The 57671-nt window shown below is 60.3% G+C and carries 46 protein-coding genes (2 of these 46 only partly in view); 26 read left to right on the forward strand and 20 right to left on the reverse strand.

Going from position 1 to position 57671, the window contains the following annotated elements; all coding sequences use genetic code 11:
* Window positions 1–217, reverse strand: partial view of a hypothetical protein gene (locus LF252_RS17345; RefSeq protein WP_226270849.1) — the beginning only. It extends 641 nt beyond the left edge of the window; the window shows 217 of its 858 coding nt (coding positions 1–217); the start codon lies at window positions 215–217; its stop codon lies beyond the left edge, outside the window.
* A gap of 194 nt (window positions 218–411) precedes the next feature.
* On the opposite strand from LF252_RS17345, the gene LF252_RS17350 reads away from it, so the two are divergent.
* The 4 genes from LF252_RS17350 to LF252_RS17365 all read left to right on the forward strand — a co-directional run bounded on the left by LF252_RS17350 (window position 412) and on the right by LF252_RS17365 (window position 2636).
* Complete coding sequence (locus tag LF252_RS17350) at window positions 412–987, forward strand: DUF4142 domain-containing protein (RefSeq protein ID WP_226270850.1); 576 nt, start codon at window positions 412–414, stop codon at window positions 985–987.
* A 45-nt stretch (window positions 988–1032) separates the two neighbouring features.
* Window positions 1033–1278, forward strand: a complete 246-nt coding sequence (locus tag LF252_RS17355; protein ID WP_226270851.1) for a hypothetical protein — start codon at window positions 1033–1035, stop codon at window positions 1276–1278.
* Between the two features lie 40 nt (window positions 1279–1318).
* Window positions 1319–1954, forward strand: a complete 636-nt coding sequence (locus LF252_RS17360) for a DUF4142 domain-containing protein (protein ID WP_226270852.1) — start codon at window positions 1319–1321, stop codon at window positions 1952–1954.
* Between the two features lie 82 nt (window positions 1955–2036).
* The gene (locus LF252_RS17365) at window positions 2037–2636 is read left to right on the forward strand and encodes a DUF4142 domain-containing protein (protein WP_226270853.1); all 600 of its coding nucleotides are present in this window, start codon (window positions 2037–2039) and stop codon (window positions 2634–2636) included.
* Between the two features lie 87 nt (window positions 2637–2723).
* On the opposite strand, the gene LF252_RS17370 is transcribed toward LF252_RS17365, so the two are convergent.
* Complete coding sequence (locus tag LF252_RS17370) at window positions 2724–2897, reverse strand: hypothetical protein (protein WP_226270854.1); 174 nt, start codon at window positions 2895–2897, stop codon at window positions 2724–2726.
* A 97-nt stretch (window positions 2898–2994) separates the two neighbouring features.
* Complete coding sequence (uvrA, locus tag LF252_RS17375) at window positions 2995–6138, reverse strand: excinuclease ABC subunit UvrA (protein ID WP_226270855.1); 3144 nt, start codon at window positions 6136–6138, stop codon at window positions 2995–2997.
* 264 nt (window positions 6139–6402) lie between these two features.
* On the opposite strand from uvrA, the gene LF252_RS17380 reads away from it, so the two are divergent.
* The 3 genes from LF252_RS17380 (at window position 6403) to LF252_RS17390 (ending at window position 10827) form a co-directional block, all read left to right on the forward strand.
* On the forward strand, window positions 6403–7122 hold the full coding sequence (locus LF252_RS17380) for a hypothetical protein (RefSeq protein WP_226270856.1): 720 nt from the start codon (window positions 6403–6405) through the stop codon (window positions 7120–7122).
* Between the two features lie 203 nt (window positions 7123–7325).
* A complete protein-coding gene (locus LF252_RS17385) occupies window positions 7326–7787 on the forward strand; it encodes a hypothetical protein (protein ID WP_226270857.1) in 462 nt (153 codons plus the stop codon).
* Between the two features lie 259 nt (window positions 7788–8046).
* A complete protein-coding gene (locus LF252_RS17390; protein WP_226270858.1) occupies window positions 8047–10827 on the forward strand; it encodes a PAS domain-containing sensor histidine kinase in 2781 nt (926 codons plus the stop codon).
* Between the two features lie 36 nt (window positions 10828–10863).
* Here LF252_RS17390 and LF252_RS17395 read toward each other — a convergent pair whose 3' ends face one another.
* A complete protein-coding gene (locus tag LF252_RS17395; RefSeq protein WP_226270859.1) occupies window positions 10864–12495 on the reverse strand; it encodes an FAD-dependent oxidoreductase in 1632 nt (543 codons plus the stop codon).
* Window positions 12496–12626: 131 nt separating this feature from the next.
* Between LF252_RS17395 and LF252_RS17400 the strand changes: the two genes are divergently transcribed.
* The 5 genes from LF252_RS17400 to LF252_RS17420 all read left to right on the forward strand — a co-directional run bounded on the left by LF252_RS17400 (window position 12627) and on the right by LF252_RS17420 (window position 16958).
* Window positions 12627–12866: a hypothetical protein gene (locus LF252_RS17400; RefSeq protein ID WP_226270860.1), complete on the forward strand. Its 240-nt coding sequence runs from the start codon at window positions 12627–12629 to the stop codon at window positions 12864–12866.
* Window positions 12867–12918: 52 nt separating this feature from the next.
* Window positions 12919–13170 carry a hypothetical protein gene (locus tag LF252_RS17405; protein ID WP_226270861.1) on the forward strand — a complete coding sequence of 84 codons (252 nt, stop codon included), beginning with the start codon at window positions 12919–12921 and terminating at the stop codon, window positions 13168–13170.
* 93 nt (window positions 13171–13263) lie between these two features.
* Window positions 13264–14682: an MBOAT family O-acyltransferase gene (locus LF252_RS17410; RefSeq protein WP_226270862.1), complete on the forward strand. Its 1419-nt coding sequence runs from the start codon at window positions 13264–13266 to the stop codon at window positions 14680–14682.
* Between the two features lie 29 nt (window positions 14683–14711).
* Complete coding sequence (locus LF252_RS17415; protein WP_226270863.1) at window positions 14712–15989, forward strand: alginate O-acetyltransferase AlgX-related protein; 1278 nt, start codon at window positions 14712–14714, stop codon at window positions 15987–15989.
* A gap of 117 nt (window positions 15990–16106) precedes the next feature.
* Window positions 16107–16958: a hypothetical protein gene (locus LF252_RS17420; RefSeq protein ID WP_226270864.1), complete on the forward strand. Its 852-nt coding sequence runs from the start codon at window positions 16107–16109 to the stop codon at window positions 16956–16958.
* Here the strand turns inward: LF252_RS17420 and asnS are convergent.
* Window positions 16891–18294, reverse strand: coding sequence for an asparagine--tRNA ligase (asnS, locus tag LF252_RS17425; RefSeq protein ID WP_226270865.1), 1404 nt, complete (start codon window positions 18292–18294; stop codon window positions 16891–16893). The genes LF252_RS17420 and asnS overlap by 68 nt on opposite strands.
* A gap of 261 nt (window positions 18295–18555) precedes the next feature.
* On the opposite strand from asnS, the gene rpoN reads away from it, so the two are divergent.
* From rpoN to LF252_RS17440, 3 genes are all read left to right on the forward strand, one after another.
* Complete coding sequence (rpoN, locus tag LF252_RS17430) at window positions 18556–20145, forward strand: RNA polymerase factor sigma-54 (RefSeq protein WP_226270866.1); 1590 nt, start codon at window positions 18556–18558, stop codon at window positions 20143–20145.
* Window positions 20146–20236: 91 nt separating this feature from the next.
* Window positions 20237–20827 (forward strand): hypothetical protein, encoded by a 591-nt coding sequence (locus tag LF252_RS17435; protein WP_226270867.1) that lies wholly within the window; start codon window positions 20237–20239, stop codon window positions 20825–20827.
* Between the two features lie 159 nt (window positions 20828–20986).
* Window positions 20987–24562, forward strand: coding sequence for a PAS domain S-box protein (locus LF252_RS17440; protein ID WP_226270868.1), 3576 nt, complete (start codon window positions 20987–20989; stop codon window positions 24560–24562).
* A gap of 67 nt (window positions 24563–24629) precedes the next feature.
* Here the strand turns inward: LF252_RS17440 and LF252_RS17445 are convergent, their stop codons facing one another.
* Both LF252_RS17445 and LF252_RS17450 read right to left on the reverse strand, forming a co-directional pair.
* A complete protein-coding gene (locus LF252_RS17445) occupies window positions 24630–25361 on the reverse strand; it encodes a LytR/AlgR family response regulator transcription factor (protein ID WP_226270869.1) in 732 nt (243 codons plus the stop codon).
* A 287-nt stretch (window positions 25362–25648) separates the two neighbouring features.
* Complete coding sequence (locus tag LF252_RS17450) at window positions 25649–27034, reverse strand: FAD-dependent oxidoreductase (protein WP_226270870.1); 1386 nt, start codon at window positions 27032–27034, stop codon at window positions 25649–25651.
* A gap of 640 nt (window positions 27035–27674) precedes the next feature.
* Between LF252_RS17450 and LF252_RS17455 the strand changes: the two genes are divergently transcribed.
* Window positions 27675–30299: a TonB-dependent receptor gene (locus LF252_RS17455; RefSeq protein ID WP_226270871.1), complete on the forward strand. Its 2625-nt coding sequence runs from the start codon at window positions 27675–27677 to the stop codon at window positions 30297–30299.
* 305 nt (window positions 30300–30604) lie between these two features.
* The gene (locus tag LF252_RS17460; protein ID WP_226270872.1) at window positions 30605–33343 is read left to right on the forward strand and encodes a TonB-dependent receptor; all 2739 of its coding nucleotides are present in this window, start codon (window positions 30605–30607) and stop codon (window positions 33341–33343) included.
* Between the two features lie 117 nt (window positions 33344–33460).
* Here LF252_RS17460 and LF252_RS17465 read toward each other — a convergent pair whose 3' ends face one another.
* From LF252_RS17465 to LF252_RS17490, 6 genes are all read right to left on the reverse strand, one after another.
* Window positions 33461–34066, reverse strand: coding sequence for an alpha-ketoglutarate-dependent dioxygenase AlkB family protein (locus tag LF252_RS17465; RefSeq protein ID WP_226270873.1), 606 nt, complete (start codon window positions 34064–34066; stop codon window positions 33461–33463).
* Window positions 34067–34076: 10 nt separating this feature from the next.
* A complete protein-coding gene (locus tag LF252_RS17470; RefSeq protein WP_226270874.1) occupies window positions 34077–34739 on the reverse strand; it encodes a hypothetical protein in 663 nt (220 codons plus the stop codon).
* 116 nt (window positions 34740–34855) lie between these two features.
* On the reverse strand, window positions 34856–36139 hold the full coding sequence (gene kynU, locus LF252_RS17475) for a kynureninase (protein ID WP_226270875.1): 1284 nt from the start codon (window positions 36137–36139) through the stop codon (window positions 34856–34858).
* A 201-nt stretch (window positions 36140–36340) separates the two neighbouring features.
* Entirely contained in the window at window positions 36341–37351 is a 1011-nt protein-coding gene (locus LF252_RS17480; protein WP_226270876.1) for an amidohydrolase family protein, read from the reverse strand.
* A gap of 24 nt (window positions 37352–37375) precedes the next feature.
* Window positions 37376–38704 carry a glycosyltransferase family 39 protein gene (locus tag LF252_RS17485; protein ID WP_226270877.1) on the reverse strand — a complete coding sequence of 443 codons (1329 nt, stop codon included), beginning with the start codon at window positions 38702–38704 and terminating at the stop codon, window positions 37376–37378.
* Between the two features lie 18 nt (window positions 38705–38722).
* Complete coding sequence (locus LF252_RS17490; protein ID WP_226270878.1) at window positions 38723–39259, reverse strand: 3-hydroxyanthranilate 3,4-dioxygenase; 537 nt, start codon at window positions 39257–39259, stop codon at window positions 38723–38725.
* Window positions 39260–39420: 161 nt separating this feature from the next.
* Between LF252_RS17490 and LF252_RS17495 the strand changes: the two genes are divergently transcribed.
* Window positions 39421–40206, forward strand: coding sequence for an SDR family oxidoreductase (locus tag LF252_RS17495; RefSeq protein ID WP_226270879.1), 786 nt, complete (start codon window positions 39421–39423; stop codon window positions 40204–40206).
* A 94-nt stretch (window positions 40207–40300) separates the two neighbouring features.
* Window positions 40301–42133 (forward strand): hypothetical protein, encoded by a 1833-nt coding sequence (locus tag LF252_RS17500; RefSeq protein ID WP_226270880.1) that lies wholly within the window; start codon window positions 40301–40303, stop codon window positions 42131–42133.
* Window positions 42134–42145: 12 nt separating this feature from the next.
* On the opposite strand, the gene LF252_RS17505 is transcribed toward LF252_RS17500, so the two are convergent.
* The 4 genes from LF252_RS17505 to LF252_RS17520 all read right to left on the reverse strand — a co-directional run bounded on the left by LF252_RS17505 (window position 42146) and on the right by LF252_RS17520 (window position 46210).
* On the reverse strand, window positions 42146–42688 hold the full coding sequence (locus LF252_RS17505) for a carbohydrate binding domain-containing protein (RefSeq protein ID WP_226270881.1): 543 nt from the start codon (window positions 42686–42688) through the stop codon (window positions 42146–42148).
* A gap of 44 nt (window positions 42689–42732) precedes the next feature.
* Window positions 42733–44076, reverse strand: coding sequence for a hypothetical protein (locus tag LF252_RS17510; RefSeq protein ID WP_226270882.1), 1344 nt, complete (start codon window positions 44074–44076; stop codon window positions 42733–42735).
* A gap of 44 nt (window positions 44077–44120) precedes the next feature.
* Window positions 44121–45560 (reverse strand): hypothetical protein, encoded by a 1440-nt coding sequence (locus LF252_RS17515; protein WP_226270883.1) that lies wholly within the window; start codon window positions 45558–45560, stop codon window positions 44121–44123.
* Between the two features lie 113 nt (window positions 45561–45673).
* Window positions 45674–46210 (reverse strand): hypothetical protein, encoded by a 537-nt coding sequence (locus tag LF252_RS17520; RefSeq protein WP_226270884.1) that lies wholly within the window; start codon window positions 46208–46210, stop codon window positions 45674–45676.
* Between the two features lie 219 nt (window positions 46211–46429).
* On the opposite strand from LF252_RS17520, the gene LF252_RS17525 reads away from it, so the two are divergent.
* The 4 genes from LF252_RS17525 (at window position 46430) to LF252_RS17540 (ending at window position 50847) form a co-directional block, all read left to right on the forward strand.
* Window positions 46430–48022, forward strand: coding sequence for a hypothetical protein (locus LF252_RS17525; protein WP_226270885.1), 1593 nt, complete (start codon window positions 46430–46432; stop codon window positions 48020–48022).
* A 117-nt stretch (window positions 48023–48139) separates the two neighbouring features.
* Window positions 48140–49114, forward strand: coding sequence for a glycosyltransferase family 2 protein (locus tag LF252_RS17530; protein WP_226270886.1), 975 nt, complete (start codon window positions 48140–48142; stop codon window positions 49112–49114).
* On the forward strand, window positions 49111–49869 hold the full coding sequence (locus LF252_RS17535; protein ID WP_226270887.1) for a class I SAM-dependent methyltransferase: 759 nt from the start codon (window positions 49111–49113) through the stop codon (window positions 49867–49869). Before LF252_RS17530 ends, LF252_RS17535 begins: the two co-directional genes overlap by 4 nt.
* 18 nt (window positions 49870–49887) lie before the next feature.
* On the forward strand, window positions 49888–50847 hold the full coding sequence (locus tag LF252_RS17540) for a glycosyltransferase family 2 protein (RefSeq protein WP_226270888.1): 960 nt from the start codon (window positions 49888–49890) through the stop codon (window positions 50845–50847).
* A gap of 5 nt (window positions 50848–50852) precedes the next feature.
* Here LF252_RS17540 and LF252_RS17545 read toward each other — a convergent pair whose 3' ends face one another.
* The gene (locus LF252_RS17545; protein ID WP_226270889.1) at window positions 50853–51563 is read right to left on the reverse strand and encodes a hypothetical protein; all 711 of its coding nucleotides are present in this window, start codon (window positions 51561–51563) and stop codon (window positions 50853–50855) included.
* Complete coding sequence (locus LF252_RS17550; RefSeq protein WP_226270890.1) at window positions 51527–52579, reverse strand: hypothetical protein; 1053 nt, start codon at window positions 52577–52579, stop codon at window positions 51527–51529. The genes LF252_RS17545 and LF252_RS17550 overlap by 37 nt, the downstream gene beginning before the upstream one ends.
* Window positions 52580–52681: 102 nt before the next feature.
* Here LF252_RS17550 and LF252_RS17555 point away from each other — a divergent pair, with 102 nt between their 5' ends.
* Both LF252_RS17555 and LF252_RS17560 read left to right on the forward strand, forming a co-directional pair.
* Window positions 52682–54124 carry an aldehyde dehydrogenase gene (locus tag LF252_RS17555; protein ID WP_226270891.1) on the forward strand — a complete coding sequence of 481 codons (1443 nt, stop codon included), beginning with the start codon at window positions 52682–52684 and terminating at the stop codon, window positions 54122–54124.
* Between the two features lie 52 nt (window positions 54125–54176).
* On the forward strand, window positions 54177–55679 hold the full coding sequence (locus LF252_RS17560) for an ArnT family glycosyltransferase (protein WP_226270892.1): 1503 nt from the start codon (window positions 54177–54179) through the stop codon (window positions 55677–55679).
* Between the two features lie 12 nt (window positions 55680–55691).
* On the opposite strand, the gene LF252_RS17565 is transcribed toward LF252_RS17560, so the two are convergent.
* Window positions 55692–57089: an energy transducer TonB gene (locus LF252_RS17565; protein ID WP_226270893.1), complete on the reverse strand. Its 1398-nt coding sequence runs from the start codon at window positions 57087–57089 to the stop codon at window positions 55692–55694.
* A gap of 157 nt (window positions 57090–57246) precedes the next feature.
* Here LF252_RS17565 and LF252_RS17570 point away from each other — a divergent pair, with 157 nt between their 5' ends.
* Window positions 57247–57671, forward strand: partial view of a pirin family protein gene (locus LF252_RS17570; RefSeq protein ID WP_226270894.1) — the start only. Its footprint extends 496 nt past the window's final position; 425 of the gene's 921 nt are visible here — the first part of the coding sequence; its start codon is at window positions 57247–57249; its stop codon lies off the right edge, out of view.

Raw genomic sequence — 57671 nt, forward strand, 5'->3', positions numbered from 1 at the left:
CGGCGGGGCTACCGTTCACGGTGACATCGGCGGGCGAGGCGGCATCCACCATATCCGCCACGGAAGCATTTTCGTCTTCGGCCAGGCTTTGGTCCTCGGCCGATACGGCGGCATCGGCGGTTGACTGCGGGTCGTTGGATTTGTCGCAGGAGGTAGCCAGCAGGCTGAAGCAGGTGAGGGCCGTGAAGCCTAGGGCGCGGAATGCAGAGCGTTTCATGAGAGGAGAAGAGTAAGGCGTGAAGACAAGACGAAGCGGTGATGGGGAAGAGCTCTTTCGGTGGGTTGGAGTTTGAAGCTACGGCAGAGTTTAATGGCCTCGGGAACTTTTTTTAAAAATTCTGTAGTCAACCCCATTTCACGAGTCGCGTATAGTTTTTCACACGCACTGTTTACCCCCTAGCAAGCTCAACCATGTTCATTTTCAGCCGCGTAGGCTTTCTGCTATTGCTCGGAGCGGTAGCCTGCTCACAGGCCGAGAGTAACAAGGACCCCGTGTTTGCCGCCACCTTCCAGAACGAGAAGCGCATCGGGGAAGAAGCCGTAACGAAACGACAGATCAAGGACGCGGAGTTTCTGGTACACTCCGCCAGCCGCAAAATGCTGCTCCTTGAAATCAGCCAGCTGGCTCAGCGCAAAGCAGCGGCCCCCGATACCCGTTATACCGCCCAAAACGTGGCGGCGCAAGCCACCACCTTGCTCAGCAGTCTGCAGGCGCTGGCCCAGCAGAAAAACCTGGTGCTGCCCACCGGCCTGGGCTTCGCCCAGGCCAAACAGGCGGGTGAGCTAACGGCCCTGAACGGAAAGGCCTTTGATGAAGCCTACGATAAAGCCCTCCGCAGCACGCTGGATACCGATGAGGATGCCACCGACGACATGACCGACGATGCGTATGATGCCAATATCCGGGCCCTGGCAGCCCGGCAGGTAGCTACGCTTAAAGATCTAAACCGGGCAGCCAGTGCGCTGCATGACAAACTTGCTCCTTAATCCTCTCTCCCCTCCTATTCTTTCCACTTCACCTTTTTCTGAAACATGAAATTCCGCTTTCTTCCTTTTCTGACCCTGAGTGCCGGCCTGCTGCTGGCCAGCTGCAACGGTGCTGATAAACGCACTGATGGTACCGCCGGCGAAGCCGTAAGCGACATGGATAAAGCCGCTCAGGACGGCGGGGTACAAGCCGACGCTGTAGTGATTGACAACAACGCCGGCCCCACCGTTACGGCCAACGCCGACTCCGCTGCCGCCGCCGACTCAACCACAGCGCCGGCTTCGCGCTGAACCTTGCTTTATCTGCTCTTTTCCCTCCAACCTTTCCGCTATGAAACGCATTCTTTTCTCGGCCGCTTGCTGCGGTTTACTGAGCCTTGGCGCCTGCAATGCGCCTAACAATGATGCCACCGGCAACGCCGCTGATACCAAAGCTCCCGATGTAACGGCCACCCCTACCCCCGCCGATAACGGCACCGGGACGGCCAACTCGGGTACCGCCGACACGGCTATGGCCGCCAACGGCCCCACCGCCCCGCACGCTACTGATGCTGAGTTTATGCAGTCGGCCGCTCATAGCGACCAGAACGAAATTCAGCTCAGCAAGCTGGCGCTGGAAAAAGGAGTGACCGGTATGGCAAAAGACCACGCCAACAAGATGATTACCGACCACACCAAATCGACGGCGGACCTGAAGCCCATAGCGCAGAAAAAGGGCGTAACCCTGCCATCCGATATGGATGCCGAGCACAAGGCCATTGCCGACCAGATGCGTAATCTATTGGGCAAGGAGCTGGAAACGAAGTTTATGCAGCAGATGCTTCTGGACCACCAAAAGACAGTGAATACCATGGTAGCGCACCAGAAAATGACCCAGGATACCGACCTGCAAGGCTTCATTACCAAAACGCTGCCGGTGGTACAAGCCCACTTGGCCATGTTTAAGCAGCACAACGGTAGCATGTAAGCGGCAGCTTCCGTATAACCGCCTGTTCCGCCCGCCGGAGCAGGCGGTTTTTGTTTTTACGTTCCCCTCAACCCTCACGCACATGAAAGCCCTCTTTTTGCCCCTAGCAGCCGCTGCTCTGCTGACGGCCACTGCTTCCTGTAACTCCAACGACTCGGTGAAGCAGGCCCAAGAACAAAACGAAGCCAAGAACGACGCCAGGACCTCCAACACCGAAAGCGGTGAAGTGAAGAAGGACGCCATGGATTTCGACACGGAGTTTATGACGAAAGCCGCTAGTGGCGGTATGCTGGAAGTAGAGTTGGGTAAAGCCGTAGTAGCCAAGGCAACTACCGCCGAGGGCAAAGAATTTGCCACCAGCATGGTGAACGACCATACCAAAGCCAACGCCGAACTGATGGCTCTGGCCGCCAAAAAGAACATTACCCTCCCTACAGCCCTCGGCGACGACCATAAGAAGGTGTACCAAGACGTAACCGAAGAAACCGGAGTAAAAATGGATCAGGAGTACCTGAAGGAAATGGTGAAGGACCACAAGGAGGACGTGAAGGAATTCACGGAAGCCTCCGTGCGCGCCTCCGACCCCGAAATCAAGGCCTTTGCCACCAAGCAGGTGCCCGTGCTGCAGCATCACCTGGAGATGGCCCAGAAAATGAGCGCCGCCGTGGAACACCGGGAGTAAGCGCCGCCTTATTGGCCTCAATACAGAATGGGCCCTTCACTTCCAGGAGTGAAGGGCCCATTCTGTATTGAGGGTTAGCGTACCTAATTAACGGTGAGCCGTAAGGGCTTGATTCGGATTGTCCAGGCAGTTGGCGGAAGCGGCCGGTTGAACAGTTGCGGTGGCGGCTGAGGCTGGCCCGGTAGGCTTAGGCGCAAACGGTTTGGGCGGCGACGTTACGATGGCAATGGCCAGCAAGGCCGGAAATACGAGAACTTTCATGCGGAGGGAATTGCGGAGGGAACGGCTGAAAATACAAACTGCCGGGACTATTTCAAATAATCCCGGCAGTTGTTGCAATCCTCATACTCCGTGTCCGCTAAGATGCCTCCGCGTACTTACTCACTTTTAGCTCCTCGGCCAGGAAGCGGCTGGTGTGGCCCTTGCCGGCTTTGGCTACCTGCTCGGGCGTACCTTGCGCCACAATCGTACCGCCGCCCGCGCCACCTTCGGGCCCGATGTCGATGATGTGGTCGGCTACCTTAATCAGGTCGAGGTTGTGCTCGATGATGAGCACGGTGTTGCCCTTGTCGGCGAGTTTGTGCAGCACCACGGAGAGGTGGTTGATGTCCTCGAAATGCAGGCCGGTGGTGGGCTCGTCGAGGATGTAGAACGTTTTGCCAGTGTCCTTCTTGCTGAGCTCGGTGGCCAGCTTCACGCGCTGGGCCTCGCCGCCGGATAGCGTGGTGGCTTGCTGGCCCAGCGTGAGGTAGCCCAGCCCTACTTCGTTCAGCGTTTGGATTTTGCGCAGGATGCGAGGCTGGAACTCGAAGAATTCTACGGCCTTTTCCACCGTCATGTCCAGCACGTCAGTAATGCTCTTACCCTTGAAGCGGACCTCCAGGGTTTCCCGGTTGTAGCGGCGGCCTTTGCAGGTTTCGCAAGGCACGTGCACGTCGGGCAGGAAGTTCATTTCGATGGTGCGCATACCGGCCCCCTCGCAGGTTTCGCAGCGCCCGCCCTTCACGTTGAAGGAGAAGCGGCCAGGCCCGTACCCGCGGATTTTGGCCTCGGGCAGGTTGGCAAACAGCTGGCGGATTTCGGTGAACACGCCGGTGTAGGTGGCCGGGTTGGAGCGCGGCGTGCGCCCAATCGGCGACTGATCCACCTCAATTACCTTATCGATGAACTCCAGCCCCTCGATCTTCTCATACTGCAGCGGCTCGCGCTTGGCGTTGAAGAAGTGCTGGTTGAGGATGGGGTACAGCGTATCGTGAATGAGCGAGGACTTGCCCGAGCCCGACACGCCCGTAACGGCAATAAGCTTACCCAGCGGGAACTTGGCCGTCACGTTCTTGAGGTTGTGGCCTTTGGCACCCTTTAGCACCAAGTCGTTGCCTTCGCCGGCCCGCTTCTTCTTGCGTAGCTCAATGTGCTTCTGCCCGCTGAGATATTGCGAGGTAAGCGAGCCGCTAGTGAAGATTTCGGTGGGTGTACCGGCGGCCACAATCTGCCCGCCGTGAATGCCCGCGCCGGGGCCGATGTCCAGCACGTGGTCAGCGTGCAGGATCATGTCCTTGTCGTGCTCCACCACAATCACCGAGTTACCTAAGTCGCGCAGGTGCTGCAGGGCCTTGATGAGCCGCTCGTTGTCGCGCTGGTGCAAGCCGATGCTGGGCTCGTCCATGATGTAGAGCACGCCCACCAGCTGGGTACCAATCTGGGTGGCCAGGCGGATACGCTGCGACTCGCCGCCCGAGAGCGTACGCACCGAGCGGTGCAGGTTCAGGTAGTCGAGGCCCACTTCCAACAGGAAGCCGATGCGTTTCCGGATTTCCTTCAGAAGCTCCCGGGCAATCAGGTTCTGACGCTCCGAAAGCCGGTCTTCCAGGCCTTCAAACCACGCGGCTAACTCGTTCAAATCCAGCACCGACAATTCACCAATGTGGCGGCCGTCAATCTTGAAGTGCAACGACTCTTTCTTGAGGCGGTAGCCGTGGCACTCGGGGCACTCCTTGGCTTGGGTGTACTGCTGAATCCACTCCCGAATGTTATCGGATTCCGATTCCATTTGGCGGCGCAGGAAGGGAATGATACCCTCAAATGGCTCAACGTAGTTGGCCTTTTTGGGGTCGGCATCCTCGTCTTCGGGCACGCCGTGCAACAGTCGCTCAATCAGGTCGGCGGGCAGCTTTTCGATGGGCGTGCTCAGGCTGGCTTTGTGCTTCTTGACAATGAGGCTGAGCTGCTGGAAAATCCAGATGTCCCGGTACTCACCTAAAGGCGCAATGCCGCCGCGGCTGATGCTGAGCTTCTTGTCGGGCATCACCGTTTCCTCGGTGATTTCCTGCACCTCACCCAGGCCGTTGCAGGTGGGGCAGGCGCCGTAGGGCGAGTTGAAGCTGAACGTGTTGGGAGCCGGGTCGTCGTAGGCAATGCCGGTGGCCGGGTCCATCAGGAAGCGGGAGAAGAACTGGGTGTTGTCCTTCTTCTTGTCGGCGTCCAGTACCAGCATGGTGCCTTTGCCTTGGGTGAGGGCATTCTGCACCGAGCCGCTGAGGCGGAACCGGTCCTCTTCCTTCACCACCAGCCGGTCGATGACAATTTCGATGTCGTGGATTTTGTAGCGGTCCACCTGCATCTTGGGCGTGATGTCGAGCAGCTCGCCATCGACGCGCACCTTGGTGAAGCCCAGCTTGGCAATCTGCTGAAACAGCTCCCGGTAGTGGCCTTTGCGGCCCTTCACCACCGGGGCCAGCACCACCAGCTTCTTGCCGTCGTACTCCTTCAGAATGTAGTTGATAATCTGGTCGTCGCTCTGCCGGATCATCTTCTGGCCTGTGGCGTAGCTGAAGGCCTCGGCGGTGCGGGCGTAGAGCAGGCGCAGGAAGTCGTAGATTTCGGTGATGGTGCCTACCGTGGAGCGGGGGTTGCGCGAGGTGGTTTTCTGCTCGATGCTGATAACCGGCGACAAGCCCTCAATCTTGTCCACGTCGGGGCGCTCCAGCCCGCCCATAAAGCTGCGGGCGTAGGCCGAAAACGTTTCCATGTAGCGGCGCTGGCCCTCCGCGTAAATCGTATCAAATGCCAACGACGACTTACCTGAGCCCGAAATGCCGGTGAACACTACCAGCCGCCCGCGCGGAATCTGCACCGATACATTCTTGAGGTTGTGTTCCCGGGCGCCGTATACTTCAATGTATGGCGCTTCCAAGTCGGCGGGGCCGAGTAGCTGTCCTACAATGCGGGCCTGATTTTCCAGCACCGCCTCGTTTATTTGCTCCTGGCGGGGTACGGCCTGCACAGCAGCGGTGCTGTGGTGGTTATTGCCATCGGCCACGGCCGCAGCCGTGGTTTTGGGAGCTTTGGCTGTTTTTGGGGCTTTGCGGGGAGGTGCGGCAGCAACCGAAGCCTCGGGAGCTACCGGCGCGGCCGCTTTGGGTGCCTTGGCCGAACGGGCAGCTTTCGGAGCCGTTGGCTTAGCAGTGGAGGAAGTAGAGGCAGCAGTTGTTTTTTTGGCCATGCGGCAGCGGAGCGGATAAGTCTGCAAAAGTACGTAAAACAGGCCCGGCAGGCTACCCTTAGTAGTTTAATTGCCAGCCATTTTAGCGCGGCTGATCTTGGGGTGCGCCTGAGCCCGGATAAGCGCAGATAGCCTGTAACAACGCTGCCCGCCGAAATGTCCCACCCAGAGTACAAGTTCTTTATTGAACCCAAAGCCAGTTACAAAATTATGGTGCGGCTTTTGCACAAGTAGCTCCCGAACGCCTTTTGCCTTTTTGCATCCATGAAAACTCTGCTGAAAACCGGCTTTGTACTGGCCCTGGGGTTGCTGCTCTACAGCGGCAAAACGCAGGCGCAGGTGCACGTGAATATTAACACGCCGTACTGGGGCCCGGCCGTACCGCCCAATGTGCAGTACTACTACATTCCGGAAATTGATGGGTACTACGATATTTACAATCAGTCGTACCTGTTCTTTGACCCCGGCTACGGCGCCTGGGTAAGCTCGCCGGTGCTGCCCCGCATGTACGCCGGCTACGACCCGCGCTTTTTCCACCCGGTAGCCATTCAGTACGTGGGGCGCCAGCCCTGGGGCTACCTGCGTGACCACCGCCGCTACTGCGACCAATGGGGCGTACGTCCCGGCCGCTACTACGGTAGCAACTGGCCCGGCCGCGGCTACGTGGTGGCCCCGCCCCGGCCCGGCTATGGCCCCGGCTACTACGGCAACCGCCCCTACGGCCAGGGCGGCTACGGCCAAAACGGCTACCGGGACCGGGACGGTTACCGGGACTACCGCAACGACCGGGACGGACGCTATGACCGGGACGGCCGGGACAACCGCTACAACCGAAACGACGACCGGGACGATAACCGCAACGGCCGCTACGACAACCAGGGGGGCTATTCTCAGCAAAACCAACAAGGCCAGCCGAGCCCCGGCAACCAGCCGAGCCCCGGCGGCTGGGGCCCCGGTGGCCGCCGGGGCCGAGTGCAGGAATAGCAGCCTTTTCCTGATGAACCTCGAAAGCGCTTGGCTCATGGCCGGGCGCTTTTTTGTTGATAACCGGCCTTTAACCAAACATTTGACGGCTGCGTTAAGGGCTTTGTGGCCGAGCCTGGTTTACAGCCGGCCGCAACCTGGCCCCGTTCTTGCAACCGGGCTTACACCTCTCCCATTCTTTTTCTCCCCAAAGCCCACTCACCATGCAACTCCTTCCTAAAATTGCCCTGGCCGGCTTGCTCACGTTTTCCTTGGCTGGCGTAGCCGAAACGGCCCAGGCACAGGTTACCATCAATGTAAACCCGCCCTCCTGGGGCCCGGCTGTGCCAGCCGGCAAGCAATACTACTATGTGCCTGAGTACGGCGGCTACTACGACGTACGCGACCAACAGTACATTGTGCAGCGCGACGGCCGCTGGACACGCGTAGGCTCCATCAGCGGCTACAACCCCACTAGCTTCCATCCGGTAGTTATTGATTACGTGGGCGCTCAACCCTGGACGCTCATCGGCCGCCACCGCCAGATGTATCCGGCCAGCCTGCCCCCCGGCCAGGTGAAGCGCCTGGAAAATGGCAAGGGCCTGCCTCCCGGCCAGGCTAAGAAGCTTGGCTACGGCGGGCCTAGTAACGGCAACGGCCGGGGCCACGGCAAAGGCAAGCACTAACCGCTCGTAAGCATCTCGCAGTTATCCCGCAGTTCCACACCTAGCCTACTTACCGGGGCGGTGGAACTGCGGGATACGTGTTTTCGGGCACATAGCAGGCCGCTGACTGGCGTGCAACTAACAAAATCTGACAAGACAACAGCCGCCCTCCAAAAACCGTAAAGCGGCCGACTACCGAAACTAAGAGAGCGACGAGCAGGTAACGGTAAATCAGCCCTCTAAATGCTCCTTCTTGCATAATTCTGGCTACTTTGGCGGCGTGAATTTCTCTGTTCCAGGTACCTCTCCCGATGAGTTTCTACCGGCTCTGCTCGACCTTTCGGTGAGCGGGGTGGTGTGCTACGCGCCTCTTACCGACGAGGCGGACACCATCGTGGATTTTGCCTTTGTGTACCTGAACGCCGCCGCGCAGCACCTGCTTAGCCTACCGGCGCAGCCTACGCTCACTTACCGGCAGGTTTTTCCGGAAGAGCCCCCATTCGAGGCGTTTACCTTTCACTGTGCGGCTTACGGCTCCGAGCAGCCCCGGCATTTTGAGCTGAACTACCGCGCCGGCGGCTACGATGCGTATTGCCGGGTGAATGGCCGGCGCCTGGGCCAACTGCTGCTGGTGAGTTTCAGCTTTAGCCAGGAGCAGGACCGCAACGTGGTAGAGCAGGCCTTGCGCGAGAGCCGGGCCGGGGAAATTGCCGCGCGGGCCGAAGCGGAGCGTGGCCGGGTGGAGCTCATGACTATTTTTGAGCAGGCCCCGGTGGCCATTGCCATCTTCGAGGGGCCAGACCATGTGATTCGGCTGGCCAACCCGGCTCACCTGGAGCTGTGGGGCAAAACCGCGCCGGAAATACTCAACAAGCCGTTGTTTCAGGCCGTGCCCGAAGCCAGCGGGCTGGGCTACGAGCAACTGCTGGCGGATGTGCTACGCACCGGGAAACCGTTTGTGGCCAAAGAGCTGTCGGCGGAGCTAACGCGCAAAGGCCAGCGGGCCCCAGTGTACTTTGATTTTGTGTACCAGCCGTGGCGTAATGAGCAAGGGGAGGTAACGGGCGTGATTGTGGTGGCTACCGAAATTACCCAGCAGGTGGCGGCCCGTCATCAAGCCGAAACGCTGCAGGCGGAGGTATTGGCCAGCGCCCAACGTCAGCTCCAGGCCCGCGAGACATTTTACCAAGTATTTGAGCAGACCCCGGCCTGCATTGCACTACTACGCGGGCCGGAGCACCGCATAGAGTACCACAACCAAGCCTACCAGCGCGTATTTCCGGGCCGCAATATGCGGGGCCGTACCGTTGCCGAAGTGCAGCCGGATACCGTAACACAAGGCTTTTCAGAATTACTGGATAACGTATTTCAAACGGGAGAAACCTTTGTAGGCCGGGAATTACCGGCCAGTCTCATCCAGCCTGATGGAAGCCAGCAGCTGTTTTACTTCAACTTCACGTATCAGGCCTACCGCGAGGATAACCGCATTGTGGGCATATCGGTATTTGCCTACGATGTAACGGCGCAAGTACGGGAGCGGGAGCTGCGGGAGGCCGAGCAGGTGCAAGCGCAGCTACGGCTGCAGGAGAGTGAGCAACGGTTGCACGACATAGTAAAGGATGCTCCTTTTCCCATGGGTGTGTACGTGGGTCCTGAACTACGTATTCAATTAGCTAACGAAGCTATTCTGGCGGCCTGGGGCAAAGGCCCAGATGTGATAGGTCAGCGGTTCACGGACTTAATGCCTGAGCTGGCCGATCAGTCGGTATTCGAGGAACTGCACCACGTACTCCGGACTGGGGAAGCAGTTCACCGACGCAACCAGCGCGTAGAAATAGTGGTGAATGGAATTCTGCAACCCTTCTATTTCAATTACACATTCACGCCATTGCCGGATGCGCAGGGCAAGGTGTACGGCATACTCAACACGGCTACCGACGTAACGGACCTTATTCTGGCCCAGCAGCGCTTGGAGGCATACGCCGCTGAGCTGCGGGAAAGTGAGGCCCGCTTCCGGATTATGGCCGATGTGGCACCCAACCAGGTATGGGCAGTGCACCCGGATGGCTCCATCCGCTACATCAACCGGGCCTTCCTGGATTTTGTGGGGCTGCAAACTGAGGAAGAATACCTGGCCATCGGCTGGACCCCTTACCTCCACCCCGATGAGCTTAGCAGTACCCAACAAACCCTGCTGCATGCTATTACTCAGCGGGTGCCCTACGTGCTGGAACACCGCATGCTGCGCCACGATGGGCAGTACCGCTGGCTGCTGGCCCAAGGGGCACCAAGCTTTCTGGCCGACGGCGAGTTGTACGGCTACGTGGGTTCCGCCATTGATATTACCGAGCTAAAGCAGGCCAACGAGCAACTCACGCGCACCAACCAAGACCTGGACAACTTTGTGTACGCGGCTTCTCACGATTTGAAGCAGCCCGTGAACAACTTGGAGGGTTTGTTTGACGAAGTTCTGGCCAGCAGCACGTTTAATAATGCTGAGGAGGAGCAAGTGCTGGTACCCATGGTGCAGGAAGCCCTGCAGCAGCTGCGCGTGACCATCGACGATTTGGCGGCCCTGGGCCAAGCTCAGCAGTTGCGGCACGCCGCGGCCGAAAAGGTACTGCTGGCAGAACTGATGGAGGAAGTACTGACGGTACTGGAGCCGCAGGTACGGGCCACCCAGGCGCGCATCACCACCGATTTTGGGGCGTGGCCGGCCATATCCTTTGCCCGCGCCAACCTGCGCACCATCCTGCTCAACCTCGTGGGCAACTCCCTGAAGTACGCCGACCCCGCTCGGCCCGCCCGCGTGCACGTGTCCACGTGGGTGGAGCGGGGCCAGCCGGTGCTACTGGTTGAGGATAATGGCCTAGGCTTTGATGCCGCCCGCTACGGAGCTGAGCTGTTTCATCTGTTCCGCCGCCTGCATACCCACACGGCGGGTACCGGCGTGGGCCTGTACCTCGTCAACCGCATTGTGGAAGCCAGCGGCGGAAAAATAGAAGTGGATAGCCGCCCCGGCGAGGGTGCCACCTTCCGTATCCGGTTTGGACCAGGGTAGGCGCTCTGCCTTCCGGTTGGCGCGCTAGCCCTAGAGTTACTGCTGACTTTTAGTGAGTAAGCGCGCCCAGTCGAGCTTGCGGCGGGCAGCGGTGGGCGTGGGCATCTGGCCACGGCGCATCAGCTCCTCAATGCAAATCATATCGTCATCGTGCTGCATGCCGGCGGCGGCTACCAGCTTGTTCTGGTAAGCATACAGGGCCAGGAATTTGTGTCGGCGCACGTCGCCGTGGAAGATAACCTCGTCCCAGGCTTCGGCGTGACCCGCGTAGCGCAGGCTCTTGCCGAACTGCTGCGTCCAGAAAAACGGTACTTCCTGGTAGGGTACTTTCTGGCCCATCATATTGCGAGCGGCATAGGCCCCTTGCTGCTGAGCCACGCGCCAATGCTCAATGCGGTGCTGCCCCAACCCGACTGGCAGCGGAAACCGGGCTACGTCGCCGGCGGCATACACGTGTTTGGCGGCGCATAAGTGAGCATCCACCCGCAGGCCCCCGTCTTTTTCCAGGTCAAATGCCTCCGCCAGAAACTCAGTGGCGGGTCGTACCCCTACGCCCAGCACTACCAACTCGGCCGGCAGAAGCTGCCCCGTGGCCAGTCGCACCCCGGCTACGTGGCCGTTTTCGCCTTCCAGCGCTTGCACCTCGGCTTCCGTTTTAAAGCGCACCCCGTGCCGGCGGTAGAGGTTGCGGTACATCCGGCCAATTTTTGGTCCCAGCACTTTCTGCAGCGGCTCCGCTTCCTGGGCCACTACGGTAATGTGCCGCTCTTCGGTAGCCAGGCTGGCGGCCGCTTCCATCCCAATAAAACTGCTCCCGATGATGACAATCCGCTTGACCTTGGCAGCTGCCTGCTTCAGAGCGGCGGCGTCCGGCGCGGAGCGCAACGTGAATACGCCTGCCAGTTCGTGGCCGGGCAGCTTAGGCAATGCGTTGGCCGTGCTACCCGGGGCCAGCAGGAGCGCATCATAGTGCAGAGGCCCCCGGCCACTCAGGCGCAGCTGGCGAGTGTGCAGATTGAGGCCGGTGGCGCGGGTGTCGAGGAGTAGCTCAATCTGGTGCTGATCATAGAAATCCGGCTTGCGCAACGGCAGGTTTTTATCGGTGGCTTTGCCGGCCAGATAGGCTTTACTGAGCTTGGTGCGGTCGGTGGGCGGGGTGGTTTCGGCCGTTACCAGCACAATGCGTCCGCCGAAGCCTTCAGTGCGCAGCGTTTGGGCCGCGAACTGGCCGGCTGCCCCACCCCCCACAATCACGAACGTGCGGGCATCGGGGGCGGCGGCGTTGGGGGCTGGGGCCACGCCGCCCACCAAGGCCGTGGGCGTAGAGTCGGGCTTGTCGGAAGCGGCGGCGGGCCGGGCGGGTAGTTGCACCCACACGCGCCCTTCGGCCACGCGTACCGGATAGCTGGGCAGGTTGTCGAGGGCCGGGGGCTGGCACAGGTGGCCGTCCGTCACCCGGAAGCAGGCATGGTGCCAGGGGCACACGAGTTGCTCGCCCACCAGCCGGCCTTTTTCCAAGGGTGCGCCGTAGTGGGGGCAGTTGGGGGCTAGCGCCACGTATTGCCCGTGGTGGCGCAGCAACAGCACCTGCGCGTCGGCAGCTGGAAAGTTTCGCATTTCCCCTTCCTGCAGGGCATCGGCCGGGGCCAGATCTATTTCAACGGACATAAGACAACAGCGTAAAAAGCGTAAGCACAGCCGTTGTGCCAACGTAGGGAGGGAAAACCGGGTTGTATTGTCTTTTCGTAATTCTTGCTGCTGGTCCGTATCCTTTTATCGTTCAATCCGTTCAGTCCGCTATGCCCTCCGTTCAGCAAATCCGAGGCGGCCTACCCGCTGAGCCCCGCCCTCTGCTGCGGGAAGGACAAGCGTATATCTTGGTGTACCGCATGCCCGGCACCTCGGCCGAGTTTAGCCTGCGCGGTATTTTGCGCCACATCCGGCGGCGCGACCAAGTAGATTATATCTGCTTATCCGACGGCTGCGAGCTGCGGCTGGACTGGCTGGTTGCCGTGAACGGGCACCGGCTGGCGGCATAATCCTGGGGCGGCGGTTTAGCGTATGCTGAGTTGGACCTTTGTTCCCGCTGCCATGGCCACTACCCCATATAAACCCATCAGCTGCTCGTTCTACGACGAGCTAGAGGCGCACGCCACCACCGGCCAGCCCTGCACCCTCACCTATCGCACCGAGCCCGATACGCCGCCCAGCACCTACCACGGCATCATCCAGGACCTCTACATCCGCGACAAAGTAGAATACCTGCGCCTGCAGGACGGCTTCGAGTTGCGTTTGGATAATCTGCTGGCTTTGGATGACAAGGAACTGCGCAACTATTGCTAAAGCCCGGCTAGCTGAGTAACTGCTTCTACGGTAGCAGCACATGGGTACCATCGTGTAACTTGCGGAACCAAGACTCCCGGTTACGCTCCCCGCATGGTTTTTAGCAGTATTCTATTCCTGTTTTATTTTCTGCCGGCTTTCCTGCTGCTGTATTTCGTCGCCCCGGTTCGATTCAAGAACACCGTGGCCTTGGTGGCCAGCCTGCTATTCTACGCGTGGGGCGGGTTACCCTTTCTGGCGCTATTTCTGGCTTCGGTAGTACTCAACTTCGTGCTCATCCGCTACATGGACCGGGCCGTTGACTGGCAGAAGAAAATCTACCTCTGGCTCAGCATTCTGCTCAACGTGAGCATGCTGTTCTACTTTAAGTACGCCAACTTCTTTCTGGAGAATACCAGCGCGCTTTCCTCCCTGCTGGGCGGGCCGGCGTTGCAGTGGCAGAAGGTGGTACTGCCCATCGGTATTTCCTTTTTCACGTTTGAGAAGCTCACCTACACCATTGATGTGTACCGGGGTGTAAACAAACCGCTCCGCAGCTTCTGGGACTTCATGCTGTATATCATGCTGTTCCCGAAGATGATTGCCGGCCCCATTGTCCGCTTCCATGAAATTGCCGACCAGCTCACCGACCGCCGCGCCTTCGATACCATCGACCACAAGCTCGCCGGCTTGTTTCGGTTTGTGGTGGGCTTGGCTAAAAAGGTGCTTATTGCCAACGTGCTGGGCCAGGAGGCCGACCGGATTTTTGCCCTGGCGCCGGCCGAGCTATCGGTGCCGCTGGCTTGGCTAGGAGCGTTGGCTTACACCTTCCAGATATATTTTGACTTTTCAGGCTATTCCGATATGGCTATCGGCATTGGCCGAATGATCGGGTTCCAATTCCCCGAAAACTTCAACAACCCCTACATTTCGCGCAGCATCACCGAGTTTTGGCAACGCTGGCACATTACGCTGGGCCGCTGGATGCGTGATTACCTATACATTCCGCTGGGCGGCAACCGGGTACACCCTACCCGGCTGTATGCGAACTTGGCCACGGTGTTTATACTCTCCGGTTTCTGGCACGGAGCCGCCTGGAATTTTATTGCTTGGGGAGCCTACCACGGCATTTTTCTGATTCTGGACCGGCTGTTTCTGCACCGCGTAACCGCGCGGCTGGGTGGGCTGAGTATTTTGCCTACTTTCCTAGTTACCGTTATCGGCTGGGTACTGTTCCGGGCAGAGTCTTTACCGTTGGCGCTCGGGTATATTCAGCGGATGGTTGGTGGCGGCTGGGCCAGCCTGCCCCACTTCACCGTCGAGTTCTGGGCCACAATGCTGCTGGCCACCCTGTTCTCGTTTATGGCCGCCGCGCCGCGCGTGGAGCGCTGGGAAATTACTATGCTCACGGCTACTCCGTTGCGCACCTCCCGGGCTGTAGCCCTCAGCTTGGCCACGGCTCTATTGCTTATACTAAGTACCAGCTACATCGTGGGCAGCAGCTTCAATCCGTTCATCTATTTCCGGTTTTAGCGGCTTAGCCCCGCCACTTTGCACCACCGATGAAGCATTTTCTATTTGGCTGCCTACTATTGCTGCTACTGTTGCCAGCGCTGCAGGCTAAGTTTCACTGGCTCTCTGAGCCTACCCTGGCCGGCGCGTATCATACCTCCACTCACCCCGACGTAACCGCCGAGGGCCTGCACGAGGGCACCTACCAGCCGCAACTGGAGCTGTATCTGGAAGACCGGCTCGGGTTTCGGACGTGGCTGATTCAGCTGCGCAACCAGCTGTCATTCTCCCTATTCCGGGTGGCCCGCTCCAGCGACCTGGTTATTGGCCGCAATGACGTGCTGTATCAGCCTAACCCGGTGAACAGCTACCTGGGCAAGGACTTTCTGGGCGAGGCCGAAATCCGGCACCGGGTGCGCCGTATGCACACTGTGCAGCAGGATTTGGCTAAGCGGGGCATCCCGTTTCTGTTTTTGATGGCCCCAAATAAAGCCCGTTACCAGGCCGAGGACTTGCCGGTTTGGGTGCGCTCCGCCACGGAGCCGGTTTCTAACTACCAAGTATTCATGCGCGAAATGCAGGCCAACCACGTCAATGTGCTGGACCTGGGCAAGGCATTTCAGCTCTGGAAAGACACTTCCCGCTACGCTCTGTTTCCGAAGGGTGGCACGCACTGGAGTGCGTACGGCTCCACGCTGGCCGCCGATACCCTGTTCCGCCGGATGGAGCAGATGGGCGGCTTCGATTTGCCCGACTTCCGGGCCGAGGGTGCACCGGAAGTCAGCCAGACGGATATGCGCGGCACCGATAATGACCTCAGCAGCGCCCTCAACCTGCTCTCCCCGTACCACAACTATGTTATGGCCTATCCGCGCATTGTGTTTGCGCCGGCCCGGGCCGGGCAGCAGCGGCCTAACCTGCTGATTTCGGGCGACAGTTTCGGAGCGGCGCTGATGCAGTTCAACCCGTACCTGCAGACGCTGTTCTCGCCCGATTCGCGGTATTGGGGCGTGGAGGAAACCATTTTCACCTTCAGCGACAACTCCACCCGCACTGGTGAAACCTTGGACCAGCTGGATTTCCGGCAGCAGATTGAGTCCCGCAACTTCATCATGATGCTGGTAACAGACCACAATCTGGTATACGACCGGTTCATCAACCGCCTCTACGACCTGTACCACCCGCTAACCGACGCCGAAAACGCCCGCGTGGAGCAACTCAAAGTGGAACTGATGAAGCAGGCCACTTGGGAAGAATCCAGCCAGCCTGATTTTGCCACCCGCATGTATCAGAAGGCCCGCGCCAGCCTAGAGAAAGAGCGAGAATAAGCCTATAGAACGGCTTCGAGCTGCGTCTGGATAAGCTGCTGGCGTTGGATGATAAGGAGCTGCGGAATTACTGCTGAGCCTCTGGTTTTTCGGGTAGCAATGCACTAACTAGAAACCGTGAAAAGACCTCTAGTTATATGTTCATTACTCTCGTTTTCGGCGACATTTAATCCGGGCCGGTTCAACGATAACTATACGATTCGCACCACTACTCCTGATGGGTGCTACCATATCGTATCGGTGCCTTACTTCTGCTCCGATGGTACGGAAGGTTGCCTTAAAGTGCTGGATGCCACCACGCAAAAAGTGCTGCGAGAGTTTCACCTGACCCGCATGATTGGTTGCGTGTATGTGAGCCTGCGCAACCCGGACGTGCTCCTTAAAATTCCTACAGGTATCGGCTTGCCCCCACCCTGGAATTGGGATAACGCCAAAAATGCCCCTGATAGATATGTTAAACTCTATCAGAATGACCGCGCAGTTGACAGCGTAGCTATTCCAGCCGTTTTGCCGGTTGCAGACAGTCGCCGCTATTTCTACACCGGCCGCCAGTTCGACCGTTCCAAGCTGCTCTACCGCAAGCCCGATACGCTTGCCGTGGTTACTCACAAAGGAGTGGCACTGCTGTATATGCGAAACGGCCGCCTGCAAACGAAGCTCAGCCCAGGCTATACTAGGTTAGCTGATTTCCCGCTTTTACCGCTCGATGCTCAAGTGAAATGTTATCCATATCCACAGCCTGAATCTTGCGAATCAGTCCCGTATATAGTGCCGCCACTTACTAAGCCCCGAGTAGTTTTTCCTGATTTTTATAAACGTCGGCGCTTTCCGTGGCAACCGTTTAACCTCAAGAAGACCAGTACGCTACAGCGTACTGGTCTTCTTTCGAAAATCTGCACTCCTAAAACTCCGCCGACTTGGGGAAGCGAGGGAAGGGAATTACGTCACGGATGTTGGCCATGCCGGTGATGAACAGGATGAGGCGCTCGAAGCCCAGGCCGAAACCGGCGTGCGGGGCTGAGCCGAAGCGGCGGGTATCGAGGTACCACCAGAGGTCTTCCTCGGGCACGTGCATTTCCTGCATGCGCTGCTGCAGCTTCTGCAAATCATCCTCGCGCTGGGAGCCGCCGATGATTTCGCCGATGCCGGGGAACAGCACGTCCATGGCGCGCACGGTGCGGCCATCCTCGTCCAGCTTCATGTAGAAGGCCTTGATGTCCTTCGGGTAGTTGGTGAGGATAACCGGCTTCTTGAAGTGCTTCTCCACCAGGTACCGCTCGTGCTCCGACTGCAAATCGGTGCCCCAGTCCACGGGGAATTCGAACTTCTGCTTGGCCGTTTTCAGGATTTCCACGGCCTCGGTGTAGGTGAGGCGTTTGAAGTCGTTTTCCACTACAAACTTCAGACGGTTGAGGAGTTCCTTATCGTAGTGGTCGTTGAGGAACTGCAGGTCATCGGGGCAGTGCTCCAGGGCGTAGCGCACCAGGCTTTTGAGAAAGTCCTCGGCCAGGTCCATGTTGTCCTGCAGGTCGAAGAAGGCCACTTCGGGCTCAATCATCCAGAACTCAGCCAGGTGGCGGGCCGTGTTGCTGTTCTCGGCCCGGAACGTGGGGCCGAAGGTGTACACCTTGCCCAGCGCCATTGCCGCCACCTCGCCTTCGAGCTGCCCCGATACGGTGAGGTTGGTGGCTTTGCCAAAGAAATCCTGGCTGTAGTCTACCGCGCCGGCCTCGTTCAGGGGCGGCTTGGTGTCGGACAGGGTGGTAACGCGGAACATCTGGCCGGCACCCTCGGCATCGGAGCCGGTGATGATGGGCGTGTGGATGTAGAAGTAGCCGTTGTCGTTGAAGTACTTGTGCACCGCAAACGACATGGCGTGCCGGATGCGCAGCACCGCCCCAAATGTGTTGGTGCGAGGGCGCAGGTGAGCAATACCGCGCAGGAATTCCAGCGTATGGCCCTTCTTCTGCAGCGGGTACGCGTCCTGGTCGGCGGTGCCGTACACGGTAATTTCCTCGGCCTGAATTTCCACCGATTGGCCCTTGCCCTGGCTGGCAACCAGCTTGCCGCGCACGGCTATGGCGGCCCCATTGTCTACGCCGTCGGCTTTCAGCTTCTCTTCCGGAAACTGCTCGGCATTGGCTACTACCTGGATAGAATTGAAGCCGGAGCCGTCGTTCACGGCAATAAACTGCACGTATTTGTTGCCGCGGCGGGTGCGTACCCAGCCTTTTACCAGCACTTCACGGTCCAGGTCGGTGCTGCGGAGCAACTCCTGCACGCTGGTTCTACGGAGGTCGGACATGGGGAAATCGGTTCTGCTAAAATTAAAGTAGCTACAAAGGTAGAAGATGTAGCGCGAAGCTCCCGCTTCGCGCACGAGCAAAGCGAGTCGTTGGTACCGCGCCGAATGAACATACCGTACAGGAACTCGCTTCGCTCGTGCCCGAAGCGGAGCTGCGCACTACTGCCCCCAACTTTTTCCCCCGAACCCAAGTACAGAAAGGGCTATATTTGGCCTAACCACCCCGTTTTATAACCGGCGGGGCGTACGCGTTTTTAGAGTATGCAACGACTGGACATGAAGCAGCTTCTCTCCCAGAAGCTGAGCCCCCAACAGATTCAATTTATCAAGCTCCTCCAGATTCCGACGGTGGAACTGGAGGCCCGTATTAAAGAGGAGCTGGAAGCCAACCCGGCGCTGGAAGAAGGCGACGACCAGGAAGACGATTTCGAGGAGCAGGACCGAGAAGATTCGGATGATGCTGACGAAGACTTCGACAACGACCCGGACGCGGAGTTTGACAACCCCGACAATACGCTGGACGAAGATTTCGACAACGACCAGACCGAGGAGCAGCCCGAAATTGACCTTAGCGCTAAGGACGAGCCCTCGGAAATCAAGGAGTCGGAGTCGGCCGACGACCTAGACCTGAGCGACTACCTGCACGACGACGAAATAGCCGGCTACAAAATGCAGGGCGACGGCCCCGGCGACGAAGAGGATGACCGGGAGATGCCACTGGCCGATACCAGCGGCTCGCTGGTGGACAATCTGCTGGACCAGCTGGGCTTCGCCAACCTCAATGAGCAACAGGAAGCCATTGGCCGCCAGCTCATCGGCTCCATCGACGGGGACGGCTACATTCGCCGCGACTTGTCGGCCATTGCCAACGACCTGGCCTTTTCGCAGAATATTGAGGCTTCAGTGCCCGAAATTGAGGCCGTACTGCGCATCATCCAGACGTTTGATCCGGCCGGCATTGGGGCCCGCGACCTGCAGGAGTGCCTGTTGCTACAACTAGAGCGCCGCCCCCAAGATGAGGTAACGGAACACGCCGAGCAGATCCTGACCGAAACCTTCGACGAGTTTACCAAGAAACACTATCCCCGCATTCAGCAGAAGCTGGACCTGGAGGACGATGAAATCCGGGAGGCCGTGGCCCTGATTCTGAAACTAAACCCCAAGCCCGGCGGCACCGGCCCGGTGGGTATGGGCAAAGTGCAGTACATCATCCCCGACTTCCTGCTGACTCACGACAACGGCCAGTTCAACCTCACGCTCAACACCCGCAACGCCCCCGATTTGCGGGTGTCGCCGGCCTACACGGAGATGTTCCGGGCCTACGATAAGGCCTCGAAGAAGGACAAGAAGATGAAGGAGGCCGTGACCTTCGTGAAGCAAAAGCTGGACTCGGCCAAATGGTTTATTGACGCCATTCGGCAACGCCAAAACACGCTATTGCGTACCATGGACGCCATTGTGCGCTACCAGAGTGAGTTCTTTGCCGAGGGCGACGAGAGCAAACTGCGGCCCATGATTCTGAAGGACATTGCCCAGGAAATCGGCATGGACATCAGCACCGTGAGCCGCGTGGCCAACTCCAAAGCGGTGCAAACCGAGTTTGGTATCTACCCGCTCAAGTATTTCTTCTCTGAAGGCATTGCTACCGACTCAGGCGAGGATGCCAGTTCCCGGGAGGTGAAGCATATTCTGAAGGAAATCATTGAGGGTGAGCAGAAAAACAAGCCCCTTAGCGACGACAAGCTGGAAAAGATGCTCAACGCCCGTGGCTACAATATTGCCCGCCGCACGGTGGCCAAGTACCGGGAGCAGTTGAATATTCCGGTGGCCCGCCTGCGTAAGGAGCTGTAGTGCTTCGCTTCCGGCTCAGGTATAACAGGAACGTCATGTTGCGGAAGGCGCAGCATGACGTTCTTTGCGTTGTAACTGCCGTGTTCCGATCATGGATTTCAGCCGCCGATTAGCCGCTTTCCTTTCCGCCGCGTTCCACCCGCTGCTGGTGCCTTCCTACCTGGGCGGGCTGATGGCCGCGCAGCAGCCTGCCAACAGCAACCGCCTCTGGACGATAGTCATCTTCACCTTCTTGTTACCGACGCTGGCGGCCCTGCTCCTGCTGCGGGCTGGCCGGATTGACTCGCTGGAAATGCCCGATCGGCAGCAACGGGCGTGGCCACTGGGGCTGGCGGCCCTGAGCTTTGGGGCGGGTGCGGGCTGGCTGTACTGGCAGGGCGCCGCCCCGCCGCTAGTGCTGGGGCTGGCGGCTATGGCCCTGGCCGTGCTGCTGACCTTTTTAATTACCCTACGCTGGAAAATATCGGCGCATGGTGTGGGCATGGGCGGGGCGGTGGGCCTGCTGCTGGCCCTGGGTCTGCAGGGCCGCGCCGAGTTGGGGTGGGCCCTGGCTGCGGTGGTGCTGGCCGGAGCTGTGGGCTGGGCCCGCCTGAAGCTGCGGGCCCATACGTCGGCTCAGGTGTGGGCGGGCTTGGCGCTGGGGCTGGGCGTAGCGCTGGGCAGTAGTCTGCTGCTGCGGTAGGCGGGCTCGAATCGTTGTGTATCTTTCTTGGAACAACTTACGCCTCAGCAGTACACCTCTACCGAGTTAGTTGCCTTTACTTTGTGGCTTGCCCCCAGCCTGTTCCGCCGCCCCCGTATGCCTTCCTCTTCCGATTCCGCCCCAACTCTTGAACTTCTGATGGTCCAGCTGGAACAGGAGCGCCAAGCCCGCCTCTCCGCCGAGCAGCAGATCCAAAGCCTGCGGCGGCAGCTAGCCGCGGCTCAACGCACCGTTACCCGCCTCACCGATGGCATTACGCGGCTGACGCAGAACTTGCGAGTGGGCGTGTTGGTAGCTCACCAGAACGGTACTGTGGCCCTGCTCAACAGGGAATTTTGCGACCTGGTAGGCCTGGATGAGGTGCTGAGCCTGGGCGAGGCCGGGCAGCCGGTGCAGCCGATTCTGGAAGCTCTCATTGCGCAGTCGGCCCGGCCAGAGGTCACACGTACACGACTGGCCGCCATGCTGTCGGCGGGCCGGCGGGTGCTCAGTGAGGACCTGGAACTGGCCGACAGCACAATTCTGGAGCTGGATTTTGTCCCGCTCAATGGACAGAACGAGCTGGTGGCCGCCGGGTATCTGCTGTCCTTCCGCGACGTGACCCAGGCCCGCCGCGCCGAGCAGTATATGCACTCCCTATCCCGGATTCCGGGCCAGAACCCCAACCCCGTACTCCGGATTCATGCCAACGGCCGGCTGCTGTATGGCAACCTCGCGGCCGAGCAGTTTCGCCAGGAGTACCTCAAGCCCCAGCTGGAGCCGGGCCTACCTCAGCAGGTGTACCAGGCGGCCCTTGAAGCCCTGGCTGGCGACCAGCCGCTGGTGAACCGGGAAATGTGGTTCTGGGGCCGCTGCTACCAGGTAGCCATTGCGCCGTTCGTGGATGACCAATACGTGAACCTGTACTTTACCGACATTACCCCGCTGAAAAACGCTGAAAGTCGGCTAGTGGAGCAACAGGAGTTCTACGAAACGGTGCTTAACCACCTCCCGGCCGACGTGGTAGTGTTCGACGCGCAACACCGCTACCTGTTTGTGAATCCCGCGGCTATTCGCAACCCGGAGTTCCGCCAGTGGATTATCGGGCACGATGATTTTGAATACGCTACGTACCGGGGCCGCACGCCGGAGCAGGCCATCTTCCGCCGGGGCTTATTTGAGCAGGCTGTGGGGCAGCGCGGCGTGCTGGGCTGGGAAGAGCAGATTGACACCCCCGATGGCCCCCGCACGGCCCTCCGCCACCTCCAGGCCGTGTATGGTCCCCAGGATGAAGTGCGCATGGTAATTGGCTACGGCGTGGACATTACGGAGCGCTACGCCGCCGAGGAGCGCCTGCGCCGCAGCGAGGCCTCACTGCAGGAAAACCAGCGCTTTGTGCGGCTGGTAGTGGATACCACCCCTAGCTTTATCTGGGTGACGGATGGCCACGGCAAGGTGCTGTTCAGCAACCGGGCCTTTGATGAACTGATTGTGCTGGGTGCCCACCGGGAAGTCGACCTGGACGACTTTACCAGCCCGGTAGCCCAGGAGGCCCGCACTTTCGCCACTACCGATGAGCAGGTACTTAGCACGGGCAAGGAGTTGGTAATAGAAACTACCTTCACCCTGCGCGACGGCACCACTATGTGGCTGCAAACGGTAAAGCGCCCCCTCTACCGGGCCGACGGCTCGGTGAACGTGCTGGGCGTGAGCACTGATATTACTGAAATGCGCCACGCCCGCCAGACGCTGGAGCGCAGCACCAAGCAGTACCGGGACCTGATGCACTATTCTCAGGCGCTCATCTGCACCCATGATCTGAACGGGGTACTGCTTTCCGTGAACCCGGCGGCGGCCCAGCTGGTAGGCGCTGTGCCGGAGCAACTGGTGGGTCGCTCGTTACACCAAGTGCTCACGCCCAACCTGCACGAGCAGCTGGCCGTGTACCTGCAGCAAGCCCACGAGCAGCAGGAGCTCACCGGCCTGCTCACTTTGCACGGCCCTGACGGCCAGCCCCACCACCTGATCTACAACAACTACCGCGTGGAGGAGCCCGGCGAAACTCCCTACGTTATTGCCTACGGCCAGGAGATTACCGAGCGAATTCAGGCTGAGCAGGAGTTGGTACGGGCCAAGGAACAGGCCGAAAACACTGCGCGGGCCAAGGAGAACTTCCTGGCCAACATGAGTCACGAAATCCGCACGCCTATCAATGGTATTCTGGGTATGGCCGGGCTGCTGGCCAAAACACCGCTGGATGCCGCTCAGCAGGACCACCTGCGCGTGCTGCGTAACTCGGGACGCCACCTGCTTACGGTTATCAATGATGTGCTGGACGTGGCCAAGATTGAAGCCGGCAAGCTGGACCTCGAACAAATGGCTTTTGACATTGGCCAATCGGTGCGCGACGGGGTGCAGAGCCAGGTATACCGGGCTGAGGAAAAGGGCATTGAATTCCGCCTCAAGCCCCTGCAGCTGCCCCACCCCGTGGTTATTGGTGACCCAGGCCGCCTCAACCAAATCCTGCTCAATCTCATCAGCAATGCCATCAAGTTCACCGACCACGGTTACGTGGAGCTGGGTGGGCGGCTCCTGCGCGAATCGGCCACTGAGCTGGAGCTGGAATTTTACGTGCGCGACACCGGCATCGGCATCTCCGCCGATAAGCAGGAGACTATTTTCGAGAGCTTCACGCAGGCCTACGCCGATATTTCGCGGCGCTTCGGGGGTACGGGCCTGGGCCTGACTATCAGCCGCAGCTTGGTACAGCAGCTGGGCGGGCGCATGTGGATTGACAGCCAGGAAGGCCAGGGCAGCACGTTCTACTTCACCTTGCGCCTACCTAAAGGTATTCTGGCACCGCCAGAAACAACTCCGCTACCTCCAATCCGCTACGATGCGCTGCGCGGCAAACGGGTGCTGTTGGTAGAAGACCACCCCGTCAATCAGCAACTAGCCATGCTGATTCTGGAGGGCTGGGACGTAGAAACTCACGTAGCCTCCGACGGCCACGAGGCCCTGGCCCAGTTGGAGGCCCGACTGTACGATGTGGTGCTCATGGATATCCAGATGCCGGGCATGAGCGGCTTGGATGTAACCCGGCGGCTCCGCCAGCACCCCGATCCGCAGCGTGCCAACACCCCCGTTATTGCCCTCACGGCCAATGTCATGCGCTCCGACAACGAGATATACCGGGCGGCGGGCCTCGATTATCTCTCGAAACCGTTCGAAGAGGATGACCTCTACCGGAAGCTGGAGACCAACCTGCGACAGCCCGCCGCAGCCGAATTGGAGGCCAACCCTTTGCCCCAGCCTGCGGCACCCCAGCCCTTCGCTAAACCAGCCACCAGCCCGGAGCCTACCCTGGCTGCTGCCGAGCCAGTGCTCTACGACCTGACCCGCCTGCGAGAAACGGCGCACGGCAGCACCATCTTTATGCAGAAGATTATCGGCTCGTTCCGCACCCATACGCCCGCCACCGTGGAGCAGCTCCGGGCCGCCGCCGCCGCCCACGACTGGCCGGCGGTAGGTAGCATTGCTCATAAGCTTCGCCCCTCGCTGCAGCTATTGGGCATTGCGGCTACCACTGCATCCATTGCGGTGCTGGAACCCTACTCCCGCGCCGAGGCCGGCAGCCAACTGCATTTCGATGCCGAGCTTACAGAGGCAACTACGCTGCTTATTACCTTGCTTACCACAGCTGTGGAACAGTTGGCCACGGCCCTACAGGAATAGCAGAGGCCCGGCCCCGCAAGTGGTTAGCGGGACCGGGCCTCTGCTCGGCAAGCTCCGAAGGCTGGCCTTAAATACGGTTGAGCTTTCGAAAAAAAGCCTCCTGATAAGATTTACCGATGGGTACATGGTGCCCGCCGGGCACTACGGCGGCCCCATCCTCGATGGCCTCAATGCGGCGCATATTCAGAATATAGGACCGGTGCACCCGCACAAAGTGGTCGAAGGGCAGGCGGGCATCCAAGGCCTTCATGGTGGTGTACACAATGTATTTCTGCTTGTCCGTCACGATGATAACGTAGTCCGATAAGGCCTCGATGTACAGCACCTCATCAAAGTTGATGCGCACCATCTTGTTGTTCACCTTCACAAACAGGTCGTTATCGGGCGGGGCCGTGGGGGCTGCCGGCGCGGCCGGAGCCGCGGCGGGCACTGCGTGCTGCTGCAAAGCCCGCTGCACCGCCCGGCTGAAACGGGCGTAGTCGAAGGGCTTTACCAGGTAATCGGTTACGCGCAAGTCGAAGGCATCCACGGCGAAATCCTCGTGGGCCGTGGTCAGAATCACAATGGGCGGATCTGAGAGTACCCGCAGCAGGTCGAGGCCGTTGAGCTGCGGCATCTGCACGTCCAGAAACAGCACGTCCACCTTGTTACCGGCCCGGAAATAGTTCAGTCCCTGCAGCGCATCGTCCATCGAGGCCACCAACTGCAAGGAGTCAGTCAGGGAAATGTAATGCTCCAGCGTCAGCCGGTTAATTTCTTCATCATCGATGATAGCACAAGTAAGTACGGGAGCAGACATAACGGCGCGGCGAAAGGAAGTAATGGGTGGAGCATAACACCCTGATTTTCTTCTAAAAACAAGTTTTGTCGATGCAAAAAACCTGTCTAAAGCGAAAATTCAGCGGTTCAACGGGTAGCTAAGCTACTCGCCACAGCATTTGTAATCAAGTGATTTACGGGAAGATGACCAACGTTTCCCGTTTTGACACAGGTACTGGTGGCCGTGTTAAAGCTGTACCTAGTCCTCAGGCCGTTTTTGGTCAGGGAGTTTACTCCGTTTCTCGGTTTGGGTTACCAAAAAGGTTTCTAGGGCCGCCGGGCCATTTCAGCCGCCACCAACTGCTGCACTTCGGGCCGCTGGTAATCCTCTTCCGACTGAATATGCGGCATCAGGCGCTGCATGATTTCTTCCTGCGCTTGCCCGTTCGCCCAGGCTTCGGCGTAAGGCAAACTCGAAAACGTCACCTGCGAGTACAGCGGCAGCCATTTATCGGGGTATTGCGCCGAAAGCTTGCTCTCAATCTTTTTCTGGAGCAAAAACCGGGGGTCCGCTACCCGGTCGCGCATTTCGCGGAAATTGTACACGGCCAAATCGGCCATGGCATCCGTGTTGGACTTGCGCTGGTCTTCAAACTCCTGAAACACCCGCGCCCAGTTGGGGCCGTGGCGGTGCAGCAGCTCATTCAGCACGGTGCAGTCCTCGAAGCCCGCATTCATGCCCTGCCCGTAGAAGGGCACAATGGCGTGGGCCGCGTCGCCAAGCAACAGCACCTGATCGGCCACCGTCCAGGGAAAGCACCGGATGGTTACCAACGACGACGTAGGGTTTTCAAAGAATTCGGTGGCCAGCTGCGGCATTAGTGGCACAGCATCCGGAAACACCCGCCCGAAAAAGGCCGTGACCTGCTCCGGCGTTTGCAGCGCCGCGAAGGACTCCTCACCTTCATAAGGGAAAAACAACGTGCAGTTGAAGGAGCCGTCGAGGTTGGGCAGAGCAATCATCATGTACTGCCCCCGCGGCCAGATGTGCAGGGCGTGTTTCTCAATGGCCCACTGCCCATCCGGTGCCGCCTCAATGGTCAGTTCCTTATAGCCGTAGTTGAGGTATTCCTGTGAGTAGTTGAACCGGTCGGTGCGCTGCAAGGCGCTGCGCACGGCCGAGTAGGCCCCATCCACCCCAAACAGCCGCTGATACGGCACCACGCGGGCCTGTTGGGTTTCGGCATCCAGCATTTCCAGCTCCTGCCGCCGGATATCCACACGACGGCACTGCTGGTTGAAGTGCAGCGTAATGGCCGGCTCCTGCTCCACCAGGTCCAGCATCCGCCGGTTCAGGCCCGCCCGCGACACCGAGTAGATGGCCTGGCCCGCCTGCCCATAGGGCTGGTGCGTGAGGTTGCCCTGCACGTCGTGCATTACGCGGCCGTACATTGGAATGGCTACTTCCCGCACTGCCTCGGCAATGCCTACGCCCTCCAGAGCCCGCCACCCCCTATCCGACAATGCAAGGTTGATGGAACGGCCTTCTACCGGGCCGTTCCCCCGAATATCAGGGCGGCGCTCAAACAACTCCACCGCGTGCCCGTGCCGGGTCAGGTATAGGGCCAGCAAACAGCCCACTAGTCCACCACCCATAACTGTCAGACTATCCAGCGGTTCGGCAGCAGATGCGGGGTGTGGGGTACTGGTCATAAGGGTGGAAGGCTGAGCGGACGAATAGGCGAAAGTGCCGCGGCGAATGTAAAAGATTCTACCCGCATCCTTTAGCCGAGTGAATCCCGGTGTTAAACGAGCATTTATCCGGGGTTCACCGGAACCGGCCAATATGGCTTTCCGCTTCTTTTATTTTTGAATTATTAAGTGATTGTCTAGACCTGTTAACTATCTACTGTGCCGTACTCCGCCTCCTCCCCTAGCAAGATTCTGGCCCAGCATCACGCCCGGCACCGGCGCCATAGCCGCTACGCGCATTGGCCTCTGGGCTTCTCTACGGAATACAATCGGTCGGGTTCAACCCGTTTCGCAACCCGGCAAGCTCATTGGATAGCTGAACAGTACTGCACGCCCAGCATTCGGGTAGGTGGCTACACATTGGGCGACGAAAATTGCCTGTATCTGTATGGCCCGGAAGATATCCGGTACTGATAGCGCGTCGGCACTGTTGCTATATTGCTCATGCGCAAGGCTGAAATCTTACTTATATCCTACTTTTCACTTCCCAGAATTAGATGACTGCCAGCCGCTTACCGCTAGTTTAATCGGCATACCTACCATATATTTGTACCCCCTTATTCTCATAGGGGGACAGTATTCATTTTTAGACTTTTTCAGTATGAGAAAACATTACCGTTTTCTATTCCTGTTTTTGCTGCTCGTTACCCAGTCGGTACTGGTGATGGCGCAGGAGCTAGGTTCAGTGGCCGGTCGGGTACAGACGGAATCCGGGGAACCGATGCCCGGCGCTACTATCTTTATCCGGGGCACTTTTATTGGTACCAGCACCGACCGGGAAGGCAAGTTTAGCCTCCGTGCTGATTTCAGCGAAGGTCCGGTTACGTTATCGGTATCGTTTGTGGGGTACGAGAGCCGGGAGGTAACCCTGAGCCAGCCCGACAACACCGTGCAGGTACAGCTCAAAATCAACCCGACGCAAACCAATGAGGTAATTGCCTCGGCCTCCCGCGTACAGGAAGGTATTTTGCAGGCGCCAGTTACGGTAGAGAAAATCACCTCACAGCAGGTTCTGCGCCTGCCTCCGCCCGACGTGCAGGTGGGCCTGAACCAGTTCAAGGGCATCGACGTGAACAGCACCAGCATGATCATGAACTCGCTGAGCACGCGCGGGTTCAACTCGGCCAAGTCGGAGCGTCTGATTCAGCTGACGGATTACTTTGATACTCAGTCGCCTTCCTTGAACGTGAACACCGGTAACCTCACGGGCTTGCCCGAGGTGGACATCGAGAGCATTGAGATTATCCACGGCCCGGCTTCGGCCCTGTATGGGGCCAACGCCTTCAACGGGGTGCTGCTGCAGAACTCCAAGGACCCCTTCGTGAATGAGGGCCTGACGGTGCGCGCCCGGGGCGGGGAGCGGAGCTTCTTTGATGGGCAGCTGCGCTACGCCCGAAAAATTGGGGAGAAATTTGCCTTCAAGGTGACGGGTGCCTACCTCACCGCCAACGACTGGCTGGCCAACAACTACTCGGCCACCAGCACCCAAGTAGAGCGTCGCAACAATGCCCAGGGCTCTACGCTGGGCTACGAGGCAGTGAACCGCTACGGCGACGTACCGTTTACGGTACCGGCTACTTACCCCATTGCCGATTTGCGCGGCAAGACGCTGTTCATGCCGGGCTTCGAGGAGAAGATGCTGGTGGGCAACGACGATAAGGCGAAGTCGATAAAGATTCACCCCACGGTGTCGTACCTGCTGACCAACTCTATTAAGATGACGGTAGGCGCCAACTATAACCGAGGCACGGCCAGCTACCAGAGCTCCAGCCGCTACCGTCTCAAGGATTTTGGCACCAACCAGTACCACGGCGAGATTAAAGGGGAACGGTGGTTCCTGCGGGGCCAGTCGATTCAGGATTTTGGCCAGAATTCCTACGACCTGAACTTTCTGGGGGCTTTCATTCAGAACTCCCCCGTGGCCACGGGCAGCACTGTTACCTACGCGCAGCAGTATTTCGGCACTTACCTGAATACGTATGGCGGAGCCCGGCAGGCGGGTCAGACGGATGCTCAGGCCCAGGCTACGGCCTTGGCAGCCGCTACCAAAACCCAGCTCGACCCCAACGGCTCTACCTTCCAGGGCCTGCGGAGCACTATCATCAAAGATGCTACTCCCGGCCGTGGTGCCCGCCTGAACCCCAGCTCTTTGCTGAATGAAGGTAACGCTCAATACAACTTTAAGCTGGGTGAAACCTCTGACCTGATTGTGGGCGCGGCCTACCGCAAGTTCCGCCTGGGTTCCAATGGGAACCTGTTCTCGGACGAAAATGGCCGTATCCAGAACCACGAGTTGGGTGGCTACGCGCAACTGACCAAAAAGCTGCTGGATGAGCGCCTGAAGCTGGCACTGGCCGGCCGTGTGGATGCGTTTAAGAACTTTAACTCTTCCTTCTCGCCCCGCGCCTCCGTGGTGTACTCGGCGGGCAGCAAGCTGCAGCATAACTTCCGCGCCAGCTACGGCCGCGCCTTCCGCTCGCCCACGCAGCTGGATCAGTACATCAAGCTGGACCTGGGCCAGGTGCTGCTGCTGGGCAACGTAGACAATGGCTACCAAGGCTACAGCCTCATTAGCGGCCAGGCTGTGAATATTGCCGCGCTGAAACTGGAGCGCTTGAGCAGCTACGAAGTGGGCTACAAAGGTGCCCTGGGTGAGAAAGTAGCCGTGGACGTGAACTACTACCGCAACTACTACAACGACTTCATTGGCGCCCAGCGCTTTATTGGCAACGCCGACGGCAGCCGCCCAGCCACTCCCGCCGCCGGCCGCGTGCTGCAGGTATGGACCAACGCCAACCAAGAAGTGCGTACGCAGGGGGCCGCCGTGGGCCTGACCTACGCCTTTGCTCCCTTCCTGAACCTGGCCGCCAACTACTCTTTGAACGTGCAGGACCGCAGCGACGTGCAGAACGCCGAGTTCCAGACCTACTTCAATACGCCCAAGCACAAGTACAACGTGGGCGCCAACGGCACGGTGCTGAACCACCTGAGCTACGCCATCAACTACCGCTGGGCGCAGGGCCACGAGTACGGCCTGCCCTTTGCCGTGGGTCAGCTCTCGGACTACAGCGCCACGGATGCTTTTCTGGGATATAATCTAGCCAAGTTCGGGAGCACCCTGCAGGCTGGTGCTTCCAACCTGTTCAACGCCAACAATGTGCAGGTGTACGGGGGGCCGCAAATTGGCCGTTTGGTGTACGTCGGCATTCAGGTCGACATAAAGTAAAAGTACTATATATACAGTTAGCCCGGCCTTGTCTCAAATTGAGACAAGGCCGGGCTTTTCTTATGCTCCAACGGATAGAAGTGACCTAGCGCAGAGCTAGTAGGTGCTCAGAATGGATGGAAACAGCTGTTAACAGGCTTTCCCACAAGTAGACCATTTCCATTTTTGGGATGCGGCTCCCTGTTTAAAAGCCAACGTTGAGCCACTTTTACGGCCCGCTCATCGAAAAGTGCCAGAAACCTGGTAGTTCGGCAGGTAGGTTTGCAGCCAGTAACACCTCTGCAACACGACGACCTACCTAATTCATGAAACATTTGTATCCGGCCGTATTGGCGGCTTCAGTATGCCTTCCCCTCACAACCACGGCCGCCCCCGACCCCTCTTTACTCACTAGCGTACTCAGCGGCTCCCACCGCAACGAAACGGAAAGGTCCGTAGGGGGCCAAGTGCTGAATGATAAGGGTGAAGCCCTGCCGGGCGCCACTGTATTTATCAAAGGTACTTTCATTGGTACCAGCACCGACCAGCAGGGCAGCTTCCGGCTGGATGCCAGCTTTGAGAATGGTCCCGTTACGCTGGTGTTTTCTTACGTGGGCTACGAAACCCGGGAAATCAAGCTGGAAGCTCCCGAGCTGAGCATCAACGTAGGGCTGAGCCCCAGCGCGGCCCTGCTGAATGAAACCGTAGTATCGGCCTCGCGGGTGGAGGAAAACATTCTGCGGGCTCCGGTGACGGTGGAGAAAGTATCGGCGCAGCAAATCGAGAAGCTGCCGAATCCGGAGATTCTGAGCGGTTTGGGTCAGCTCAAAGGCATTGATGTCAGCTCGGCTTCCATGCTGTTTACCAGCGTGAGCACCCGGGGCTTCAACACGGCCAAATCGGAGCGGGTAATTCAGCTGGTGGATTACATGGACACCGCCCTGCCCTCCCTGAACCTGAGCCCCGGTAACCTGGTAGGTATTCCGGAGCTGGACATGGAAAGCATCGAAATCATCCACGGTCCGGCCTCGGCTTTGTACGGCTCCAACGCGCTGAGCGGGGTAATCCTGTTCAACTCCAAAGACCCGTTTGTGTACGAGGGTCTGAGCGTGCGCCTGCGCGGGGGCCAGCGCGACCTGCTGGATGGGCAGCTACGCTATGCCAAGAAGCTGACCGAGAAGCTGGCCATCAAAATCAACGCCAGCGCTTTCCGGGCCGACGACTGGATTGCCAACAACGAAGAAGCCACCCAAAGCTCGGCTAACCCGGCCGGCTCACCGCTGGGCTACAACGCCGTAAACCGCTACGGGGAGTATGGCTACACCTTCAGCCCCAATGTACCGGGCACCAACCAGGAACTATATGGCAAAACGGCCTATCTGCCGGGCTTCTCGGAGCGGGAGCTGATTGCCAACGATAACCGCACCTCGTCGTACCGGGTGCAGGGTGCCGTATCGTACCTACTGCGGGACGATTTGAAGCTGACCGTAGAAGCCAAGCACGCCGAGGGTACGGCCACCTACCAGAACCTGAGCCGCTTCCGCGTGAAAGGTCTGGGCACCAACCAGTACCGGGCCGAGCTGAAAAGCAGCAAAGGCTTCCTGCGGGCCTACACCACTGAAGACTTCACCGGCGACTCGTACGAGCTGAACCAGCTGGGTACGCTGCTGCAGGAGTCGCCTACCACGGAAGGCGGCAGCACTAGCTACGTGCAGCAGTACTACGGCACGTATAACTACGCCTACACCCAGGCCCGGCGGATGGGCCTGCCCATGGATGCAGCCCTGACGGCGGCGCAGCAGGCAGCCAACTCCACCCGGCTCAACCCCTCCGACCCTCGCTTTGCTACGCTGCGCAGCAAAATCATCAACGACCAGCAGCCGGGCCGGGGGGCGCAACAGTACTTCAACTCTTTCTTGCACGATGTAAGCGGGCAGCGCAGCTTCCAGCTTTCGGAAAGCGGCCCGGCTCTTACGGTGGGCGCCGCCTACCGCCAGTACCGCCTCGGCTCCAAAGGCCTACTGTTCCAGGACCAGGATGGCAAGCGCCTGCGCAACCACGAGTACGGCGCGTATGCCCAACTCACCCAAACCCTGCTCGATGAGCGCCTGAAGCTGGCCGTGGCCGGCCGGGTCGATGAGTTCAAGAACTTCAAGGCCTCCTTCTCGCCCCGGGCCTCGGCGGTGTACTCGCTGGGTAAGGACAAGCAGCACAACTTCCGGGCTAGCTACGGCCAGGCTTTCCGCTCGCCCTCACAAGTAGAGCAGTACCTGTACCAGGATGTGAACTACGCCGTATTCCGAGGCAACATCGGCAACGGCTACCAAGGCTACCGCTTCACCAACGACCAAGGCCAATCCTTGGGCTCGGCCCCGCTGAGCACGTTTGAGGTGAACATTGCGCCGCTGAAGCTGGAGCGCGTGAAAACGGTGGAAGTGGGCTACCGCGGGGCTGTGCTGCCCAAGGTGTACGCCGACGTGAGCTATTTCCGCAGCCGCTACACCGACTTCATCGGGGCCCAAGCCTTCGTAGGTAACCAGGATGGCTCCCGGCCCACGGCCCAGCAGATTCAGGCCGGCTTCAACTCGGCGTACTCCGACCGGAGCCAGCCCACCCGCATCCTGTTCACGTACTACAACACAGACCAGCAGGTGAGCACCCAGGGCGTTACGGCTGGCCTGACCTATTACTTCCGGAAGGCACTGAACATCACCGGCAACTACTCCCTGAACGTGCTGGACCGCAGCAACCTGCCGGCGGGCTTCCAGACGTTCTTCAACACGCCCAAGCATAAGTACAACATCGGGGCCAACGGTCAGGCGGGCAACTTCAGCTACACTGTAAACTACCGCTGGGTGCAGGGCCACCTGCAGGAAATGCCTTTCGCCGTGGGTAACATTAAGGACTACAGCACCACCGATGCCTATGTGGGCTACACGGTACCCAAGCTGAAGTCGACGTTCCAGGCTGGGGTAACCAACGCCTTCAACACCAACAACGTGCAGGTATTCGGCGGTCCGCAGATTGGCCGCCTCGGCTACCTGGGCCTGCGGTTTGACTTATAGTGCTTAGTGCTTAGTGCTTAGTGCTTAGTGCTTAGTGCTTAGTGCTTAGTTTGTATGAAAAAGCCCTCGTTACGGTTTCGTAGCGGGGGCTTTTTGCGTGGTGGCAAATGCCTATCCTTATGTGGGCGACACCCAGCGGAACGTAAGGTTCAGGCGGGGACCTACGGGGCGGGCCGTTTTGGGCAGTGCGTGCAGCCAGTTGCGCTGCGTAGGGCCTTGCATCACCAGTAAGCTGCCCGAAGTAAGCGGCAGGCTAAGGGGTTCGGGCAAGGTTTCTGCAAAAGCCGCGGGCCGGGGCTTCAGCCGAAAGGTGCGGGTAGCCCCCAGCGTGACGGAGGCAATAACGGGCTCCGGACCCAGCTCCGGCTCGTCGTCGGCGTGGTAGCCCATGCTATCCTGCCCGATGCGGTACAGGTTAAGCAGCACGCTGTTGAAGCGGGAGCCCGTGGCCGATTCTACGCGCTGCCGGAGCAGCTGCAGCTCCGGCAGCCACGGCAGCGGCTCCAGCTGTAGACCGGAGTAAGCGTATGCCGCTCTGGCATCACCGTACCAAGCCGTGAGGCGGGGCTGCAGTACCTCCCGCCCAAACAGCCGGATGGGCTGCTGCTGCCATGCTACCGTTTCCGTGAGCGTGCGGAGCAGTTCCGCTGCTTCTTCAGCAGTTAAAAACTCTGTATCCAGCCGTAGCTCGGCGGCAGGTAGCTGAATGGGCTGCAGCGGCATGCGCAATCAACTATTTCCCCAGCTTACCGAACTGCTCCAGATACTGCTGCATCTGCGGGTCGTTCTGGAGCTGCTGAGAGTACAGCAACAGTCCCCAGGCCAGGCTGGCGGCCAGGCAAATCAGAAACAAAACGGCCCAGTTGCGGCTCTGAAACTGATTAACACCAATGTAACGGGGCCAGAACCACAGCGAATAGGCCAGCACTGCTACCACTTCGGCCACCAGCATCAGGCCCATTTGCCCCGAGGACCACAATAGTACCCGCACCCCCAGGTAAGCCAGCACAAACAACACCAGCGGACCAATACCACTGGACCGGTGCAGCTTGCGCAGGTTGGCCACCAGCAGAATGGCTCCTACCAGCGGCGATACGCACAGGGAAAACACAGTAATGGCTGTGGGCGAGTATAGCAGCGGACCTTCTTCGGCTACTTCCGCCTTGGCCTGCTCGGCTTCACGCTGGCGCAGGGCGGTTTGCTGAGCATCTACTACTACCGCCAGCTCCTGCCGCAGTTGGGCCACATCAACGCCGGGCAGCGGCAGTTGCCGACGCTCGGCTTCCTGCAGAGCTGCCAACACGGCATCTTCCCGGTACTGAAACCGGTTGTCCACGTAGTCGCGCAGTTCGGCGTCGGTTTTGCGGCCCATTTTGTCCGCGTATTCTTCGGCCATTATTCTAAAAGAAAGGAAATCAAGAAGTAAGACACCGCCTGCCGGCTGATGTGTGTACGAAGAAACAATGCCCCGTGCCGGAAAGTAGCGCGGGGCCCGTATTTTACACGCTCACTCTACTGTCGCGCGGCCCACTCGGCCAGTACCTCCCCCACGTGGTACACATCCTCAAACGTGTTGTAGAGCGGCACCGGAGCCAGCCGAATCACGTTTGGCTCCCGCCAGTCGCCGATGACGCCCACGGCCATCAGGTGCTCAAACAGGTCGCGCCCGCCCTGGTGTACCAGCAAGGAAAGCTGGCAGCCGCGCTGGGCGGGGTCGGATGGGGTGATGATTTCGAGGGTGGTTTTGAGCAGGTTCAGGCGCTGAATCAAAAACTCCAGGTAGCCCGTCAGCAGCTCGCTTTTGCGGCGCAGCGCGGGCATGCCGCCGGCGGCCATGTGCTCGGTCAAGGCGGCTTCGTGCACGGCCATCGTCAGGACGGCCCCGTTGGAGAGCTGCCAGCCAGCGGCTCCGCGCATGGGCCGGAAGCCCTTGCGCATCTTGAACCGCTCCTTCTCATCGTAGCCCCACCAGCCAGCCAGGCGCAGCAGTTCGGGCTGGTCGGCAAACCGCTCGTGCACAAACACGCCCGACACGCCGCCGGGGCCGGAGTTGAGGTATTTATAGGAGCACCAGCAGGCAAAATCTACGTCCCAGTCGTGCAGGTGCAGCGGAATATTGCCGGCCGCGTGGGCCAGATCGAAGCCCACCATGGCCCCTACCGCGTGGCCGGCCTGGGTAATGGCAGCCATATCGTACACCTGGCCGGTGTAGTAATTGATACCACCCATAATGATGGTGCAGAGCGAATCGCCCAGCTCGGCAATTTTGGCCAAGATATCCTCGGTGCGCAGGGTATACTCGCCGGGGCGGGGCGTAAGCTCTACAATAGCGTCGTCGGGCTCCAGGCCGCGCATGCGTACCTGGGTTTCCAGGGCGTATTGATCGGAGGGGAAAGCGCCGCCTTCCATCAGCACTTTATAGCGGGTGGCGGTGGGCTGGTAGAAGGAAACCAGCAGCAGGTGCAGGTTGGTGGTGAGGTTATTCATCACCACTACTTCCACGGGCTTGGCACCTACTATTTGGGCCGAGGCATCGGTGAGGCGCTGGTGGAAGTGCATCCAGGGCGTTTCACCCTTGAAGTGACCTTCCACGGCCAGGTTCTGCCAGTTGGTGAACTGCTGCTCGGCAGCAGCACGGGCCGTGCGGGGCTGCAGGCCCAAGGAGTTGCCGCAGAAATACAGGCACTCCCCGTTGCCGTTGGGCGCGGGCGGAATCAGGAAATGCTGGCGAAACTCGTGGAGAGGGTCTTGGGCGTCAAGGCCGCGGGCAAAGTCGAGGGTGGGTTCGAACGTCATCCCAGCAAAGATACCAGCGGTGACGATGTGAAAGAGGAAATTGTGGAGTTGCGAATCTGGAGGACAAATCCCTGGCATCCTGAGCTTGCGCTGGGCCTTACTATCACATTTCACCGATTACTATGCCCGTGGTTCGTTTATGCGCGACAATGCCCTGCGCAAACTCAGGATAGCCGACCGGCAGTTCACAACTTCACCCTCTTATAGCGCGAAGCGGGCGGCGGACAGCCCTAGCCAGTCCAGGGCATTCTGGCCGAGCATGCGGGCCTTTACCTCATCGGCCCAGGGCATGGAGCGGATGAGCTGCCCGGGCTCCAGCTCGCCCAACGGGAATGGGTAGTCGGTACCCAGCGTGATTTTCTCGGGCCCCAGGGTTTTCAGCAGGTACTCCAGCATCAGCGGATCGTGCACCAGGGAGTCAACCCAGAAGCGGCCCAGGTACTCGCGGGGGTTACGGGGGTTATCCACGGCGCAGAGGTCGGGGCGCACCTGCCAGCCGTGCTCAATGCGGCCGATGGTGCTGGCAAACGAGCCGCCGCCGTGGGCCACGGCCACCCGCAGCCGGGGCAGGCGCTCCAGCACCCCCCCAAAGATGAGGCTGCACAGGGCCCGGCTACTTTCGGCGGGCATGCCCACTAGCCAGGGCAGCCAGTAGTCGGGCATCTGCTGCTGGCCCATCATGTCCCAGGGATGCACAAACACGCACATGCCCAGCTCCTCAGCCGCCTGAAATACCGGAAAAAGCGCCGGCTCGCTCAGGTTCCACTCGTTGATATGGGAGCCGATCTGCACGCCCGCCAGCCCGAGTTGGTGGCACCGCTCCAGCTCCCGGACAGCCAGATCGGGGGCCTGCATGGGCAGGGTGCCCAGCCCCACAAAGCGCGTGGGGTAGCGTTGCACTACCCCGGCAATGTGGTCGTTAAGCAGCTGGCTCAGGTCGAGAGTATCCAGCGGCTTGGCCCAGTAGCTGAACATCACCGGCACCGTGCTGAGTACCTGCACCTGGGCCCCAAACTGGTCGTACTCACGCAGCCGTACTTCCGGGTCCCAGCAATTGTCCTGAATTTCTCGGAAGAACTTATCGTCCTGCAGCATGCGGGCGCAGCAGGGCTTGTGATGTTCCAGCCGAATGAAGCCGCCGTAGCCGTACCGTTCGCGCAGGTCGGGCCAGCGCTCCGGCAAAATGTGGGTATGGATGTCGATGGTCAGCACGGCAGGCAAGGTTGGAAGGATCGGTCAGGGAGTGCGCAGGTCGGCCGGCAGTTTTTTCAGGGAGCCGATAAAGAAGCCGCGCCGATACCGGTCGGCGGTCATACTGTCCCAGTGAATAACGCCGGCCGCGTACTGGTAGGTTTGCCACAGATTCAGCACAATACCCAGCGCGAGGATTGTGCGCAACGCTACCCGGCCCGTAAGCGCCCACCGGTTAGAGGCCGCCACTAACGCTGCCATACATAACGCCAACATCGGGTACACGCTGATAAGCGGCCGGGCTCCGAAACTGCCCCCATACCACCACTCCCGCCAGCTAAACGTGACGTACACCACTACCGGCAGCGTCAGCAGCAAAGCGCCGCGCACCCCTCGCAGCCGCTCGGGCAAAAAGCCCAACCCCAGCAAGGCCACGCCCGCCAGCGGCGTGTACAGCAGCCAGCCCTTCTTGAAGCTGAACAACCCGTCCAGAATATGCGGGTGGGCGAAATCGAACCCTTCGCCCTGGTACGTATCCACAAACCAATGGCCACTTACCGCGTGCCAGAATATGGGCTGCCACACCACCACGGCTACCGCCATGGCCACTGCCAGAGCTATTTGTCCGGGCCGGCTCAGCAGCCACCGCAGCCACCCCTGCGGCCCACCCTGGGTAGCTAATCCCCAGCCAACCGGTACCAGCGCATAGAGCGCCGCCGTGGGTCGGGTAAGTATAGCCAGGCCCAGCATCAGACCCAGCACGGCGGCCCACTCGGTACGGCGGGTTTCGTACAAGGAGGCCGTAGCCCACACAATACTCAGGTGCCACAGAAACAGCAGGCCGTGGGCCATAGCTCCTTCGTAGCTGGCGTACATAAACCAGTTAGTACCCAGGCCCACCATTGCTACCGCCCAGGCCACCACATCGTCCTGTTGCGGAAAATAGCGCCTTAGCAGCCGCCGCAACAGCCACAGCCCCAGTAGCCCATGAAACAGCCCGGCCAGCATAATGGCCTGCTGGTAAGGCCGAGAGAAGCCATCAGCGGGCAGGCCCCGCAGGCGGGCCCAGGTGTGCGCACCGGCAAACCAGGGCAGCTCGGCCAAGGCTACGCCCATGGGGTATTTGGAGATGATTTTATCGTTGGGCAGCTTCAGCAGGCCCATGTAGGGCCGGGGACCGGGCCGGTAGGTTTGCTGAATATTCTGCAGCGAATCGGCCCGGCCGGCATCCTGGTATAGGAAGATGGATGGCAGGTACACGTAATAGCCACCCTGGTCATTATCAAACACTTCCAGCGGCTTCCAGCGCTTGTCCTGAAACGTGGCCAGAATCAGCAAGAAAGCCGTAACTAAAAAAACGATGCGAGACTTCACGCCGGGTATTGTAGCAGCTTAGGGAGCAGGGACAACGGGGACGGGAGCAGCCATATAGGTGCCGCACACCTTGCAGGTCCGCAGCTCATCGGAAGCCCAGAACCGGTTCATGATGGGCGGCAGTTGGGCCACGATGTCGGTGATTTCCGCAAACTCTTCGTGCAGCTTGTGGCCGCAGTTTTCGCAGTACCACTGAAAGCCATCCAGCTCACCAGGGGTGCGGTACCGCTCCAGCACCAGCCCAATAGTGCCGGCCGGCCGGCGCGGCGAGTGAGGCACCCCACCGGGCAGCAGAAACATGCTGCCCTGCTTGATTTCAATGTCCATAGGCTGCCCGTCCTCAATGATTTTCACCACAATGTCGCCTTCCAGCTGCAGGAACAGCTCCTCGCCCTCGTCCACGTGGTAGTCTTTGCGCGTGTTGGGGCCGCCTACCACCATCACAATAAAATCTTTGTTATCCTTGAAAACCTGCTGATTACCAACCGGCGGCTTCAACAGGTGGCGGTGTTCATCAATCCACTGCTGAAAGTTGAAGGGGCGTGTGATGGGCATAGGATGAGGGGGTAGAATAAGGGAATAGCCGAAGTGCGCTCCGCAGGCGGAATTCACTGCTGGCAAGTAACGAAATTCCGGCCGGTTGGGCAGGGCCGCCGGATTTGGTGCACCTTTGAGACCTGATTCATTGCTTCACCGTTGCATTAGCTCGTTGCTTTATGGACTTTCTTTCCCAACGCGCCCTGGTGGGCGGCAGCACGCAGGGTATTGGCCGGGCCGTGGCCGAAGAGCTGGCCCGGCGTGGCGCCACGGTTACGCTGGTAGCCCGCAACGAGGCTGCCCTGCGCGCCGCCGCGGCCGAGCTGCCCACCCCCGCCCAGCAAACGCACGATTTTATAGTAGCCGACTTCAGCCAGCCCGACGTGCTGCGCCAGCGGGTGCAGGAGTATCTGGCAGCGCACCCCACCGGCTTCGATGTGCTGGTGAACAATACCGGCGGTCCGGCGGGCGGCCCCATTCTGGATGCGTCGGTGGAGGCTTTTCGGGCGGCTTTTGAGCAGCATGTGGTGTGCAACCACTTGCTGGCCCAGGCGGTGGTACCGGGCATGCGTAGCCGAGGCCGGGGGCGCATCGTCAATATCATCAGCACCTCGGTGAAGCAGCCGCTGCCGGGGCTGGGCGTGAGCAACACCATTCGGGCGGCCGTGGCTAACTGGGCTAAAACCCTGGCCAACGAGCTGGCCGCCGACGGAATTACCGTAAACAACGTGCTGCCCGGTGCCACCATCACGCAACGGCATACCTCGCTTATCGAGAAGAAAGTGGAGCAAACCGGCCAGACCACCGAGCAGGTAGAGGCGGCCATGCTCCGGCTTATTCCGGCGCAACGCTTCGGGCAGGCCACGGAAGTAGCGGCGGCGGTTTGCTTTTTGGCCTCCGAGGCGGCCGCGTACATCACCGGCATCAATGTGCCCGTGGATGGGGGCCGCACGGGCAATTTGTAAGCGTTTTCGCCTCTAACCAGCCACTGCTACTTTTTCTGGCCGGCTCGATACTCAACTATTTCAGCAGCCTTTCTGCGCTGTATCATTTACCGTTATGCTCCTTTCAAAGAATTACGCCAACCGGGGTCCCGTACGCGCAGGGTTGGCGGCCATGCTGGTGCTGGTGCTGTTCGCCTGGCACTTTTACATGGAGCGGGCCGCATATTCTGATTTGGCGTACCACCTGTTCATTTATCTGAAAGACAAGTCGTTGTTTATCCAGAACCGCCGGTTTGTGGCGGTTGTCACGCAGTTGCCCACGCTGTTGGCCATTAAAGCCGGCTTACCATTGAACATCGTGCTGCGGCTGTATTCGGTAGTGTTTGTGCTGTATTACCTGACCGTCTTTCTGATTTCCGCCTACTGGTTCCGGAACCAGCAGGTGGCGTTGGTGGTGGTGTTGCTGTTTGTGCTACTGGCTTCCCGTACGTTCTACTGGGCACAGTCGGAGCTTCCGCAGGGGTTGGCGGCGCTGCTTCTTTTCTACGCGGGCGTGGCCCGGCAGGCTCCTTTGCCTTGGCGCTTTAGCACACTGGCACTGGCAGCGCTGGTTCCGGTCTTCATTTTTGGTCACCCGCTCATTATTCTGCCGTTTCTATTTGTATGGGTGTATGACTGGCTGCTAAACCAGCGGTTCCGGGACTGGGCCTACTACGGGATGCTGGCCCTGGCTCTGGCCATGTACAAGCTGCGCGCCATGCTCATCCCGCCGGGCTCGTACGAGGCCACGCACATGACGTTCGGGCCCAACCTGACCAAGTTTTTTCCCCACTACCTGTCGCTCAGCAGCTTTGATACGTTCTGGCAGCTTTGCCTGCACGGCTTCATTGCGTTGCCGCTGCTTTTGCTGGTGCTTACCGTTTTTTACCTGCGGCAGCGCAGTTGGTTTGCCTGGCTGCGGCTGGTACTGGTGTGGGGCGCCGTGGCAGGCTACACGTTCATTATCAACGTATCCAACCCCGATTACACGGAAGCTACTTACCTCGAAAACCTCTACCTGCCCCTTACCCTGTTTGTGGCCATTCCGCTGGCGCTGGAGCTGCTGCCGGCGCTGGAGCGCGCCTGGGCCGGCCGCGGGCCGGTGCTGGTGACGGGGCTGGTGCTGGTGGTGGTGGTGGCGCGGCTCGGACTGATCTGGTACCGCCACACGCCATACACCGCCTACCAGCAGTGGCTTACCCAGCTGCTACGCTACACCGGCCAGTTTCCCGAACGAAAGTTTATCCTGCACTCCGATAACGTGGACCCGCACCGCCTGCGGGCTGGTGAAATGTGGTGGGCCTCGGCCAGCGAAACGATGATGCGCAGCGCCCGTAACTCGCCCGACTCGGTGCAGACGGTACGCATCGGCGACAATGTAGAGTACCTAGCTTCTACCGGAGCCCAGCCCGGCGTGCTGCTGGGCCCCTTCGAAACTCTGAACGTGGTTGATATGCCCGCCCGGTACTGCCGGTTTCCGCGTAACACCCGCTACCGGCTGCTCACCACCCCTCCTCCCGCCGATACGGCGACGTTGCGCGCCTACATCGGGGCTCACCGGCAAGTACAGCTCCGGCTCACCGACTCGGTGAGCGTGCTGGTGGCGGGGCAGCGGCACACGGCTCATGTGCGGATAATGGTACCCGAAGCGGCCCGGCCGCTCCACTCGGGCACGCGCGTACCGCACCCTACTCTATTGCGCACTGCTTTCTACAAAGCCTACGACTGGCCTTCCGACACAGCACCGCTGGAGTCGCCGCTGGAAGTGGACGTGTGGCATCCTTGGACGCAGACGCTCCCGCTGCTGGCCCCGCAGCAGCCCGGCAGTTACACACTGGAAATCAGCCTCATCAGCAAGGACTTCCGGGACTGGCCGGTGCGCGTGCGGGTGCCCGTAACGGTACAGTAGCGGCCCGCCCGGCTACTGCGCCAGCGAGATACTCACATCATCTAGGTACACGGGCTGCGGGCTATTGGCCCGCCACAGATACACCAGCAGGCGGTTGTTGGGGCCCGCCGCCGGGGGCAGCGTGATGGTCTGGGTTACGTACTGCCATTTGTTGTGCACCTTGGCCGCCTGCGCCACATCCAGGCCCTCCCACAGCAGGTTGGGGCCGCCTTCCAGCCCTTTGATTTCCGTTACCAGTTTGGCCGCCGCCTGGTCGCTGGGCAGCCACACCCACGCCCCGATGGCCAGTTTGGCGGGGCGGTCGGGGGCCAGCCGGCTCAGCAGGTTGCTGTACCCCAGGCTAAACTCGTGGCGGGGACCAATCATGGTGCTGTATTCGCCGGTGTGGGCCCGCTCCCGCGTGAGACTGGTGGCCGCCGGCGAGTCGGCCAACCAGCCATCCAGGTTTTCGAAGCTACTGGAGACCAGCAGTTGCTTACCCACAGCGGTATCGGGCTGGCTGCCACAGCCACTCAGCAGCACAGCCGCAACCCCACTCAACAGGTATTTCCGCATAATTCAGGTATCAGCAAGGTTTTAAAGATGAGCTGCGGATACGCTTACAGCTCAAAGAAATGCTCCTTGTACCGGTTCCAGTCCATGTTGCAGCAGTCCACGGCGCCCCGGGTGTACTGCCAGCTGTGCCGGATGTTCAGCAGCAGCAGCAGGCCGACTACCGTGGCCAGCAGCCAGGAGCGGCCATTCCACCACCGGGCCCAGAACGCGGCCAGGCTCAGGCTCAGCAGCGGGTACAGGCTGATGAGCGGCCGGCAGCCGAAGCCCCCCCCGTACGTCCAGTCGTGCCAGCTGAAGGTCAGGTACACCACGAACGGTACCAGCAGCAAGGTGGCCGGCACGGCCGCGGGCACGGTGTGTTTCAGCCACCGGATGCCCAGCAGGGCTAGCACCAGCAGCGGGCTCCAGAATAGCCAGCCCTTCCGTACGCTGAACAAGCCATCCAGCAGGTGCGGCTTCAATAGGTAGAACCTTTCGCCGGGGTAGAACTCCAGCAGCCACTGCCCGCCCGCCACGCGCCAGAAAATGAGCTGAATGCTACCCAAGGCCGCTACCAGCAGCACCATAACCACCAATTGCGGCCAGCGGGTCGTTAGAAACTGTATTCGTTGCTGCACGGCGGCCCAGGAGGTCAGGCCCCACAGTGCCGGAATGGCTACCATCCATAGCTCCGAGGGCCGTACCAGCAGCATCATCCCGAACACCAATGCCAGCTTTACCCCATCGGCCCACCGGCCCTGCTGCTCCAGCCACCGCCGGGTGTAGCGCAGCAGCAGCACGTTCAGCAGAAACAACGTACCATGCGACATGGGTGCTTCCACCGTGGAGTACACAAACAGATTGGTGCCCAAGCTGATAACCAGCAGTGTAAGGGCTGCCAAATGGTCGGGTACGTAGCGGCGCAACTCCCGGCCCAGCAGCCACACCCCCAGCAAACTGTACAGCATGCAGCCAATGGCAATAAGCTGCTGATAGGGCTTGGAGTAGCCGTCGGGCGGGTAGCTGGCGAGCTTCGCATACGCGTGGGCCGCCGCAAACCAGGGCGAGTAGGCAATGGCCATCCCAATAGGGTATTTAAACACAGCCCGGCCATTAGGCAAATGTACCAAGCTATAGTCGGGGTCCAGGTCGGGGCGGTACTGGCCGCGCACGTAGGTCAGAAACGACCCGTCGCCCACGTCTTTCGTAATAAAGGCCGATGGTAGGTAGAGGTAGTATCCACCAGCGTCCCATACCAGCACATCGGAGCGGTTCCAGCGGGTAATATCCTGCATCATGATAATGTGCAGGAGCACAATAATCACCCACGCAAACCCTACGTGCGTGGTAGGCCACCACCGCCGGCGGGAAGCGGCGGCAGGCTGGGGCAACTGTAGTTCTGCTTGCATACGCTAAAAATAAACGCGGCCATCCGCCGGGGCGGAGCAACCACTTATTGGGGCTGATAATACTGTGTGGGCCGGCTGGTTACCTTCCAGTAATACAGCATCCGGGCCTGCAGCTCCGACTGGCTGGGGTCCGTCATGGGGCCCCAGCTCAGCACATTGCAGAAGGAAGATATCCGCACCTGTGACTCCGGGCTGCGGGCAATCTGGTCCAGGGCCCACTGCTCACAATCGTTATTGCGCTCCAGCTTGGGCACGGCATCCTGGTACATAAACACCAGCAGAAACACCCCAATGATGCCGGCGTACCCGGCCCGGACCGGGCCGCGCAGCTGACGCAGCAGAAAGTACGTGGTGACGCCGTACGCATAAAACAGCGCCAGGATGATGGGCAGGATGGAGTCGCCGCGCACCAGGTACGGGCGGTAGTCCCGGTAGCCCCCGAACGGCAGCAGCAGCAGAAACACCACGGAAAAAGCCGCTACGGCCCACGCGCTGACCAGCGCCCACTGCCGCTCCCGGGAGGCCGGAACCAGCCGCCAGATGAGCAGCACGTTCAGCAGTAGCACACCCAGCAGCAGCGGCAGCCCCCATTGCGTGGTCAGCTCCAGATACACGCCTTTAGGCAGCAGCTTGAATAGCTGGCCCAGGGTATGCGAGTGAGAATTCTCGGCGTTGTTGCGGCCCACAAACAGCGCGTAGGCACTCAGCAGGCCCAAAAGGCCCAGCAGCACCATAGCCTGGCCGGAAAGCCACGGATTATGCGAGGCCGCCCAGGCCCGCTGAACCCGCGGCGCCAGCCAGTGCAGGCCCACCCCCAGCAACAGCACGGCAATAGAAGCTACGGCTATGGGTCCGTTGAAGGCTACTACTACCATCAGCAGCACCAGCAGCAGGGTTCGCACGGGCGTCAGATGCAGGGGCTGCCGGGCATACGCAGCCCGAAAAAACGGCCACAGCAGCACTAGCAGCAACCCGAGTGGAAATGCGTAGAAGAAGGTGTAGGTGATGGCCCGGTTGGCAACGCCCATCTGCTCATAAAACCCGGCTATCTGAAACAAGGGGGCGAGCAAGGCGGCGGCCAGCAGGAAGCTCAGCATTCCGGCTCGGGCCCCGCTGCCCAACCGCACAAAGGCCGCCAGCGCCAGCAGCACCAGCACCTGGGCCAGCGTGGTGAACAGGGCACTGGTTACGTACAGGCTTTCGATGGGGGAAACCACCGCCTGCAGCAGCTGGGGCATCTGTTTCCAGTATACGCCCATGGAGGCGTGGGCAAAAAAGCGGCCAGCCCCGGCGTAGGTGGCGTTTTCCGTCAGCACGGCCCAGCCAAAGGGGTCCTGTAGTACCTTACTGTACCACTCCGAGGGCAGCACAATAGCCACCAAATCACCATCCAGGGGGAACTGGAGAGCTTGCCAGAAAGTGAAGCCGGTATCCAGCACCAGAAAGGCCAGTAACAGCCCCGTCCACCAATAACGCTTATTCATTCGCAGGAATATTCGGTAGCAGCCCCACCGGCCGGCGGCAAAACGGGATGCGGAACCAGCTGGCAAGCCGCCGGCTCCGCATCCCGTTTTGCCGCCCTGGCCGAGTAACCGGACTATTCTTTGATGCTCAGCTTCACATCATCCACCAGCACGAAGTCGCTGGCATCGGCCCGCCACAACGATACGCGGATGTGCTGCGCGGCCGTAATGTCGGCGGGCAGGTTAATGTCTTTGCTTACCTGCGTCCATTTGCCGTACGATTTCACCACGTCGCCCAGCCGGATACCATCCCCGAACACCTGCTTGGAGTTGGTATCATCCATTACCTGCACGCCCAGCATGCCGGTGGCTTTGTCACTAGGCAGGAAGGCCCAGGCCTCCAGGTGCACGGTTTTGATTTTGGTAGGGGTAGCCTGGCCCAGGGCCATATCGAACGTCAGGCTGAATTCCCGGTTCTGGTCTACCTTAATGGCATATTGCCCGGAGTGGGCCCGGCCGCGGTCCAGCAGGTTCGGGTCCACATTCCAACCCGCTGACGACTCAAAATCGTTGGCCGTGATGAGTTTGCCGTCGGTGTTGCTCGAAGCCTTGTCTTCCGAGGAGCAGGCGCTGAGCCCAACTAGTGCCAGCAGAACGGTAATCTTTTTCATGTACAGTAGACGTTGGAAACTTAATATTCGACGTGTTTTTGAGTGACGCGGCAGTAAAGGTATAAACTCTGGTAGCCTGGCACCTAACGGCGCGGCAAAAGAGTAAGCGCCGGGTCCCGGCAAACCGGACTCTTACCCGGTAGCATGCAACTACTCGTGGCGGCCTGTACCTTTGCCGGGGCCCGGGCCTCACCTACTTACCGCTTGCCAGTCACCGCCATGTCCGTATCCCGTAACGCGTTAACCGTCGGCTACTTCGCTGTTATCATTTTATTAGGCTTATGCATCTACCAGGACTACGGCGTCTCGTGGGATGAATCCATTGACCGGGTGAACGGGCTGGTGAATGCCAAGTACATTACCGGCCTGGTGGCCCCCGAGTGGACGAGCCGGCAGGGCGTTTTCGCCAATACGCCGGATTTCCACACCTATGATGAGCGGGACCACGGCGTAATATTCCATTTGCCCCTGGCCTTTATGGAAGTATTCATGGGTGGGGTTGATTCCCGCACGTACTACTTCGTGCGGCACCTGTGTATTTTTCTCTCGTTTGTGCTGGCCCTCTGGTCGGTGTACCGCATTGCCCTTATCCGCTACGGCAGTTGGGCGCTGGGTTTGTTGGCCAGCACCCTGCTGCTGGTTTCGCCCCGCATTTTTGCTGATGCGTTCAGCAATGGGAAGGATCTGGTACTGCTGAGCTTCTTCACATTCGGAGCCTACACGCTGGTGCGGCTGCTGCAGCGGCCTACCGTGGGCCGGGCCGTGCTGCACGGGGCCGCCACCGCCATTGCTACCGATATCCGGATTCTGGGCTGCCTGCTGGTGGCTATTACCCTGGCCCTGTTTGCGTTGGAGCTGCTGCCCGCGTCCTCGTCGCGCCTGCCCCGGCAAAAGCTGCTAACCATTGTGGCGGCTTACTGCGTGGCCACGGCGGCCTTTACGGTGGTAGGCTGGCCGTATCTGTGGGAAGCGCCTCTCAACAATTTCCTGCTGGCCTTCGAGAACATGAAGAAGTTCCGCTGGGACGGCTACATCCTGTACCTGGGCGAGAAGGTGCATTCCCTGGCTTTGCCCTGGCACTACGCGCCGGTCTGGATTATCATTTCCACCCCCATTGCCTACTGCGTGGCCGGCCTGCTGGGGCTGGTGGCGGTGGGCCGCTCGTTCTGGAAGGGCAAGCTGGCCTACATGCAGTCATTGGAAGGAAAGATTGACGCGCTGCTGCTGGCCTGGTTTTTTATTCCGCCGGCCCTCATTATTGTGCTGCACTCCGTGATTTATGACGGGTGGCGGCACCTGTACTTTATCTATCCGGCGCTCATTCTGCTGGCGGTGCACGGCGGGCAGGCCCTGTGGCGGGCCGCCAGCCACCGTACCCTCCGGCCGCGCCTAGTGTGGGCACTGGCCACGCTGGCCGGGCTGGAAATGGGCTACACGGTGGTACGCATGGTGCGGGCCCACCCCAACCAGCAGGTTTTTTACTCCTTCCTGACCGACCCGGCCGCCAGCCAGCTGTTCGAGGGCGACTACTGGGGCCTTTCGTACCGCAAAGGCCTACAGTGGATTCTGGCCAACAGCACGGCGTCTACCATTGCCATTGATGCGCCGTTCCGGATTGTGCTGGAAAACAACCTGGCCATTCTGAAACCCGCCGACCGGGCCCGGTTCGTTATCAACCCCAACAGCCAGGAAGTATACTTTCTGACGGCGTATCGCACGCACCCGGAGCCTTACCCGGCCAGCGTGGGCAATGAGGTGCACGCCGTGAAGGTGAATGGCATCCGGATTCTGTCGGTTTTTTACCGGTGGTAGCGCCATTACTGGCCCCGCGCGGGCTACCGATAGGCTAGTTCGGCGCAGGCATTCGTGCCGGTCCGTATACTTTCGCCATTTTTACCTTCCCAACCGCCATCCTTACTGCGTACGCCCTTGGACCTGTCCGTTATTATTCCCATTTACAACGAAGAAGCCAACATTGCGGCGCTGCACGAGCGGTTAAGTAACGTACTGGATGGCATGCCTTTACCGGGCGGCTACGAGTTTATTTTCATCAACGACGGCTCCCGCGACCAGTCGCTGGCCCTGATTCAGACGCTGGCCGCCCGTGACAAGCGGGTACGATACATTGATTTCAGCCGCAATTTCGGCCACCAGATTGCCGTAACGGCCGGGCTGGATTTATCGGTGGGCGAGGCCGTGGTCATTATTGATGCCGACCTGCAGGACCCGCCGGAGCTGATTCCGCAATTGTACCAGAAGCTGCGCGAAGGCTACGAGGTGGTGTACGCTAAACGCCGCTCCCGCCAGGGCGAAAGCGCCGCCAAAAAGCTCACGGCCAAGCTGTTTTACCGCCTGCTGGCCAGCATCACCAATATTTCCATTCCGGTGGATACCGGCGACTTCCGCATCATCACGCGCAAGGTAGTCGATGCCCTGAAGCAGATGCCGGAGCAGAACAAGTTTATCCGGGGCCAGATTTCGTGGATTGGCTACCGCCAGACTTACCTGGAGTACGACCGGGCCGAGCGGGCCGGCGGCGCTACCGGCTACACCTACCGCAAAATGATCCGGCTGGCGCTGGATGGCATCACCGGCTTCTCGGATGCGCCCCTGAAAGCGGCTACCATCAGCGGCTTTCTGGTATCAGCCATTGCCTTTCTGGTGATGCTGTACACGCTGTACTCCCGGTTTGTGAGCGGCAACTACCAGCCGGGCTGGGCCTCCCTGATGATCAGCATCCTGTTTCTGGGTGGGGTACAGCTGATTGCCGTGGGCATTATTGGGGAATACATTGCCCGCCTCAGCGCCAACGTGCGGCAGCGGCCCCTCTACATCATTTCCGACACCAACATTCGCCCGGCTCCCGCCACCCCGGAGCACTGGCCCCGACCTGCCGTTTCATGAACCTTGAGTACGAACTGAAGTACCACCAGATTGAGGAAAACTACTGGTGGTTTCGGGCCCGGCGCGACATGGTGTTCCGCATGATTGAGGCGTTGCGCCTGCCCACCACGGCTGCTGTGCTGGAAATCGGGTGCTCGGGCGGGCCGCTGCTGCAGCGCCTAGCCCAGCAGGGCTACACCAACCTGACGGGCATTGACGTGAGCGAAACCGGCATTGCCCTGGCCCGGCAGCGCGGCCTGCTCAATACGTCCTGCATGGACGGGGCGCGGCTGGATTTCCCGGATGCGGCCTTCGACCTGGTTATTGCCTCGGACGTGCTGGAGCACATTGCCGATGAGCAGCAGGCCCTGCGGGAGTGGCAGCGCGTTCTGCGACCGGGCGGGCAGTTGCTGGTATTCGTGCCGGCCTTCACGTTTTTGTGGGGTAAGCACGATGTGGTGAACCAGCATTTCCGGCGTTACACCGCCGCGCAGCTGGCCACGGCGCTGGAGCAGGCCGGCCTGCGGGTGCAGCGTCGCTCCTACTGGAATGTAGGCCTGTTTTTCCCGACGGCGGCCGTGCGGCTGCTCAACCGCCTGCGCCCACCCCGCCCCGTCACCGATGCGGAGCCGCTGAAGGATGACTTCTTCGCCACGCCGCCTCTGCTGAATACGCTGCTGCGCGGCTTTATTACGGCCGAAAACTGCTTATTACAAACGTTCAATGCGCCGGTTGGCGTCAGCGTATTTGCGCTGGCCCGCAAGCCTGCCGCCTAAATTTTTGCCCCAACTGCCGTGGATCTTTCCATCGTTATTCCGATTTACAACGAAGAAGCCAACCTGCCGGCCCTCTACGCCCGGGTAGCCGCCATGTTGGATGCACAACCCTGGCAGGCAGAAGTCATTCTGGTAAACGACGGCTCCCGTGACCGGTCTTTGGAGCTGATTCGGGGGCTGGCTGCCCATGACCCGCGCATTCACTACATCACCTTCAGCCGCAACTTCGGCCACCAGATTGCCATTACGGCCGGATTGGATAAGTCGTCGGGAGCCGCCGTGGTGGTGATGGATGGCGACCTGCAGGATCCGCCGGAGCTGCTTCCGGAGCTGTACCAGAAGCTGCACGAAGGCTACGAGGTGGTGTACGCCAAGCGCCGTTCCCGCCAGGGCGAGAGTATGATCAAGCTCTTCACGGCCAAGATGTTCTACCGCATTCTGGCCAGCATCACCTCCGTCAATATCCCGCTGGATACCGGCGACTTCCGCATTGTGTCGCGCAAGGTGGTAAACGCCCTGAAGCAGATGCCGGAGCAGAACAAGTTTATCCGGGGCCAGATTGCCTGGATTGGCTACCGCCAGACGTTTCTGGAGTTTGACCGCTCCGAGCGGGCCGGCGGGGAGCCGGGCTACACGTACAGCAAGCTTATCCGGCTGGCGCTGGATGGCATTACGTCCTTTTCCGACCTGCCGTTGCGGGTGGCCACCATCGGGGGCTTTACCGTCTCGGGTATTGCTTTCCTGGTGATGCTGTACGCCGTGTATGCCCGCTTTTTCCTGCACAACTACGGCGTGGGCTGGCCGTCCATTATGGTGAGCGTGCTGTTTCTGGGCGGCGTGCAGCTGATGGCTATTGGCATCATTGGCGAATACATGGCCCGGCTAGGAGCCAACGCCCGCCAGCGGCCGCTCTACATTATCGAAGAAACGGACCTGGAACCCACGGAAAACATACAGGCTGCCAGCCGCCATCTGTAGCCGCGCTACTCAGGTCGGGCCGGCTGCAACACCAGATACCCATCAACCGTGCGGGCCTGGTACCCTTGGCTTTGCAGGGTACGCAGCAGCCACTGGCCCACCGCCTGCTGCCGGTAGCGGGGCGGCACCACAAACGCGGCCGGCTGGTAGTGGCGCAGAAAAGCCCGCACCTGCGCCGCCGGCAGCGGCGCGGTAGGCACTGAGCCGGGATGCGCCTGCAGCGTCAGTAATGTGTGCAGAAAGGGCTGCTCCGCTACAGCGGTAAAAAACTCCGGCCGCACCCTTGAGAGGTAGCCGCCCAGTAGCTTTTTGTGGTGCCACTGCTGGTAAAACAACTGCTCGGAAGGCATCTGACCCAATTGTCGGCTACCATCACCAATGCCAAACGGCACCGTTATCAGCGTGGTGCCGGGCAGGCCGGCTACGTACCGGTACACGGCCGGTACATCGGCCGCCGTGGCCCGCTGGTAAGGGGCCGGCCAGTACTCCACGAGCACCCCGGCAGTCAGCCCCAGAGCCAGCGCCCACTGCCATTTGCTCCGCCACCGGCCAAACCCGCCAGCTTCCAAATGGCTGAATGCTACCAGCGGCAGTAACAGGCTGATAAACAACACCCAGCGCGTGGGGCAGCGGATGTTGTTGACGAAGGGCACAAAATGCACGAAAGCCGTAGGCAGGTTTAGCTGCTCGTGCCCGTAGATGCGCAGCGTAGGCACCGTGAGCAAAAAAAACACCAACAACACCCACGCCAAGGGCCGCCCGGCCGCATCCTGCCGCACGGCGGAAGTGCGCCGGTAGTGCCACCCCAGCAAAGCCACCAGCGGCAGCACGTAGCCCAGGAATAAAGTATTTTCGAGGGAGCCAGGCAGGTTGAAAAGGGTAGAATGGTACAGGCGGTGGCTCCAGCCAAAATCAACCCAGCGGCTGGTGGGTGGGGCAGCAGATACGCTACTAGGTCACCGGCCCACCACAAGCCGTTTTCAGGGGCGCCGGCCAGCCGCAGCAGCCGGATGCTGATGTGGCTCACGACTAACACCGCAACCAAGCCCGCCCATATCCGCCAGCTGCGCCAGTTGAGCTGCCCCAACCGCAGCCCAAACCACGCCGCGTACAACGCCGTGAAATACAGCAGCCCGAACAACACGTAATAGTCGCTCAGGAGTGTGAGCACGCCGAGGGCCAGGCAGCCGGCCACTGCCCGCCAGCTACGCACCTGCGGCAGCCACCGTCCCGTTTCAAACCGGAAGGCACGTAGCAAGGCTAGTATATAAAAGGGCACCGTTGCCGTAAGCACTAGGTTGTAGTGCTCCGGCAGCCGCTGCATCTTATAAGGCGAGAAGGCGAAGATGAAACCGGCCAGTAGGCACAATAATGGCTGCCATACCCAGCGTTTTGCCAGCAGATACGCCCCCAGACCCGATAAGCTGTAGCTGAGCAGCAACGCCAGATTAATGGCTAGCATCTCGTTGCGCACCACAACGGCCAGCATGCCCACTATCGGAATGTAGGCGTGCATAATCAGCCAGGAGCCCTGCGGGTAAAACTGCCACGTTGTGTACCAAGGGTTGTGACCGGCTAGCAGAGCCTGCCGAAAGTGCCATACGTTCCAGTAAAACTGGTACGTATCATGCCCCGGCACTACCGGAAAGCTGGTGGCCGGTGCCAGTGCCAAGGGCCAGGTAAACACAATAAACACAGCCACGTAACCGAGCCACACCAGTACATTCCGCATTCTGATAGCTTTGCATAACACCCCGGTACCACGGCCTTTGGGCGGCGGGCCCGATATATCTAAATTTCCGGCAAAGGTACTTTGTCCTTGATTCCCACCTGTATGCTTCAGCTTCAGAACCTCATTGGCGGCCATCTGCAGCCCCCGGTAGCCGGTCGTTACTTACCGCTGCTTGAGCCGGCCACCGGCCAGCCATTTGCCCAGGTGCCCGACTCCGACGCCGCCGACGTGGACGCGGCCGTGCGCGCCGCCGAGGCAGCGTTGCCGGCCTGGCGGGCGCTGCCGGCCGAGGAGCGGGGCCGCCGGCTGGTGCGCCTCGCCGAGCTGATTGAGCAACACCTGGAACCGCTGGCCCGGGCCGAAAGTCAGGATAATGGCAAGCCCCTGAGCTTGGCCCGCAGCCTGGATATTCCGCGGGCCGCCAGCAACTTCGCCTTTTTCGGTACTGCTGCCGGGCATTTTGCCACCGAAGCCCACGTGCAGGAAGGCGTGGCCGTAAATTACACGGTGCGGCACCCGCTGGGCGTAGTGGGCTGTATCTCGCCCTGGAACCTGCCGCTGTACCTGTTCACCTGGAAAATTGCACCCGCCCTGGCCGTGGGCTGCTGCGTGGTGGCCAAGCCCTCGGAAATGACGCCCTACACGGCTTTTCTGCTGAGCGAGCTGGTGCAGCAGGCCGGCCTGCCGCCGGGAGTACTCAACATTGTGCACGGCACGGGTCCCGGCGTAGGGCAAGCCTTGGTCGAACACCCCGGCATCCGGGCCATCAGCTTTACGGGGGGCACTAAAACCGGCGAGCAGATTGCCCGTTCGGCCGCACCCCGCTTCAAGAAACTCTCCCTGGAGCTGGGCGGCAAGAACCCCAACATCATTTTTGCCGACTGCGACCTGGCCGCCGCCGTGCAAACCAGCATTCGCAGCTCGTTTGCCAACCAAGGGCAGATTTGCCTGTGCGGGTCCCGCATCTTGGTAGAAAGGCCCATCTACGAGCAGTTTAAAACCGAGTTTCTGGCCCAGGTGCAGAGCCTTACCGTAGGCGACCCGCTGGACGAAACTACCCGGCAGGGCGCACTGGTAAGCGAGGCGCACCTGCAAAAGGTGCTGGCCTACATTGAGCTGGCTCACCAGGAAGGCGGCCGACTGCTGGCGGGCGGGCAGCGGGTGCAGCTACCGGGCCGTTGCGCCGACGGCTACTTTCTGCAGCCCACCGTGTTCGAAGGCCTAGGCCCCGAGTGCCGCGTCAATCAGGAAGAGATATTCGGGCCGGTGGTGACGCTCACGCCCTTTGATACCGAGGAGGAAGCTCTGCGCTGGGCCAATGGTACGGAATATGGCCTCTCGGCTACACTCTGGACGCGCGACGTAACCCGGGCGCACCGTGTGGCCCAGCAGCTTCACGCCGGGGTGGTGTGGGTGAACACCTGGCTGCACCGTGACCTACGCACACCCTTCGGGGGCATGAAGAACTCCGGGGTGGGCCGGGAAGGCGGCTTGGAGGCGCTACGCTTCTTTACGGAGGCGCAAAACGTGTGCATCAAGCTGTAGCCGAATCTGGGGGGTGGCTTGTACAACCTTAGCCGCTGCCGTAGCTTAGGGCGTGCACTCTGCTTCCTCCCCTACCCACCATAGCCCGCTCTGGCAGCGGGTTTTGCCCCTGCTGCTACTGCTGGCCCTGGCGTATTTTCCGCTGTTCTGGCAGCTAAGCTCTTTTCCGGTGCAGCAATGGGACGAGTCGCGCACGGCCCTGGATGCGCTGGGCATGCTCGTGCACCACGACTGGCTGGTAGCCCGCTACGAGGGCCAGCCCGACCTCTGGAACTGCAAGCCCCCGCTCTGGCTCTGGACGCTGGCCGGCAGCATCCGGCTGCTGGGCCCTTCTGAGCTGGGGCTGCGCTTACCGGCCGCGCTGGCGGCTCTGGCTACGGTGAGCGTGGTATATGCCGCCGCTACCCGGTGGCTGCGCAGCCGGCTGGCCGGACTGCTGGCGGGGTTGGTGTTAATTACCGCGCCGGGCTACGTCTGCTTCCACGTAGCCCGCACCGCTGATTTTGATGCTTTCCTGACGCTTTGGACCACTTTAGGCGTCTGCTGCTGGGTGGCCTTTCTGCGGAGCGGCCGGGCCCGCTGGGCCTGGGGTACCGGTGTGGCTTTTGCCTTGGCCGTGCTTACCAAAGGTATTGCTGGTGCCATGTTTGGTCCTGGGCTGCTGCTGGCGGCCTGGAGCACCGGCTGCCTTCACCGCCTGCGCACCCTGGCCCCGTGGCTGGCGGCGGGTGTTGTGGTGCTAGCGGCGGGCAGTTGGTACGCGGTGCGTGAGACGGCGGCTCCTGGCTACCTCGCAGCCGTGTGGCAGTATGAAGTAGGCGGCCCGGTCGCGCATGAGTTGGAGGGCAACAACGGGCCATTTGAATTCTACCTGAGCCTGCTGGCCAACTGGCAGTTTGCCCTGTGGCTGCTACCGGCGTTGCTGGGCGTCAGCCTGGGGTGGTGGCAGCCTCGCAACTCGGCGGGGTGGTGGCTGGGCCGGGCACTGGCCCCCATCGTGGGGAGCTTCCTGCTGGTTATTTCCTTGGCCGAAACTAAGCTGGTGTGGTATGATGCCCCAGCCTTTCCGCTGCTGGCGCTGCTGGCAGCCGCCGCGGGTACCGTGCTTTTTCGGCACGCTCAGCAACATGCCGGCGGCCGGCCGGTGCGCTACGCCGGGCGCGTAGCTGCAGTATTGGGCCTGGCGGCCTCCCCATACCTCAACCAGGTGCAGTACCTCCGCCAGCTGTCCAAACACCGCTTTGATAATCACCAGCTGGTGTATGGGCACCACCTGCAGCAGCAGTGGCGGCAACACCCCGAGCTCTGGACCTACACTCTCGGCACCGATGGCAGCTTCAACGATGCGCCACTCTATTATCAGCTAGCCGCGCAATATCAGCAGGGCCACACCGTAGCGCGCCGCCCAGCGTGGCAGGCCGCACAATCTAGTCCCGGCGACGTGGTGGTGGTGTGCGGGCAGAAAGCTCTGCGTGCTTGGCAAACCAGTTTCCAGACGGAACCGCTGATTCAGTCGGACTCCTGCCGCACGCTGCGGCTGGGGCCTCGCCGTTAGACTACCGAAGCGTTAGTTGAACTTTTCGAGCGTGGTTTCCAAGTCGGCCAGGGTGGTTTCCCGGAAACGTAGCGTGTCTGCGGCGGTGGTTGTCAGGCGGGCCATGAAGGGGGTGCCATTCTCGTAGCGCAGGCCTACCACGGTAGCGCCAGCGGGAGCCACCGGAAACTGGTAACCACCAACCTCCAACTGCGCCGACAACACTATCCGGTGCCCGGGCACCAGCAGCCTCACCATGCATGGCCCCTCCGCCGCCTGGGTAGGCACGAACAGACTGGCGGCTGCACTTTGCCAACTCCGCCCGGCAGCCAGCCAGCCTAGCCGGCTGGCCTGCAACGCGCCGGGGCTGTCGGCCAAGTCATTCAGCACGGGTTCCTCCATTGGCGTGGCATCGGCCACGGCGGCCGTTTCGGGGGCGGTGGCCAAGCCGGGCTGGAAATGGAATCGGATGGGCAGCGTCAGTTTCACCTTCACGAAGCGCCCATCCTGCTGGCCCGGCACCCAGTGGCCCGATGTCTGGCGCAGCACCCGTAGCACTTCTTCGTCGCAGCCATTGCCCAGGCCCCGCAAAATATGGGGCTGCGTTACGCGGCCGGCCTCATCTACCACAAAGGAGGCAAACACCAGTCCTTCGGTGTGGTTTTCCTGCGCGGCCCGCGGGTACCGTATAAGTCGGTTGATATCGGCCGGGCCCTGGCCGTAGCGGGGCATTTGCTGGGCGGTGGTTAGTACCTGCGCATCGGGCAAGGGCTGGGCTTCGGCTTGCTGCCAGCGGACAGGATCAGGCCCGTTGGCCTGTCCATATAACAGCGGCAGTGCGGAAGGTGCGCCCGCTAACTCCAACTGTAGTGCCCGGCCCGCCGCCAGGGCCAGCTGCTGGCCGCCGGCAGTGGCCCGCACCAGCACGGCACCGTCCAACTCCAGCGGAGCGCCCGTCAGGCTTTCGGTAAGCAGGTTGGAGAGCAGCAAATCAGATGCGGAGTAGCATTCTTTCAATTCCACCCACACGGCAGTGGTTACCAGCCGCTGGCGCTTGTCTACCAGCGCCCCGGCCGGAATCCGGACGATGGTGCCTTCCCGGCCGCGCACTTCGGCCGCTTTAGTGGGGTCAATCTGGAAATACTCGCTGGCTTTCAGCGTCAGGTCCTGCAGCCGGGCCTCGGCGGGCGGCGGCGCATCAGGCAGACTGGGCCGGCTGCTGCGGTACACAATCAGCGGAGCCCGGCGGTTGGTGGCGTGCGTAAGCCGATGCCAGGTGCGGTTGGGAGCGGCTCCCACGGGTTGCGCCAGCGAATCGTAAGGCAGCGAGTCGGCCAGGGCCGGGGCCGCAGTAGCCGGGGCCGCCCGTTGGGCCGGGCGCTCCGGCTGGCAGCCCAGCAGCAGGCCGGTAGCCAGGGCAACAGTCAGCAAACGAGTTGGAGTACACATCGGCATAGGACGCCTCTACGCGGAAAACACCGGATTTATTGGCCCAAAATCGGTTTTTTATGGTAAATACCTGACACAAAACGGATTTACTTTTCCGACCGGCTCATTCAACAGCCTTTTTCGCTTTCAATTTCACGCTATGCTCGACCAGATAATTGATGCCCGACCGGCTGCTCTCAGCCCCGGTTTTGAGGTGAAGCGCATCCTACCCTACCGCCTGCGCCGCATGCTGGGGCCGTTTATTTTTATGGACCACGCCGGCCCGGTGCAGGTAGCCCCCGAGATGTTGCCCACCTTGGACGTGCTGCCTCACCCGCACATCGGGTTAAGCACCGTGAGCTACTTGTTTGGCGGCCAGGTCACGCACCGGGACAGCCTGGGCGTGGAGCAGATTATCCGGCCAGGCGAGGTAAACTGGATGACGGCCGGCAGTGGCATTGCCCATTCGGAGCGGTTTGAGGACCCCGCCACCCTGGCCGGCGGGCAGCTGGAAATGATTCAGACCTGGGTGGCCCTGCCCGAAGCCGACGAAGAAGCCGCCCCCGCCTTCACCAATTACCAGCC

This window comes from Hymenobacter pini (assembly GCF_020421205.1).
Taxonomy (GTDB): domain Bacteria; phylum Bacteroidota; class Bacteroidia; order Cytophagales; family Hymenobacteraceae; genus Hymenobacter; species Hymenobacter pini.

Coding starts and splice junctions, on each gene's coding strand:
- LF252_RS17350 (WP_226270850.1), top strand. CDS start 412: ATGTTCATTTTCAGCCGCGTAGGCTTTCTGCTATTGCTCGGAGCGGTA.
- LF252_RS17355 (WP_226270851.1), top strand. CDS start 1,033: ATGAAATTCCGCTTTCTTCCTTTTCTGACCCTGAGTGCCGGCCTGCTG.
- LF252_RS17360 (WP_226270852.1), top strand. CDS start 1,319: ATGAAACGCATTCTTTTCTCGGCCGCTTGCTGCGGTTTACTGAGCCTT.
- LF252_RS17365 (WP_226270853.1), top strand. CDS start 2,037: ATGAAAGCCCTCTTTTTGCCCCTAGCAGCCGCTGCTCTGCTGACGGCC.
- LF252_RS17370 (WP_226270854.1), bottom strand. CDS start 2,897: ATGAAAGTTCTCGTATTTCCGGCCTTGCTGGCCATTGCCATCGTAACG.
- uvrA (WP_226270855.1), bottom strand. CDS start 6,138: ATGGCCAAAAAAACAACTGCTGCCTCTACTTCCTCCACTGCTAAGCCA.
- LF252_RS17380 (WP_226270856.1), top strand. CDS start 6,403: ATGAAAACTCTGCTGAAAACCGGCTTTGTACTGGCCCTGGGGTTGCTG.
- LF252_RS17385 (WP_226270857.1), top strand. CDS start 7,326: ATGCAACTCCTTCCTAAAATTGCCCTGGCCGGCTTGCTCACGTTTTCC.
- LF252_RS17395 (WP_226270859.1), bottom strand. CDS start 12,495: ATGTCCGTTGAAATAGATCTGGCCCCGGCCGATGCCCTGCAGGAAGGG.
- LF252_RS17400 (WP_226270860.1), top strand. CDS start 12,627: ATGCCCTCCGTTCAGCAAATCCGAGGCGGCCTACCCGCTGAGCCCCGC.
- LF252_RS17405 (WP_226270861.1), top strand. CDS start 12,919: ATGGCCACTACCCCATATAAACCCATCAGCTGCTCGTTCTACGACGAG.
- LF252_RS17410 (WP_226270862.1), top strand. CDS start 13,264: ATGGTTTTTAGCAGTATTCTATTCCTGTTTTATTTTCTGCCGGCTTTC.
- LF252_RS17415 (WP_226270863.1), top strand. CDS start 14,712: ATGAAGCATTTTCTATTTGGCTGCCTACTATTGCTGCTACTGTTGCCA.
- asnS (WP_226270865.1), bottom strand. CDS start 18,294: ATGTCCGACCTCCGTAGAACCAGCGTGCAGGAGTTGCTCCGCAGCACC.
- rpoN (WP_226270866.1), top strand. CDS start 18,556: ATGCAACGACTGGACATGAAGCAGCTTCTCTCCCAGAAGCTGAGCCCC.
- LF252_RS17435 (WP_226270867.1), top strand. CDS start 20,237: ATGGATTTCAGCCGCCGATTAGCCGCTTTCCTTTCCGCCGCGTTCCAC.
- LF252_RS17440 (WP_226270868.1), top strand. CDS start 20,987: ATGGTCCAGCTGGAACAGGAGCGCCAAGCCCGCCTCTCCGCCGAGCAG.
- LF252_RS17445 (WP_226270869.1), bottom strand. CDS start 25,361: ATGTCTGCTCCCGTACTTACTTGTGCTATCATCGATGATGAAGAAATT.
- LF252_RS17450 (WP_226270870.1), bottom strand. CDS start 27,034: ATGACCAGTACCCCACACCCCGCATCTGCTGCCGAACCGCTGGATAGT.
- LF252_RS17455 (WP_226270871.1), top strand. CDS start 27,675: ATGAGAAAACATTACCGTTTTCTATTCCTGTTTTTGCTGCTCGTTACC.
- LF252_RS17460 (WP_226270872.1), top strand. CDS start 30,605: ATGAAACATTTGTATCCGGCCGTATTGGCGGCTTCAGTATGCCTTCCC.
- LF252_RS17465 (WP_226270873.1), bottom strand. CDS start 34,066: ATGCCGCTGCAGCCCATTCAGCTACCTGCCGCCGAGCTACGGCTGGAT.
- LF252_RS17470 (WP_226270874.1), bottom strand. CDS start 34,739: ATGGCCGAAGAATACGCGGACAAAATGGGCCGCAAAACCGACGCCGAA.
- kynU (WP_226270875.1), bottom strand. CDS start 36,139: ATGACGTTCGAACCCACCCTCGACTTTGCCCGCGGCCTTGACGCCCAA.
- LF252_RS17490 (WP_226270878.1), bottom strand. CDS start 39,259: ATGCCCATCACACGCCCCTTCAACTTTCAGCAGTGGATTGATGAACAC.
- LF252_RS17495 (WP_226270879.1), top strand. CDS start 39,421: ATGGACTTTCTTTCCCAACGCGCCCTGGTGGGCGGCAGCACGCAGGGT.
- LF252_RS17500 (WP_226270880.1), top strand. CDS start 40,301: ATGCTCCTTTCAAAGAATTACGCCAACCGGGGTCCCGTACGCGCAGGG.
- LF252_RS17505 (WP_226270881.1), bottom strand. CDS start 42,688: ATGCGGAAATACCTGTTGAGTGGGGTTGCGGCTGTGCTGCTGAGTGGC.
- LF252_RS17510 (WP_226270882.1), bottom strand. CDS start 44,076: ATGCAAGCAGAACTACAGTTGCCCCAGCCTGCCGCCGCTTCCCGCCGG.
- LF252_RS17515 (WP_226270883.1), bottom strand. CDS start 45,560: ATGAATAAGCGTTATTGGTGGACGGGGCTGTTACTGGCCTTTCTGGTG.
- LF252_RS17520 (WP_226270884.1), bottom strand. CDS start 46,210: ATGAAAAAGATTACCGTTCTGCTGGCACTAGTTGGGCTCAGCGCCTGC.
- LF252_RS17525 (WP_226270885.1), top strand. CDS start 46,430: ATGTCCGTATCCCGTAACGCGTTAACCGTCGGCTACTTCGCTGTTATC.
- LF252_RS17535 (WP_226270887.1), top strand. CDS start 49,111: ATGAACCTTGAGTACGAACTGAAGTACCACCAGATTGAGGAAAACTAC.
- LF252_RS17550 (WP_226270890.1), bottom strand. CDS start 52,579: ATGCGGAATGTACTGGTGTGGCTCGGTTACGTGGCTGTGTTTATTGTG.
- LF252_RS17555 (WP_226270891.1), top strand. CDS start 52,682: ATGCTTCAGCTTCAGAACCTCATTGGCGGCCATCTGCAGCCCCCGGTA.